50 protein-coding genes (1 of these 50 running past the window's edge) are annotated in these 57,671 nt (G+C 37.4%); 21 read left to right on the top strand and 29 right to left on the bottom strand.

Going from position 1 to position 57,671, the window contains the following annotated elements:
- A protein-coding gene (locus H6G06_RS24875) for a CHASE2 domain-containing protein (protein ID WP_190564741.1) crosses the window boundary here: on the bottom strand, positions 1-60 show its 5' portion. It extends 1,839 nt beyond the left edge of the window; the window shows 60 of its 1,899 coding nt (coding positions 1-60); its start codon is at positions 58-60; its stop codon lies off the left edge, out of view.
- A gap of 364 nt (positions 61-424) precedes the next feature.
- Here H6G06_RS24875 and H6G06_RS24870 point away from each other — a divergent pair, with 364 nt between their 5' ends.
- From H6G06_RS24870 to H6G06_RS24850, 5 genes are all read left to right on the top strand, one after another.
- Complete coding sequence (locus H6G06_RS24870) at positions 425-1,612, top strand: FtsW/RodA/SpoVE family cell cycle protein (protein WP_190564740.1); 1,188 nt, start codon at positions 425-427, stop codon at positions 1,610-1,612.
- 303 nt (positions 1,613-1,915) lie between these two features.
- Positions 1,916-3,268, top strand: coding sequence for a 5-histidylcysteine sulfoxide synthase (gene ovoA / locus H6G06_RS24865; protein WP_190564739.1), 1,353 nt, complete (start codon positions 1,916-1,918; stop codon positions 3,266-3,268).
- Positions 3,269-3,309: 41 nt separating this feature from the next.
- Complete coding sequence (egtD, locus tag H6G06_RS24860; protein WP_190564738.1) at positions 3,310-4,287, top strand: L-histidine N(alpha)-methyltransferase; 978 nt, start codon at positions 3,310-3,312, stop codon at positions 4,285-4,287.
- Positions 4,288-4,493: 206 nt separating this feature from the next.
- Positions 4,494-5,294 carry a sterol desaturase family protein gene (locus H6G06_RS24855; RefSeq protein ID WP_242039848.1) on the top strand — a complete coding sequence of 267 codons (801 nt, stop codon included), beginning with the start codon at positions 4,494-4,496 and terminating at the stop codon, positions 5,292-5,294.
- A gap of 76 nt (positions 5,295-5,370) precedes the next feature.
- Complete coding sequence (locus tag H6G06_RS24850; protein WP_190564736.1) at positions 5,371-5,865, top strand: DUF427 domain-containing protein; 495 nt, start codon at positions 5,371-5,373, stop codon at positions 5,863-5,865.
- A 492-nt stretch (positions 5,866-6,357) separates the two neighbouring features.
- Here the strand turns inward: H6G06_RS24850 and H6G06_RS24845 are convergent, their stop codons facing one another.
- Positions 6,358-7,884: a glycine betaine ABC transporter substrate-binding protein gene (locus tag H6G06_RS24845; RefSeq protein WP_190564735.1), complete on the bottom strand. Its 1,527-nt coding sequence runs from the start codon at positions 7,882-7,884 to the stop codon at positions 6,358-6,360.
- 25 nt (positions 7,885-7,909) lie between these two features.
- The gene (locus H6G06_RS24840) at positions 7,910-8,677 is read right to left on the bottom strand and encodes an ATP-binding cassette domain-containing protein (protein ID WP_190564734.1); all 768 of its coding nucleotides are present in this window, start codon (positions 8,675-8,677) and stop codon (positions 7,910-7,912) included.
- A gap of 32 nt (positions 8,678-8,709) precedes the next feature.
- On the opposite strand from H6G06_RS24840, the gene H6G06_RS24835 reads away from it, so the two are divergent.
- Positions 8,710-9,060, top strand: coding sequence for a DUF6717 family protein (locus H6G06_RS24835; protein WP_190564733.1), 351 nt, complete (start codon positions 8,710-8,712; stop codon positions 9,058-9,060).
- A gap of 70 nt (positions 9,061-9,130) precedes the next feature.
- Here H6G06_RS24835 and H6G06_RS24830 read toward each other — a convergent pair whose 3' ends face one another.
- The 4 genes from H6G06_RS24830 to H6G06_RS24815 all read right to left on the bottom strand — a co-directional run bounded on the left by H6G06_RS24830 (position 9,131) and on the right by H6G06_RS24815 (position 11,970).
- On the bottom strand, positions 9,131-9,511 hold the full coding sequence (locus H6G06_RS24830; protein ID WP_190564732.1) for a DUF423 domain-containing protein: 381 nt from the start codon (positions 9,509-9,511) through the stop codon (positions 9,131-9,133).
- 31 nt (positions 9,512-9,542) lie between these two features.
- On the bottom strand, positions 9,543-10,034 hold the full coding sequence (locus H6G06_RS24825; protein ID WP_190564731.1) for a hypothetical protein: 492 nt from the start codon (positions 10,032-10,034) through the stop codon (positions 9,543-9,545).
- A gap of 135 nt (positions 10,035-10,169) precedes the next feature.
- Positions 10,170-10,853, bottom strand: a complete 684-nt coding sequence (bchM, locus tag H6G06_RS24820) for a magnesium protoporphyrin IX methyltransferase (protein ID WP_190564730.1) — start codon at positions 10,851-10,853, stop codon at positions 10,170-10,172.
- Between the two features lie 286 nt (positions 10,854-11,139).
- Complete coding sequence (locus tag H6G06_RS24815; RefSeq protein WP_190564729.1) at positions 11,140-11,970, bottom strand: metallophosphoesterase; 831 nt, start codon at positions 11,968-11,970, stop codon at positions 11,140-11,142.
- A 308-nt stretch (positions 11,971-12,278) separates the two neighbouring features.
- Between H6G06_RS24815 and H6G06_RS24810 the strand changes: the two genes are divergently transcribed.
- A complete protein-coding gene (locus tag H6G06_RS24810; RefSeq protein ID WP_190564728.1) occupies positions 12,279-13,433 on the top strand; it encodes a nucleotide-binding protein in 1,155 nt (384 codons plus the stop codon).
- 70 nt (positions 13,434-13,503) lie between these two features.
- On the opposite strand, the gene H6G06_RS24805 is transcribed toward H6G06_RS24810, so the two are convergent.
- Together H6G06_RS24805 and H6G06_RS24800 are read right to left on the bottom strand one after the other, a co-directional pair.
- Positions 13,504-14,937 (bottom strand): FAD-dependent oxidoreductase, encoded by a 1,434-nt coding sequence (locus H6G06_RS24805; RefSeq protein ID WP_242039847.1) that lies wholly within the window; start codon positions 14,935-14,937, stop codon positions 13,504-13,506.
- 75 nt (positions 14,938-15,012) lie between these two features.
- Positions 15,013-17,187 carry a DEAD/DEAH box helicase gene (locus H6G06_RS24800; RefSeq protein WP_190564727.1) on the bottom strand — a complete coding sequence of 725 codons (2,175 nt, stop codon included), beginning with the start codon at positions 17,185-17,187 and terminating at the stop codon, positions 15,013-15,015.
- Between the two features lie 182 nt (positions 17,188-17,369).
- Between H6G06_RS24800 and H6G06_RS24795 the strand changes: the two genes are divergently transcribed.
- Entirely contained in the window at positions 17,370-18,767 is a 1,398-nt protein-coding gene (locus tag H6G06_RS24795; protein WP_190564726.1) for a serine/threonine protein kinase, read from the top strand.
- A gap of 14 nt (positions 18,768-18,781) precedes the next feature.
- Here H6G06_RS24795 and H6G06_RS24790 read toward each other — a convergent pair whose 3' ends face one another.
- The 3 genes from H6G06_RS24790 to H6G06_RS24780 form a co-directional block, all read right to left on the bottom strand.
- Positions 18,782-20,107: an ATP-binding protein gene (locus tag H6G06_RS24790; RefSeq protein WP_190564725.1), complete on the bottom strand. Its 1,326-nt coding sequence runs from the start codon at positions 20,105-20,107 to the stop codon at positions 18,782-18,784.
- A 427-nt stretch (positions 20,108-20,534) separates the two neighbouring features.
- Positions 20,535-21,785, bottom strand: coding sequence for a tellurite resistance TerB C-terminal domain-containing protein (locus H6G06_RS24785; RefSeq protein WP_190564724.1), 1,251 nt, complete (start codon positions 21,783-21,785; stop codon positions 20,535-20,537).
- 114 nt (positions 21,786-21,899) lie between these two features.
- Entirely contained in the window at positions 21,900-23,228 is a 1,329-nt protein-coding gene (locus tag H6G06_RS24780; RefSeq protein ID WP_190564723.1) for an ATP-binding protein, read from the bottom strand.
- Between the two features lie 77 nt (positions 23,229-23,305).
- Here H6G06_RS24780 and H6G06_RS24775 point away from each other — a divergent pair, with 77 nt between their 5' ends.
- From H6G06_RS24775 to H6G06_RS24760, 4 genes are all read left to right on the top strand, one after another.
- The gene (locus H6G06_RS24775; protein ID WP_190564722.1) at positions 23,306-23,626 is read left to right on the top strand and encodes a TMEM14 family protein; all 321 of its coding nucleotides are present in this window, start codon (positions 23,306-23,308) and stop codon (positions 23,624-23,626) included.
- 443 nt (positions 23,627-24,069) lie between these two features.
- Complete coding sequence (locus tag H6G06_RS24770) at positions 24,070-25,308, top strand: aminoglycoside phosphotransferase family protein (protein ID WP_190564721.1); 1,239 nt, start codon at positions 24,070-24,072, stop codon at positions 25,306-25,308.
- 54 nt (positions 25,309-25,362) lie between these two features.
- Positions 25,363-26,454 (top strand): T3SS effector HopA1 family protein, encoded by a 1,092-nt coding sequence (locus H6G06_RS24765; RefSeq protein WP_190564720.1) that lies wholly within the window; start codon positions 25,363-25,365, stop codon positions 26,452-26,454.
- Between the two features lie 78 nt (positions 26,455-26,532).
- The gene (locus H6G06_RS24760) at positions 26,533-26,982 is read left to right on the top strand and encodes an acyl-CoA thioesterase (RefSeq protein ID WP_190564719.1); all 450 of its coding nucleotides are present in this window, start codon (positions 26,533-26,535) and stop codon (positions 26,980-26,982) included.
- A gap of 7 nt (positions 26,983-26,989) precedes the next feature.
- Here H6G06_RS24760 and H6G06_RS24755 read toward each other — a convergent pair whose 3' ends face one another.
- The 4 genes from H6G06_RS24755 to H6G06_RS24740 all read right to left on the bottom strand — a co-directional run bounded on the left by H6G06_RS24755 (position 26,990) and on the right by H6G06_RS24740 (position 30,514).
- Positions 26,990-28,351: a 2-succinylbenzoate--CoA ligase gene (locus H6G06_RS24755; protein ID WP_190564718.1), complete on the bottom strand. Its 1,362-nt coding sequence runs from the start codon at positions 28,349-28,351 to the stop codon at positions 26,990-26,992.
- Positions 28,352-28,378: 27 nt separating this feature from the next.
- Positions 28,379-29,296 carry an o-succinylbenzoate synthase gene (locus tag H6G06_RS24750; protein WP_190564717.1) on the bottom strand — a complete coding sequence of 306 codons (918 nt, stop codon included), beginning with the start codon at positions 29,294-29,296 and terminating at the stop codon, positions 28,379-28,381.
- Positions 29,293-30,195 carry a 2-carboxy-1,4-naphthoquinone phytyltransferase gene (gene menA / locus H6G06_RS24745; RefSeq protein WP_190564716.1) on the bottom strand — a complete coding sequence of 301 codons (903 nt, stop codon included), beginning with the start codon at positions 30,193-30,195 and terminating at the stop codon, positions 29,293-29,295. The genes H6G06_RS24750 and menA overlap by 4 nt, the downstream gene beginning before the upstream one ends.
- A gap of 169 nt (positions 30,196-30,364) precedes the next feature.
- On the bottom strand, positions 30,365-30,514 hold the full coding sequence (locus tag H6G06_RS24740; RefSeq protein ID WP_190564715.1) for a hypothetical protein: 150 nt from the start codon (positions 30,512-30,514) through the stop codon (positions 30,365-30,367).
- Between the two features lie 81 nt (positions 30,515-30,595).
- On the opposite strand from H6G06_RS24740, the gene H6G06_RS24735 reads away from it, so the two are divergent.
- Both H6G06_RS24735 and H6G06_RS24730 read left to right on the top strand, forming a co-directional pair.
- The gene (locus H6G06_RS24735) at positions 30,596-32,011 is read left to right on the top strand and encodes an isochorismate synthase (RefSeq protein ID WP_190564714.1); all 1,416 of its coding nucleotides are present in this window, start codon (positions 30,596-30,598) and stop codon (positions 32,009-32,011) included.
- Positions 32,012-32,022: 11 nt separating this feature from the next.
- On the top strand, positions 32,023-32,832 hold the full coding sequence (locus tag H6G06_RS24730; RefSeq protein WP_190564713.1) for a class I SAM-dependent methyltransferase: 810 nt from the start codon (positions 32,023-32,025) through the stop codon (positions 32,830-32,832).
- Between the two features lie 113 nt (positions 32,833-32,945).
- Here H6G06_RS24730 and H6G06_RS24725 read toward each other — a convergent pair whose 3' ends face one another.
- Positions 32,946-33,758 carry a hypothetical protein gene (locus H6G06_RS24725; protein WP_190564712.1) on the bottom strand — a complete coding sequence of 271 codons (813 nt, stop codon included), beginning with the start codon at positions 33,756-33,758 and terminating at the stop codon, positions 32,946-32,948.
- Between the two features lie 144 nt (positions 33,759-33,902).
- Positions 33,903-35,210: a glutamate-5-semialdehyde dehydrogenase gene (locus tag H6G06_RS24720; protein ID WP_190564711.1), complete on the bottom strand. Its 1,308-nt coding sequence runs from the start codon at positions 35,208-35,210 to the stop codon at positions 33,903-33,905.
- A gap of 206 nt (positions 35,211-35,416) precedes the next feature.
- On the opposite strand from H6G06_RS24720, the gene H6G06_RS24715 reads away from it, so the two are divergent.
- From H6G06_RS24715 to H6G06_RS24700, 4 genes are all read left to right on the top strand, one after another.
- A complete protein-coding gene (locus H6G06_RS24715) occupies positions 35,417-37,405 on the top strand; it encodes a zinc metalloprotease HtpX (protein ID WP_190564710.1) in 1,989 nt (662 codons plus the stop codon).
- A 137-nt stretch (positions 37,406-37,542) separates the two neighbouring features.
- Positions 37,543-38,289, top strand: coding sequence for a DsbA family protein (locus H6G06_RS24710; RefSeq protein WP_190564709.1), 747 nt, complete (start codon positions 37,543-37,545; stop codon positions 38,287-38,289).
- Between the two features lie 241 nt (positions 38,290-38,530).
- Entirely contained in the window at positions 38,531-39,238 is a 708-nt protein-coding gene (locus H6G06_RS24705; protein WP_190564708.1) for a CAP domain-containing protein, read from the top strand.
- Between the two features lie 197 nt (positions 39,239-39,435).
- The gene (locus H6G06_RS24700) at positions 39,436-40,263 is read left to right on the top strand and encodes an alpha/beta fold hydrolase (protein ID WP_190564707.1); all 828 of its coding nucleotides are present in this window, start codon (positions 39,436-39,438) and stop codon (positions 40,261-40,263) included.
- 134 nt (positions 40,264-40,397) lie between these two features.
- Here H6G06_RS24700 and H6G06_RS24695 read toward each other — a convergent pair whose 3' ends face one another.
- From H6G06_RS24695 to carA, 5 genes are all read right to left on the bottom strand, one after another.
- Positions 40,398-40,700, bottom strand: coding sequence for a DUF1816 domain-containing protein (locus H6G06_RS24695; RefSeq protein WP_190564750.1), 303 nt, complete (start codon positions 40,698-40,700; stop codon positions 40,398-40,400).
- A gap of 88 nt (positions 40,701-40,788) precedes the next feature.
- Entirely contained in the window at positions 40,789-41,772 is a 984-nt protein-coding gene (rlmB, locus tag H6G06_RS24690; protein WP_190564706.1) for a 23S rRNA (guanosine(2251)-2'-O)-methyltransferase RlmB, read from the bottom strand.
- Between the two features lie 96 nt (positions 41,773-41,868).
- On the bottom strand, positions 41,869-42,348 hold the full coding sequence (locus tag H6G06_RS24685) for a ribonuclease III domain-containing protein (protein WP_190564705.1): 480 nt from the start codon (positions 42,346-42,348) through the stop codon (positions 41,869-41,871).
- A 379-nt stretch (positions 42,349-42,727) separates the two neighbouring features.
- Positions 42,728-43,078 carry an STAS domain-containing protein gene (locus H6G06_RS24680; RefSeq protein WP_190564749.1) on the bottom strand — a complete coding sequence of 117 codons (351 nt, stop codon included), beginning with the start codon at positions 43,076-43,078 and terminating at the stop codon, positions 42,728-42,730.
- Between the two features lie 205 nt (positions 43,079-43,283).
- A complete protein-coding gene (gene carA / locus H6G06_RS24675; RefSeq protein WP_190564704.1) occupies positions 43,284-44,441 on the bottom strand; it encodes a glutamine-hydrolyzing carbamoyl-phosphate synthase small subunit in 1,158 nt (385 codons plus the stop codon).
- A gap of 264 nt (positions 44,442-44,705) precedes the next feature.
- On the opposite strand from carA, the gene H6G06_RS24670 reads away from it, so the two are divergent.
- Positions 44,706-45,761, top strand: a complete 1,056-nt coding sequence (locus H6G06_RS24670) for a retropepsin-like aspartic protease family protein (protein WP_190564703.1) — start codon at positions 44,706-44,708, stop codon at positions 45,759-45,761.
- Here the strand turns inward: H6G06_RS24670 and trpD are convergent.
- The 3 genes from trpD to H6G06_RS24655 form a co-directional block, all read right to left on the bottom strand.
- Positions 45,691-46,746, bottom strand: coding sequence for an anthranilate phosphoribosyltransferase (gene trpD, locus H6G06_RS24665; RefSeq protein ID WP_190564702.1), 1,056 nt, complete (start codon positions 46,744-46,746; stop codon positions 45,691-45,693). The two genes, H6G06_RS24670 and trpD, sit on opposite strands and share 71 nt — an antisense overlap.
- A 227-nt stretch (positions 46,747-46,973) precedes the next feature.
- Entirely contained in the window at positions 46,974-47,858 is an 885-nt protein-coding gene (locus H6G06_RS24660; protein WP_190564701.1) for a DNA adenine methylase, read from the bottom strand.
- 5 nt (positions 47,859-47,863) lie between these two features.
- On the bottom strand, positions 47,864-49,006 hold the full coding sequence (locus H6G06_RS24655) for a hypothetical protein (RefSeq protein WP_190564700.1): 1,143 nt from the start codon (positions 49,004-49,006) through the stop codon (positions 47,864-47,866).
- Between the two features lie 97 nt (positions 49,007-49,103).
- Between H6G06_RS24655 and H6G06_RS24650 the strand changes: the two genes are divergently transcribed.
- Entirely contained in the window at positions 49,104-49,829 is a 726-nt protein-coding gene (locus H6G06_RS24650) for a cytochrome b/b6 domain-containing protein (RefSeq protein ID WP_190564699.1), read from the top strand.
- Between the two features lie 198 nt (positions 49,830-50,027).
- Positions 50,028-50,225, top strand: coding sequence for a hypothetical protein (locus tag H6G06_RS24645; protein WP_190564698.1), 198 nt, complete (start codon positions 50,028-50,030; stop codon positions 50,223-50,225).
- A gap of 33 nt (positions 50,226-50,258) precedes the next feature.
- Here the strand turns inward: H6G06_RS24645 and H6G06_RS24640 are convergent, their stop codons facing one another.
- The 3 genes from H6G06_RS24640 to H6G06_RS24630 all read right to left on the bottom strand — a co-directional run bounded on the left by H6G06_RS24640 (position 50,259) and on the right by H6G06_RS24630 (position 57,538).
- Positions 50,259-51,374, bottom strand: a complete 1,116-nt coding sequence (locus H6G06_RS24640) for a hypothetical protein (protein ID WP_190564748.1) — start codon at positions 51,372-51,374, stop codon at positions 50,259-50,261.
- 89 nt (positions 51,375-51,463) lie between these two features.
- A complete protein-coding gene (locus H6G06_RS24635; protein ID WP_190564697.1) occupies positions 51,464-54,865 on the bottom strand; it encodes an acetate and sugar kinases/Hsc70/actin family protein in 3,402 nt (1,133 codons plus the stop codon).
- A gap of 114 nt (positions 54,866-54,979) precedes the next feature.
- Positions 54,980-57,538, bottom strand: a complete 2,559-nt coding sequence (locus tag H6G06_RS24630; RefSeq protein ID WP_190564696.1) for a dynamin family protein — start codon at positions 57,536-57,538, stop codon at positions 54,980-54,982.
- Positions 57,539-57,671 lie beyond the last annotated feature (133 nt).

Genomic DNA, 57,671 nt, shown 5'->3' with positions numbered 1-57,671 from the left:
AAAATCTCGCCAAGATTCTCCCCAAGCTTTGACTGTTATTTTTAGTTGGAATTTTGCCATAAATTTAATAAATGCACCTTGAGACAGAGTACGTATGGCAAGTGCGGAATTTACGCTTGTGGTCAAGAAACTGCTGACGGTGTTGGTGAAAGCAGGAAGCAAACGTCAAACTGTTCTATTTTTTTAGATCCAGCAGATTGCAGATCAATGAGGTACAGAATCTAAATTGAAACCTATACACAAAGCCAGTTTTACTCCTGACTCCTGACTCCTGCTGTATGAGCGATTTGTATAAGTTTTGTGTTGCACAAAGTTGATTGGACAGTGAATGTTGAGGAAGCGATCGCAACTTTGCTGATCATCTTAAACTAAATGAAACCTCAAAACCTAAAATAATGTCATGTTCCTACACCTATAACACATTGTGAACCTACGCCAATTAATACCTATTTTTGATAATTCCGTTTCTACCTGGGCTTTAGAAGCGCGGCTGTTACGCTGGTTAACCCTACTATGGCTGTTTGTCGGCTTAATTGTACTTTTTTCTGCATCCTATCCCGTTGCTGATGAACGTCAGGGGGATGGAATGTATTATTTCAAGCGTCAAATTATTTGGGTATTAGTTTCACTAATACTATTCAACATCATTGTTAATCTTCCCCTACGGAAAATTTTAGCGGTATCTCATTGGTTTTTATTGCTGTTTTTATTGTTAATTTTCGTCACCCTCATCCCCGGATTAGGAAAGAAGGCTTTTGATGCAGCACGATGGATAGCTTTAGGTCCTATTCCCATTCAACCGTCAGAGTTGATTAAACCTTTTTTAGTGTTGCAAAGTGCCAGGCTTTTTGGTCAGTGGGAAAGATTAAGTTGGGAGGTTCGTCTTTCGTGGTTGGGTGTGTTCTGTCTTGTATTATTAGGAATTCTTGCCCAACCTAACTTAAGTACAACTGCACTTTGTGGGATGACAATTTGGTTAATTGCACTAGCCGCTGGACTACCATACAAATACTTGGGAGGAACAGCTATTGGTGGAGTTTTATTAGCATTACTCAGTATTAGTATCAAAGAGTATCAAAGGCGAAGGGTGATGTCTTTCCTTAACCCTTGGGCTGATGCTACAGGTGACGGCTATCAGTTAGTACAAAGTTTACTAGCCGTAGGTTCCGGCAAAACTTGGGGGGTTGGATTTGGACTTTCTCAACAAAAGCTGTTTTATCTACCAATTCAAGATACTGATTTTATCTTTGCAATCTTCTCTGAAGAATTTGGCTTTGTTGGCAGTATCTTACTGTTGTTACTCCTAGCTATATTCGCTACTTTAGGATTAATTGTAGCCCTGAAGTCCAAAAATCCTATCCATCGACTTGTAGCAATTGGTATTACTGTTGTGATGATCGGACAATCATTACTACATATTGGTGTGGCTACAGGGGCGCTACCAACTACAGGTTTACCTTTACCGATGTTTAGTTATGGTGGTAATTCCATGATTGCTAGTTTGGTGGCTGCTGGATTATTAATTCGGGTGGCTAGGGAAAGTAGTGAAGCTGAAGTAGTACCTTTGCGAATAAACCAACCAGAAAATAGACGGAGAAGACGGATGTTTTAGAAGTTGGTTAAAAAGCTAAGAGACTACACCTATATCACCGACTTCTTGGAGAAGTTGGTGATCTGTTTTTGAGCTTTTTAGAAAGCTAATTCATAAAGTCTAATGTATATAATGTATGAGTGTGATCAGAGGAAAATAAAGTTATTGTTAGATAAACAAATCTATCTTAACTTTAATTTAGTACACCTGTCAAAATAATTAAATTTTGGTTAACTGTGAAAAAAATGTACCGCTGTGCGGTATTTAAAAATATGGAGAATAAAAAATTGTGTATCGTTCGTTGGTAAAACTCAATCTAATACCATGCAGACAATTCCCCAAATTAATAAACTTACATCTTCTCAAGTTCCCAAACTTGATGATTGCGATTCAAAAACCCTACTCAATTATTTTGAAAATTCCTGGCATTTAGAAGAAACTCTCTTCAAAAGCTTAATCAGCGAAGATACATTTTACCTCAATCCCGACCCTTTAAGAAACAAATTAATTTTCTATCTTGGTCACTCCGCAGTTTTTTACATTAACAAATTAATTCATATTGGTTTATTAGAAAATCGCATCAATCCCCAGTATGAAATTTTGTTTGAAATTGGAGTTGATCCAGAAACACCAGCAGAACTAGAAACAGCCACAAAAAATATAATTTTGCCAGATGTTTCTAAAGTTTGGCAATATCGAAACCAAGCCAAAGCCGAAATTACCCAAGTCATCGAAAATACACCTTTAAATCTACCTATTCATCCCCAACATCCCCTCTGGGCTTTATTGATGGGAATAGAACACAGTCGCATCCATTTTGAAACTTCATCTATGCTACTGCGTCAATTACCTGTTGATAAATTAAAACTTACCCAAGGTTGGAATTATGCCCCTACAAATGGCAAAACTCCTGATAATCAAATGCGGGAAATTTCGGGTGGTGTAGTTAAATTAGGTAAAAAAGAAAATGATTTAACTTTCGGTTGGGATAGCGAATATGGTAGTTTAGAAGTAGAAGTAAAACCGTTTTTAGCCAGTCAGCATTTAATCACCAATGGCGAATTTTTAGAATTTGTGAAAGCTGGTGGTTATGAAAATTCAGAATATTGGAATGTTGAAGCTGGGAACTGGAAACAACTATATAGTGTTCAACATCCGAAATTTTGGATACCCGAAAATAATGGTAAATATCGCTATCGGGCTACATTTGATGAATTAGATTTACCTTTAGATTGGCCTGTAGAAGTCAATTATTACGAAGCAATAGCTTACTGTTCTTGGAAAGGTGAAGGAACTCGTTTAATGACAGAAGCAGAATGGAATCAAGCTTTGCAGATATCTGAAGATTCTAGTTTAGTAAATAACTATAATCTCAATTTAGAATTGATTTCACCTTCTCCCGTAGGAATGTTTTCAGAAAATAGGAAATCTGGACTGTCTGACTTACGGGGTAATGTGTGGGAATGGTTATCCAGCACATTTTATCCCTTACCAGGTTTTCAAACACATCATCTTTATGAAGATCAATCTGCGCCTTTTTTTGATAGTAAACATCAGATGATGCTTGGTGGTTCTTGGGCAACAAATGGTACAATGGCTTTACCATGTTATCGTAACTGGTTCCGTCCTTATTTCTATCAGCACGTTGGTTTTAGAATTGCTGCAAATTTGCAGTAAATACTTTTTTTTTGTTCAAGATTATTAAGAGGATTTAGAAAATGATTGCTCAACCTTTAACCGTTTTAGATGATCATTATCAAGAGTTAAGTATTGATGGTAAGGATGTGATTCAGGGATTAAACCAAACTCCAAAGACTTTATCTCCTAAGTATTTTTATGATGATCATGGTTCTCAATTATTTGAAAAAATTTGTGAGTTACCAGAATATTATCCAACTCGCACAGAAGCATGGATTTTACAACAATATGCTGATGAAATTGCAGAAATTACCAGTTGTTGTGAATTGATAGAGTTAGGTAGTGGCAGTTCCACTAAAACTCAACTTTTATTAGATGCTTATCAAAAAATTGCTGATTCTTGTAGATATCTTCCCATTGATGTGAGTGGAGGCATTCTCAAAACTAGCGTTTTACAGTTACAAGAAAAATATCCTGATTTTTTGATTCATGGGTTATTAGGAACTTATGAACAAGCATTAGTTCATTTAGAATCCAATTATTTACAGTCGCGGATGTTGTTTTTTCTGGGAAGTTCATTAGGAAATTTTAATCCCGAAAAATGTGATAGTTTCTTAAATCAACTTTCTCGGACTTTACAACCAGGAGATTATTTTTTATTGGGTGTAGACTTACAAAAGCCCAAAGACATTTTAGAAGCAGCTTATAATGATAGTCAAGAAGTTACTGCTGCTTTTAATTTGAATATGCTTTCTCATTTAAATTGGCGTTTTCAAGGTAATTTTGACATAAATTTGTTTAGACATCAAGCAATTTATAATGAATTTGACAATCAAATTGAGATGTATCTACACTGTCAAAAAAGTCATTGGGTATCTTTAAAATCTTTGGATTTAGAAGTTTTCTTTGAAGTAGGAGAAAGCATTCTCACGGAAATTTCTCGCAAGTTTGATTTAGCAACTATGCAAAAACAACTAGAAGAGAAAGGATTAAAAACTCTGAAAACTTGGACTGATGAAAAAGGGTGGTTTGGATTGATACTTTGTCAAGTTAAATGAGCTTTCTATAGCTTAATTATAGGGTGCGTCAGATTAAATAAATCATTAATAATTAACAGATATTTGACATCTGACGTACCTTTTAATCAAAATAATCAAATTAATCAAATATTTATCTAGGTAAATTAGGGTTTACAAAGATGCAAAGGTTCTTTAATTGCTGTTTTGAGTTAGAATTTTATCTCAAGATTGCTATTAGTTGTGCAATGGTTCAGCAGGTATTTTATTTACTTTTGGAGAAAATAGAACTTAACTTTATCACCCAGGTAGTATTATACTGGCTAATTGGTTCTATCTCATTTTATGCTATTGGTATTTTCATTGAAAAATTCATCAAAAGCAACGATGTTTTAAGAGATAAACTAACGGTAAGAGTTAAGAAAGTAAAAAAACAAGAGTTTCCTGCTTTCACTATAAAAGGTATTATTGCAGGAGAAATCAAAGCTTTTATGTCAGTATCGATTATACTATATTTAGCTCCAGAAGTTCATAGAGGTAATAGTTTACTTCTAAATTTGGGATGGTTTTGGATGAGAATAGTTGCTGCGGATTTCTGCTTTTATGTAGTGCATAGATTATTTCATACAAAATCATTTCTCAAAATTCATCTTAAACATCATGAATTTCAAGATACATCAAGTTTTGTGGCTGGACATAAAAGCCTTCTGGAATATATTATTGTTACCATCACAGATGTTTTACCTATCCTTATTTTTGGATATGATATCACTCAAGTTTGTGCATGGACTTTGATAGGTAATATTTATAATTTAGAAGGACATAGTTCTTTATCAATATTTTTTATTCCCTCGGATTTTCATGATCTTCATCACACTGGGTTTAATGGAAATTATGGCATTCATGGCTTTTGGGACAGAGTATTTAAAACACTAAATCCTCTGAGTAAGAAGCCGGGAATTATGTTTCCTGTAAGTTTGATTGAATCCAACATTATCAATCCTTATATTAGTGCTAAACAAGCAACGCATAATAAATTTGATGATTGAAAAATAAGAATATAATTCAAGTAATGATATAATATTAAAGGAAATGATAATAAATGACTTGACATTTTAAATAACAATGAAACCAAATCCTATACCTCCAGAACCCGGTCAAGAATCTGTTTGGGACTATCCTCGTCCTGCAATTTTACAGGATACAGATAAACATATTAAAGTGATTTTTAATGGTATTATTTTGGCAGAAACACATAAACCGAAAAGAGTTTTAGAAACCAGTCACCCTCCTAGTTATTACATTCCTGCTGAAGATATTAAATTAGAACATTTAATAGCCACACCTAAAAAAACTATGTGTGAATGGAAAGGTGTATGTCAATATTATGATGTTTCTGTAGGAGATAAATATGTCAATAATGCTGTTTGGAAATATATTCAAACTACTCCTAACTTTAACTCAATTCAAGAATACTATGGTTTGTATGTTAGTTTAATGGATGCTTGTTATGTAAATGATGAGTTAGTTAAACCTCAAACTGGTGGTTTTTATGGGGGTTGGATAACTTCTGATATTGTTGGTCCATTTAAGGGTGAACCGGGGACAAATTGGTGGTAATAAATAAGAATTGAGGAGTTAGTAGGGGTTTAGCATCGTTAAACCCAAATCCATCCCAATACTGTTCGGTTAAGAGTTTTTGTAGGTTGGGTTAAGCGACAGCGCAACCCAACAAAAGCTTATAAATGTTGGGTTTCGTTCCTCAACCCAACCTACATCATTTCCTTCTTTTGAGCTTAACCGACAAGTATTGAAATCCATCCTATTTAGGACTCCTATTTGATTTTTGATAGCTTGCGTGGCGTAGCCATACAAACTCAGTACACCTTATATTCCTTCTTTTCTGTTCCCTGTTAAGAGTTCCCTGTTCCCTACCTCTACGAGTAAATTCAGGAATCAAACCGGATTCCTATATTTAGGACTTACGCAAAATGTGGCTGAAAACCTTATTCTTACGTAGCGGTAATTCATGTAGCTTGCTTGCCCGTTGCGGTATTACCGCTATTTTCGTTCTTTTTTGCGTAAGTTCTGCTATTTCCATACTGAGAAAATCTACAATTGTTTAGATTTTAACCACTCGCTCACTACTTCTGCAACAGATTGAGATTGATTATCTACCTGATAATTCATCTTCTGTATTTCTGTTGTAGAAATTTTACCAGCTAATTGATTAATGGTTTTTGTTAATTCTGGATATTGTTGCAAAATTGCTTGGTTAAATATAGGTACAGCTTGATATGGTGGAAAGTATTTTTTATCATCTTCTAAAATAACTAAGTTTAAAACTGGAATTAAGCCATCTGTAGAGTTTGCAGCGATAAAATCTACTTGTTTTTCCTTTAAAGCTTGATAAATTAGTCCTAATTCCATTTGTTTGATGTTGGCAAATTTTAAACCATAAGTTTTAGATAAACCAGGATAACCATCTGCACGTTCTACAAACTCATAGCCAAATCCTGCTTGCATTTGTGGAGTATATTTAGCAACTTCCGATAAAGTTTTGATTTGCCATTTTTTAGCATCTTCACCACGAATAATCATAGCAAAGGTATTTTCAAATCCTAAAGATGGCATAACTGTTAATTTAAATTGATCTTGATATTCTTTTTTAACTTTTTCATAAACAAGTTGAGGATCTGTAATTACTTTTTCTTTTAAAACTGCTGTAAATGCTGTACCTGTATATTCTACATAACCCGCTATTTTACCTGCTTTAACTGCTTCATGACAGATAAATGTACCTCCTAAATTAAAACGGCGATCTACGTTTAATTTGGTGTGAGTTTCTATTTGTTGAGCTAGAATTTCTCCTAAAATAACTTGTTCAGTAAAATTTTTTGACCCAATAATAATTGTTGCTGGTGTTTGTTGATAGTTAAATGCTATTAATCCGGCTATAATTAAACAGATTATTCCTAAGATAAAACCTATTTTTTGATTAAAATTACCTTTATTTTCTGTTTGTTTAGTTAGATTTTTTTCTAATAATCCTAAACCAAAATCTGCACTCAAAGCGATAAAAGCAGCCGGTATTGCACCTGCTAAAATCAATTCATTGTTAACTGTGGAAATTCCTCTAAAAATAAATACTCCTAAACCACCACCACCAATAGCAGCAGCAATCGTAGCAATTCCTACAGATATGACAGTTGCAACTCTCACACCTGCTAAAATAACTGGTAAAGCCAGAGGAATTTCTACTTGCAATAATAATTGTTTATCCGTCATTCCCATCCCTATACCAGCTTCTTTAATAGCGGGATTGATACTATTAATGCCGATACAAGTATTACGAATAATGGGTAATAAGGCGTAAAGTGTAAGGGCAAATATAGCGGGAATTTTACCAATTCCTCCTAAAAAAGGAACAGAAATCAAGAAACCAAAAATGGCTAAACTAGGGATGGTTTGAATGGCGTTTGCTAAACCAAGAATAGAAGAAGCTAGTTTTGGTTGACGGGTAATAAAAATACCGACAGGAATACCAATAGAAATGGCTACTGTCATGGCTATAGCGACTAATATTAAATGTTCGCCGCTGCGAAGAATAATTTCTGAAGCATATTGAAATAAAAACATAATTTTTATAGTCCTTTATCTAATTTTAATTAAGTTGTTCCCAATTATTTGCAGCATTTAAACAAGCTAAAAAAGCCTGTGCTTCTGGATGTTGAGATTGGATAAATTCTCTTCTCGTTCCTAAAGCTACTAACTTTCCTGCATACATTAAACCAATTCTTGTTGCTAAAAAGAAAGCTTCTTGAATATCATGGGTGACAAAGATCACGGTTTTTCCTAGTTGTCTTTGCAAATATTGAAACTGTTGTTGTAATTCTAAACGAGTAATAGGATCAAGTGCGCCAAAGGGTTCATCCATTAATAATATAGGTGGATCTGCGGCTAAAGCCCTAGCAACTCCAACTCTTTGACGCTGACCTCCTGATAGTTGATGGGGATAACGTTGAGCAAATTGTTTGGGTTCTAGTCCAACTAAGTCTAACATTTCATATACTCGCGCCTCAATTTTCTGTGCTGGCCATTTTTCTAAAGATGGTACAAGTCCGACATTTTCACCGACGGTAAAATGAGGAAATAAGCCTGTTTCTTGGATGACGTAACCTATTCTTCTTCTGAGTTTTATAGCGTCCCAGTTAGTCGTCGGACGGGAACTTACTAAAACCTGTCCCTGGGTGGGTACAAGTAAATGATTGATTAATTTTAGAGTCGTGGTTTTTCCGCTACCACTGCGCCCCAATAAAATCAATGCTTCCCCTTGATAAATGCTAAGATTTAAGTTAGATAATAGGAGACGGTGATTAATTTCAAAACTGACATCTCTAAATTCAACTGCTATTTCTGATGTTGTAGACATGAGGGTTTAGTAAAATAAAATCAAAGGTGAATATGAATAATGCAATTATGGTCATTTTCCCATATCGGTATAATTATACATGGGTGTTTGATGATGAAAAGCTGGGAATAGTTAAAGAACCTTTTGTAAGTGGTATTCCAGAAATGATTGATATCTTAATTCAGGATATCAAGAATAGTGATGAAGGTTTTAAAATGATATTTTCTGGTAGTCCTTTTCCTGGTTATCAAGCTGAGTTAATTGCTTTACGTCCAGAATATAATGGTTATTGGTATCGTTGGGAAAATCACAATTTAGAAGGTTGGTTTTGTTCAGTGTTGTTTAAATATTTTGATGAGCCTCCAAAGAAAATATATTGTCAGGCTCAAAGTTTGTATTCTTGATTAGATATTTTAAGATTAAAGTAGAGACGTTTCATGAAACATCTCTACATAATTTTTGGGCTAATGTTTATCAAAACTTGATAGTTGCAGCAGTAATAGCCAAAGCACCCCAACCAGCCATTAATGCTATTCCACCTAGAGGTGCGATCGCTCCCAAGGATTTTATACCTGTTAAACTGAGAGCATACAAGCTACCTGAAAAAATCGTCACACCAATAATAAATAACCAACCACTAACTAAAAGGGTAGTAGGTGGAATTTCTAGACGACTCATGAGGATAGCTACTAATAAAAGTGCCAGAGCATGATACATTTGATAACGTGCGCCAGTGTCAAAAATTTCTAGCATTCTTTCACTGACTTTTTCCCGCAAAGCATGAGCGCCAAAAGCACCACCAGCAACAGACAAACCGCCGAAAATTGCAGCTATAGTCAAAAAAATCTGCGTCATGATCACCTAGCTGTAAATGAGCAAAATCACACTAAACATCAAAGTGATATGATACCCCTCCTTCTTCATTGACTTGAAAATTAGCATTAAATTCTTTAGCTTTTTGATCTAAATATTGTTTAGCTTCCGTTGCTGGTAACTGTGACTGCATGGCAAAATTTAATAATGTGATTCTGCCATTATTTGCTTGTAAGATTTGATAAAATTGCGATCGCAAATGCTCATTTTTTTGTTCTGTCAACGCTTTTGTATTCTGTCGGTTTTGCTTATACATTCCTAATGCTAACCATCCCCCTAATAGCACTGTAGGAAAACCAAACATTATACCTTGGGCTGCTGTATTATCAAGTTGATATAGCGCCTCTTGATTGACAAAATCTTTTGCTAATGCTTCATCCGGTATACCTGGTAATATCTGCTTGAGCGTAGTATTTTTTGTAATTACCGCTGATACTGATGTTGTTAAAAACATGAATCCGAGTGTGAGCAGCCAACCAGCAGCCAATTTTTCCGCCGTCTTCATAGTTTTACTTCAGAGTTAGACCTTGCTTGCGATTTTAACCTTACTTGCTTAAAGCTTCCACTAATATTGCTGTGCTATCAGATCCCCGACTTGTTGAAGAAGTCGGGAATCTTGTTGTTCACTATTTTTAAACTCTTACCTTGTAGCTTCTAACAAGCGGGAAAAATAGAAGCGAGTCCGAGTCATGGCTTTTCTTTGCACTGTAAAACCATTTTTTTCGAGAATTTTCACCACATCAGCCTCACGGTGTAAATAGGCACGAGTGGCTTTACTCGGTCCGGGAAAGAAACTACCGATTTTCTTGAGGATAGAAAGAAAGCAAGTTTTTGGCGCAAAACTGATAATCATGCGTGATTGTGCCAAAGAACACAGGTGAGAAATCATCTCATCTGCTTTGTCTTGGGGGTAGTGAATCAGTACGTCTAAACAGATAACTGTGTGATAATTACCGCTTAGTGATTCTAAATCCTGCACCGCGAAAGTAGGATTTACAGAATTGGAAAAAGCTTTTACAGCCCTATCTTGAGCTTCTGATACCATTTTAGCGGAAATGTCGCTGGCGTAAACCTTAGCACCCTCAGCGGCTAGAGGAATACTCAAACTACCCACACCACACCCAGCATCGCAAATAGATAACTCTGATAGATTGTTATCATCTTTTAACCAGCCGATGACGGTATCCACAGTTTGTTGATGTCCAGTGCGGATATCTAGCTGGACTTTGTTGACTTCACCATCTCCATAGATGCGTTTCCAACGGTCAAAACCTGTGGAATTGAAGTATTCGCGTACTATTGTTTTATCGTCGGCTGCGTTCATAACCTTGATTGTTAACCGTTCACAATTCTTAAAATTATCATTAAATTATAAATTTTTCCGGCTAATTTTTTCTTTAAAAAAGAGGATTTTTTTTAAATCTGCTTTTTTTAGGTAAGTAGTTGGGTTTCTACCAGAGAGCTAATAGAGTTATTAACTTTAACTTAACCAACTTTCTAAATCATCGACTTTGGTAAAATCTAATAATTGCACTTCCAAAATGTTCTAATTTGTCTAGGGCTAATTTTTGCATCTTCTCAATTAATCATGACTAATTAATAGATTAACCTTACTGAGCTTCTAAAGTAATTATAGTCACTTCCGGCGGACAAAATAAACGTCCTGGGAAATAAGTACCTAAGCCGCGATTGACATATAGTTGATTTTTGCCCAGAAGATGTAAGCCCTGTGACAATTCCCAATTACTGATTATAGCCTGTTCTCCTCGCAAAAATGGGAGGAATCGGTGCAGTTTTTTGGGCGTTTTTATAGCAATTTTTTGGTAAATCTTTAATGCTGGTCCCAAGCCAGGAATAACGATTTGTCCCCCGTGAGTATGACCAGATAATTGCAAATCTACACGCCATTTTTGCAATATTTCTGCTGTATCTGGGTTGTGGGATAAAACTATGCGGGGTGTGGTAGGGTCTAGCTGGTTCATGACTGGTGCGGGATTAAATTCTTTTGAGTAAAAATCTGCTAGTCCTACAAATGGCAATTCTTTTCCTAGCGGATAGGAAATTTGATTCCAGAGAACATGAATACCTATGTTTGTTAAAGTATCTGTAACTTCAGATTGGGAGTTTCTATAATATAAATCGTGGTTTCCCAGTACGGCATAAATACCATGACGACTTTGCAATTTTTTCAGATGTTTTACTAGTTGATGAAGGGGTTCTGTACTGGTGGTGATGTAGTCGCCGGTTAATAAAATTAAGTCTGGTTGTGCTTGGTTAGTAATTGCGATCGCTTTTGCTAACATTTTATCTGACAATCGCACACCATCATAATGAAAATCTGACATTTGCACCAATTTTTTACCTTGTAATGATGCAGGTAAACCCGCAATTTTTACCGTTATTTTCTCTGTAGTCAACGGTCCAGATAATATTCTGTGCATAATGATTTTGATTATTGTAAGTAGTGGTGTTTATAGGTTAACTGAAAATTTTTGCTTTGTTTGTAGGAATAAGATAACTTTTGGGAAGTTTTACAAAAATTGGGAGTTTTTACGTATTTATACTTAAAATTATTAAATATAACTTTACTTTTGTCAGTTCCCTGACTTCCCTGAGAAGCTAGGAATCTATCTGGTTAATAGATTCATTCGATATCATCTATACAAATTTACTAGGTTTAAAAATTTACAGTCATAGAGTATACTTAATTATATTAATTCAACTGAGCTAAAATACTGAAATTCGTTATATGCCATCATCTTTGGAACCAGCAGAATTTATCCAGGATTTTACCCACTTTGAGCAGCACGTAGCAAGACTGATCCATAAAGCCGGCTGGACGGTTGAAACTGCCAAACCTAACCAACCTGGATATGATTTAGTTATCAAAAAAGGAAACTTAACTGGTGCTGTTCAGGTGAAATGGCTAAAGGGTAATGTAACAGCACCACAACTTTTAAAATTTGCTGATTATTTGGATTCCCCGGAAGGAAAACAATTTAATTTTGGTTGGTTTATAACTACAAAAGGTTTCGGGGGACCAGCATTAGCTTTAATCAGAGGCTGGGATAGAAATACTAAAATTCGCTGTGCAATTGCCTATGAGAATAAGATTGTAGAAGTTAATGGACCGGAAGAAACAGAGGAAACCATAAAAACAGATCCTCCAAAAAAAGTTTATTTTGGAGTTTTTACTTGTAAAGGTGGAGTCGGGAAAACGACGGTAGCGGGACATTTAGCAGGTGCATTAGCACTACAAGGATTTAATATTGCCCTTGTAGATTTAGACCCAGAACAAAATCTGCAAAAACTAGTAGGTGATGGTGTTTTTGTTCCTAATCCTAAAGGTGTTGGTACAACTATTCAAGTGTTTGATGGTATGGATTGGCATGAAGATGCAGCCCGTGATTGTCAAATAGTAATTTGTGATTGCTCACCTGCACTGGAAAGAAATCCCATAGAGCTAATTCAGAAATTTGATTACTGTATCATACCAACAACTTTAAATCCGCTAGGAATTAATAAGCATGGAAAAGTTATTCAAGGTACTGTTCAAGAAATACGTAAAATCAACAAAATTGCTCATTTATTTGTTGTAGTCAATAATTTTAAAGACCCTGGTATCAAACGTTTTCAGCTTATGAAACAAGTCTATTTTGGGGCTTATCAACAAATTAGTAAAATAGATGATAAATTTCATTGTATAGATCCAGAAGAGGTTTGTATTCGTTCCAGCGATTTACTTTATTATTGGGGTATACATATCCTCGAAAATCCAGACAATCCCGGTAGTAGGTTAGCATTTGATCTCATTGGGGGAAGATGCCATCCGCGTGAAGACTTTATCAAGTTAGCAGATTATATTGAAACTAAAGCTGGTTTAGGAGTTCTGAGAAATAACTAAAATTTAGTTTTATATTACATGATGAGGGTAGGCAGATGCCCACCCCACAAAAGCAGATAAATTCTTCAACTCACTTCACAACCGCAGGTAGAGATTTTGGTAAACTTTCCCCCTGATTCAAATTTTCCCCTTGAATCTGGAAAGCAAAAACCTGTCTTAAAACCTGTATTAAAATTCTAGGATGGAAAAATGCGCTGGGAGGTTTGATCATGTTAACTACTTCTAAAAACAACTGATGAACTTCCGCACTTTTGCTTTGTAACACCAGCACTTGTTCTAAATATCTTTGCATCATTTTATTGATAAAACTGGGTTGTCCTCCCTCGGTTGTAGACCAACGGAAATCCTCACCTGTAGCCATCATCCAAGGTACACTGATTACCTGATTGAGTTGCTTTTGAAACCGTCGAGATAGACCAATTAAATTACCTTGTTGGCTTAAACATTCATCCAGAGTCACAGCACCCAAAGCAGCGGTAGTCATACCTTGACCGTAAACAGGATTGAAGCTACAAACAGCATCACCTAATACCACCAAATTTTCTGGGAACCGAGACAGTTTTTCATAATGACGCAGACTGTTTTCTGTACGTTTATAGGCGTAAATTGGTGAGATTGGTTCGGCATTTTTGATGGCTTCGTAGATCATAGGCGATCGCAAACTGCGAGCAAATTCTAAAAAACCTGCCTCATCAGTAGGTGGATAATCTCGACCAATACCAACCATTGTCAGAATCCAGCGTTTACCTTCGATTTGATAAAGCACACCCCCACGAGTGCCTGGTGGTTGTGCCGTGATAAAAACTGAGTGCCAATCAATTTGCAAATCAGCCGGAAGTTGATACCAGCGACTAGCGTAGCCTAAAAAAGAATTGACAATTGTTTCCTGGGGTGGTTCATAGCCCATCCCTTGCAACCAGTGAGGTGTGCGGGAATTCCGCCCCGTTGCATCCACCACCAAATCAGCAAATATCTCTGTTTCCGGTTCATTACCCGTGCGTATCTGCACACCAGTAACAGCAGTTTTGTTGACATTGGATAGCAAGCTAGTTACCTGTGTTGCTGACCTAAATTCCACACGGTCATTTGCAGCCAAATGTTTGCGGATAGTCAATTCCAGCAAATTCCGGCTAAAGGTGGGGGTAGTCAAATGAGAACGAAAGCGGGGCGACCAGCCACCAAAACCCAACCAAGGACAATCTGCTGTCCAGTTGATCAGGGGTGCGCCTGAATCTGCTAATTCAGCAACGATACCAGGAAATAACTGTTCTAAAATCTGTTGACCCCGCATCAGTAAACCATGAACATGAAGAGATTGGGGGACACCAGGGCGTTGTTCTGCTTGTTCTATTGTTTTTAGCAGATCCCGTTCTAAAATTATTACACGGTCAAAATGTTTAGTCAGCACCTGAGCCGCCAACATTCCGGCGATACTTCCCCCAATGACAACAGCCGTTTTTTCTGTAGCTATAGAACTATTGGTAGAATCCATCTTGTAATTCATATTTTTGGCTATAAGTGTACAGAACTGCTTCGTTAAGTTGACAACAACGATAATAGCACTTTAAATTTTATCCCTCTACCAAAGGGAAACCTGCTTTTTCATTTCTTCTATATCCAAATAATCATTAACAAATGCTTTCCGTAACAGTTCATAGGGAATAAACTGATCATATTTTTGTAATTCTGGCGCTTCTGCATGACTAACTAAATTTTCTGCTGTAATTCTTTGCTCACATAACGAAGCAATTTCTGAATAAACAGATGAAAATTTATCCTTACCTAACTTCAAAGTCAAATAATAGGGATTTATTCCCCCAATACTGCTAATTTCTAAAGATTCTCGACAAAAGCAATTAAGCAACCTTTCTAACGTGCGGTAAGCCACAGTACCCATCCAAGGAAAGATGCAGCATTTATTTTTTTCCAATAGCAGAATATTCTGTTTATCTAATCCCAACTTTCGTGTTAATTTGCGAACTTCCTGCAAACGCAATTTAGCATTTTTTTGTAAATAACTATATTCTGTATCTTCTAACAAAACCTGACGCATTCGTTGTAAAATCCTAGTATGAATATTACCACTACCACCCCGCCAATAGATATTATCTTTACCATTAGCTTTACCCTCAACCTGTTTCACCAAAATTACCTGCTTTTTAAAATCAACTTCTAACACTTCCCAACTCTTACCAGCTAACCCAAATTGATTACCCACAGTAGGAGGTGTGACAATACTACCAATTGCTGTTGTTCCTTGTTTAACAGTATATTCTTGATGGTCAGCAAACACAGCATAAAACTGAAATTTATTAACTATCTTTTCTCCTGCTAAACCAATAATTAATTTACCTTGTTCAGTTTTTTGAATATGATTAAGATCAATTAAATATCGTAGTAATAACTTATAATCATCAGTAGAAATATGAGCAAAAGGTGATAAATTCAAAATTTGTTGAGCTAAAGCAGCAGGTGAAATTTCTCCCGTTGCTGCTAAAATACTCATAGTTTGATGATAAAGTAAACTCCAAGGATATTTAATTGGTGTAATTGGTTCAATCCAACGTTCTTCTAAATAAAGTTGAATAATAGCGATAGACTGCAAAAGTTGCCAGGGTATTTGTTCCGGTAAAGCAGCTTCTGATAAAGGCTTTATTTCAGCACAAACAAAACGCATATCCGCCGATTCACCTCTTCTACCACTGCGTCCTAATCTTTGTAAAAAACTCGCAACAGATAAAGGTGATTCTAACTGAATAACTCTTTCTAAATAACCGATATCTATCCCTAATTCTAAAGTCAAAGTTGCTGCTGTCACCGCAGGAATATGAGGTTCACGCATGGCATTTTCAGCAGCTTGTCGTAAGCTGGCAGAAATACTACCATGATGGACATGATATATATCTGGAAATCCTGCTGTTTTGGCTATGTTCCGCAAAGAAGAAATAATAGATTCTGTTTGCGTGCGGTTATTAGCAAAAATTAAACATTTACGGGATTTAGTGATGTTAAAAATATATTGTTCATGGTCTGATAATTCAATTTCTTTATTAGTAAAAAAATGTTCTATAGATAGTTTGATTTGTCGCTTTTCTGCTTCAATATTTGGGGTAATTACTGATTTCTCAGTTCCTGAACTTAACCATTCTTCAGCCATTGAGTAATCACCGAGAGTTGCTGATAAACCTATGCGTCGGGGTTGGATTTTGGTGAATTTTGCTAAACGTTGTAATTGACAAATAATTTGAAAACCTCTTTGAGATCCCATAAAAGCGTGAATTTCATCAATAACGATAAACCGTAAATCAGCAAATAATCTGATTAGTTCCTGATTTTTATTAATTAATAAACTTTCTAAAGATTCTGGTGTAATTTGTAGAATACCTTGAGGGCTTTTTAAAAGTTTATTTTTGCGACTTTGAGATATATCACCATGCCAAGAATATACAGGAATATCTGCGGTTTTTAATAAATCATTCAGGCGTTGAAATTGGTCATTAATTAAAGCTTTGATGGGACTAATATACAATACACCTATTGTCGTAGTTGGGTTTTCTTGTAATAAAGTTAAAATAGGTAAAAATACTGCTTCGGTTTTTCCCGCAGCGGTAGCAGCCGCAACCAGCAAATGAGCTTCGGTCTCAAATATAACTTCACAAGCTGCAACTTGTACTGGTCTTAATTCTGTCCAATTGTGAAGATAAATGTATTCTTGAATAAAAGGTGCGAGTCTAGAAAATGTGCTGTTGCTCATAGATGGAAGACTGATGGAAGAATAATCACAGAATACAGTGTTTCTTAACAACAAAACCCCCCATATCTTAGAGAAGTCGGGGATCTGAGCGTTTCATGCTAGTTGCTGATCTAAGTAAGCTTATAGTAATCTAGTAACAAGGAGTTAAGTTATAAAATTAACGAAGTTGTAAAATTAGCAAAATGACAAATCAAGATTCAGGTGATTTTACCAAAGAGACGCTATTAGAACGCTACGAAGTGCAGCAGCAACTGGGTAAAAAAGCTGGACGGAGGACGCTGCTAACTCGTGACTTGCAAACCCAAGAACTGGTAGTAGTTAAATTACTGACTTTTGATGATGAGTTTCAATGGCACGACTTAAAGCTATTTGAGCGGGAAGCAGAAACACTAAAATCACTTTCTCACCCAGCTATTCCCCGTTATTTAGACTATTTTGAATTAGATACACCAAATTATAAAGGATTTGCACTTGTACAGAGTTATATTCCTGCTGAATCTTTAGAAACCCAACTGAAAACAGGACGTAGTTTTAGTGAAAAAGAAGTCAAGGAAATAGCAACAGCATTACTAGAAATTCTTAAATATTTACACAGTCAACAACCACCAGTAATTCATCGTGACATTAAACCTAGCAATATATTATTAACAAATCGCTCTGGTAATAGCGTCGGTGATGTTTATTTAGTTGATTTTGGTTCAGTACAGACTATTGTCAGAAGCAATAGTACGATGACTGTTGTCGGTAGTTATGGATATATGCCACCTGAGCAATTTAGTGGTAAAGCCACTCCAGCTTCTGATCTTTATGGTTTGGGTGCAACTTTAATTTATTTAGTTACCGGTCAACATCCCGCAGATTTACCGCAACAAGATTTAGTCATTAAATTTGAACAAGTAGCTAATATTAGCCCCGATTTTAGTAATTGGTTGCGGAGGATGACACAACCGATTTTGAGTAAACGTTTGGCTTCTGCTGATCAGGCTTTACAGGCTTTACAGATGCCTATCAATCAAATTCATACTCCAGTAAAAACCTCTAATTTAACTTTAGAAAAGCCTTTTGGTAGTCAGGTAATTTTAAATAAAAATGCTAATTTTATAGAAATTATCCTTTCCCCCAAACAAGGATTTTCAAGACTAGGAGTGATGTTTGTTTGGTATTTTGTAACTGTCATGTCCATTTACATTGCACTTGCATTTGTTGTACATTCTTCTGGTATTATTTCAGGCTTGCTACTTCCAATTAATATATTAGTATTATTTTCTATCATTCTTGTTTCCTTATATGGTAGGAAAAGGCTTTATATCAATAAACGACAAATTTCTTTATGCTATGACTTATTTGGTATGAGGCGCTATAATCCACTTCCGAGTAACATAAAAAATATTATTCGCTTGGAGCGTGGTAGTATCTATTATAATCTTGCTCCTCAACCTTGTTTAATTATCTGGGCGGGACTGACAAAGTATGAAATTCATACCAGTCAAAATAATATGTTTTCTGTGAGTACCATAGAATTAGATTGGTTAGCTCAAGAACTTAGTGATTGGCTAGGTTTACCAATTACTAAAGAGTGAGAAAAGATATTGAATCACAAACTAAATTCGGCTGCATCATCATCTAAATTATCATCTTTACCCGCAGCGGTGGGTTTAAAATTAGCACCGTGAATCAATTCAGAAAACTTAATCTCTGGGTTTTGATAGAGAACATTCAACACACTAATAAAATCTCGGATAATTTCTCCTGGTGTCAACAATGCCTCTGCACCTAAGCGAGTGATAATTTCTTGGACAAATTCTTTTAAATCACTATTTTTAAATCTTTGTTCATAACCAAAATTCAGCACATGAATTTCCGTTAATCTTTGTAAAAGTGTGAGAATTTCTGTCTCAGTTAAGGGGTTAAGACGAATGACGGGACCCATGTATTCTTGTACATTAGCTTGGGTAACAAAGCGGCTTTCTTTGGTACGTCTACGCCAAGCTGGGTCAGCAAAAAGCCCCCGATTTGGGTCTTCTAAAAATTTTATAGTTCCACCAATGATAATACCGAGATTTTCGGCTTTACATTGCATGGTATCATTGAACATTGCTAACAATCTATTATAGTTTTTTTCACGAGTAACTGTGGTAGTTATTTGATATAAAATTACGGCTTCATCTATTAAAATTAAAAGCCCTTTATAGCCAATTTCGGCAACAAATTTAGCTAATAATTTGATGTAATCGTACCAAGTATCATCATCAATAATTACGCGTACTCCTAAAGCAGCTTTAGCTTCTGTTTTGGTGTTAAATTCTCCTCTTAACCAGCGTAAAGAGGCATTTTTTAAATTATCATCATCTAAGCGATAGCTGCGCCAATAAGCAATAATTACACTACCAAAATCAAAGCCATGCACTAAGTCTTCAATATATCCAACTACTTCCCGAATTTTTATTTCTACTTGTTCATCAAAACCTTCATCGTTAGGACGCATTCCTGTTTCTTTGGCGATTTCTTGCTGAATTTTATTAATCCATCCTTCCAATATGGAAACTAAAGCACCACCATCAGGACGCGTTTTTGTAGCGAGATGACTCATCAATTCTCGATAGGTTGCTAAACCTTCGTTGTTGCTTCCTGCTAGTCTGCGTCCAGAGGATAAATCAGCATCAGCAACTACAAATCCTTGTTCGATGGCGCGGTTACGAATCATTTGCAGCATGAAGCTTTTACCTGAGCCGTAGTTGCCAATTATAAACCGAAATGCGGCTACACCTTCTGATATATCGTTGAGATTTTGTAGGAGGCTGTTTAGTTCTTTTTCTCTACCTACTGCTATATGTTCAATTCCTGTTCTGGGTACTACTCCTGCACCAAGGGAATTAATTAAAGCTGTGGAGACTTTCTTGGAAATTTTGTGCTTTGTCATGTAGTTTATCTTTAAGAATTCAGGAGTCAGGAATTAGCAAATTCGAGATTAGTTCTTATCTCGTTCCCAGTCTCCGACTGGGAATGCTATCACAGAGGCTATGCCTCTGCTGTCATTGATAGCGCAGCGTGGCGTATGACTCCTACGTCGTCACGCAAGCTATAGCCATAGGCAGAGCCTTCTAAAATTCATTCCCATACAGAGTATGGGAACGAGAAAAAAACGAGAAAAATATCAAGCATGATACTCAAAGTTTTATTTCTTCTGCCTTCTGCTTTCTCCATTGTGTATTCTGAATCCTTACGTTTATTTTAATTAATTTTGCATTCAACCCATAATACCGATAGACATTATATCAGACAACTACAAATTTTAATATTATACTAATGGCAAAGATTATTTAGTTAGATGATGTTGATTTAGTCATCTAACCTTCATACATTGCTATGATTTTTTTGACGTTGTGCAGATGTTCTTGATAAATTTCGGGAATTTCTTCACCCGCTTCAATAATTAGTTCACCTATAGTATTATTAGCGACTTCATTGATATAATCGATTAATAAATTTGGCATGGTAATCTGTTCTTCGGCAATTTTTTTAATCATAGCCTTGGGATTATCTTGCTCGACTATGGCTTTTAAGACCTGGATTTTGTCTGTTGGCAGGTTTTCTAGAAAGTTACTCCATTCTGGGGGTAAATTGTTGGCAACATATTCTGAAGATTCTATTGGTTCTAGTAATTCATCAAAAGGAAATAATTCAATTTCATGTTCATGGGTGTGATCAGGTAATGATTCTTCAGTGAGGTTTTCTATGTTTTGGAGTAATTCCCAAACTTGGTTTTGTAACAAATCCCGCTCATCTTGTAATAAGGAAATTTGATTTTGTAATTGGCTAATTTCTACTTGTTGTGCTTGTTTTTGAGTTTGTAAATCAGTGAGAGTATTTTCTAGATTTTTTCTGGCGGTTATAGTATCTGTTAGTAGGTTATTTTGATTGGATACCTTAACTTCTAAATTGTGAATTTCTATTCGCAGTTCATAGAGTTTTTCCTCTAGTTGGGGTTTGAGTCTATTGGAGAGAATTAGGTTATTTTCAATTTCCTGTTTTTCTTGTTTAAAGGCTTCAATTTGAGCTTGTAGTTGGGTAATTTCTGAACGTGATAGGTTACTATTTAGCTCTAGACGGCGTTTTTCGGCTGTGAGTTCAGAACAGGTATTTTTGAGTTCTATGGTACTATTGTTTAGGTGATGTAGTTCAGTTTTCAGGTTAGTAATTTCTAGTTCTAACTGCTTTTTCTGTCCAGCCAAACTACCTATCTCTCGATGTAAAGTATCTCTTTGATTACGGGATTCGGATATTTGATTTTGCAGTTGCTGTGATTCTGTATAGAGAATAATTTTATGTTGTTGTACTTGTTGAACTTCTCTAGCAATTCGATATTTTAAGCCTTCAAGTTCTCTGATTTTTCTATGGAGAGAACTTAAAACCAGGAGTTCATAATTTCTGCGTCGTTTATCAACAAATAATGCGGCTGAATAGGTGGCAAGTACGGTAATTATACCAGTGAGGAAAGCTTTAGTAAAATCCCAGTTGGGAACAAGACTTAAACCAAAACTCACACTAAAGGCAGATACACCTAGAATCAATCGATTACTTACTATTCCGGATTGCATTTTGCTTGTTTTGAGCGTAGTAACCTGGTGGGAATCAGTAGTTATTAAGGTCATTATTTTTCACATCTTCTTGAAAATCAGGTTGTGTAAATAAAAAATTTATTAGTAAGTTAATTACAGGCTATTTTTATTTTCGCCATACACAGCTAAATCTGCTTTTAAGAAGTCAACAAACTGCCGTGCTGTTCGGCCAGAACGGCCATTATGGCGAGTTGCCCATTGTAAAGCTTGATATTCTAAATCTTCTTGTTTAATATTAATGCCCGTTTGTACTGCTAAATGCTCGACAATTTGTAAATATGTTTTTTGATCTGCGGCTTCAAAGGTTAATGTTAAACCAAAGCGATCGCTAAAGGAAAGCTTTTCCTGCATTGTATCCCAAGCATGGACTTCTTCCTTATCCTTGGGGGTAGGTCTATCACTAAAATATTCCCGAATTAAGTGACGACGGTTAGATGTAGCATAAACCACTACATTTTCCGGTCTAGCGGTTAAACTGCCTTCTAAAACTACTTTTAGTGCTTTAAAAGCATCATCATCTTCCTCAAAAGAAAGATCATCCACAAAGATGATAAATTTCTGCGGCACTCCCCGCAACTGTTCGACAATTTGTGGTAGGTTTTGTAGTTCCGACTTTGACACTTCGATCAAGCGCAGGTTTTTGTTGCTATATTCATTCAATAAAGATTTTACTAAAGATGACTTGCCAGAACCGCGACTACCGTAAAGTAATACGTGCAGTGCTGGCTGTCCTGACAATAAAAACCTGGTATTTTTTAACAAAGTCTCTTTTTGCCAGTCATAACCTACGAGTGTATCCAGTTTAACTGGGTCAGGATAGGGTATACCAACAAACTGCCCATCTTGCCACCTAAAGGCGCGATAACGGGCAAATAAACCAGTCCCATGCTGCTGATAATAAGCTGCTAAATCTTTGACAGCATCAGCCCAAGTGTCTAAATATTGGAGAGAGGTAATTAAATCGGTATCAACTTCTATTCCTTCTGGTTCTTGATACCACACGACGGGGGAAACCGGCAAATGAGATACAACTTGCACCCACTCACTTAAAACCGCACTGTTACATTCATATAAATTTTGTAATACTTGTAAATCATGTTGGGCTGCTGCGACTAACGCCGGTGGTAAATCAGTAAATTCTCGCTGTTGAGCTAGTTTGGTAAAGGGGTTGTCAGCAATGAGAATTTGGCTAATTAAGAATTCTTCCCAAGTTTGTTTGCTGGCAGCCAAAGCTTGAAAATAATTACCGTAAGCTTGGAGACAGTCGCGCCCATCGGCATCCGTATAACGTATAGCTTGTAACAAATCAAGAAACGCGATCGCTACTTCGCCTTTAAGGACAGATTGGTAAAGTAAAAGAGACGCTGCTTGGCGTTGGAAGAATTGTACTTTGGTGTAAGACGAAGTATTTACGGTAGACATCGCTTGATTATCCATCAATCAACTGTAATTGTCTGCTGAATCTAGAAGTAAAATCCAAATCAACACAGGTTGTAACAATGAATTTAGGTATAGTTGCCGCTTTTGGCTATGGCATTTTAGCATTAGTAGGTGGAATCATTGGCTACATCCAAGCCAAGAGCAAAGTTTCCTTAATGAGTGGTAGCATTAGCGGTTTATTACTACTCTTTGCTGGTTACTGCCAACTTCAGGGACAAACCTGGGGTTTAACTTTAGCAGCGTTTGTCACTGCTATTTTAGTAGTTTTCTTTGCCTTTAGATTAGCTAAAATACGTAAATTTATGCCCGCCGGACTGATGATTATTTTTGGTATGCTGACATTAGTGATCATATTGAATCAAATTTTTACTCCTCAGTAGCATTAGTATTTAAGTTACAATATGTATCTCGTTGAATCCAGTAGGATAGTACAATTATATTATAAATGATGACGTAATTTTTATGACATATCGGTCAATAAGGATAAAAAAACTCCTTGAGAGCAAATATATCGACTAGCAATTATTAACTTGCTAGTAAAAATTACTATCAATAAGATTTAAAAACAGAACTCTATATATACTAGAGTTATTATTGTCAATAGTGTAAAGATTGTATGGAGTATTCAGTATAATTTAAAGGAAAAATAAAGGTAATTTTGCCATTTTGGCAGGTTTTCCTGAGATAAATAAGATATTACTAGATAGTAGCAATCGTTATTAATGTTTGCGCTATTGTAGCTATCTACCCAATCCTGCTCAGGCTAAATCAACGCCGACCTCAGTAATTCACTCAGCAATTTAAGCAACTAGGAAAATCATACATGATAATATCACTGTCTTCTCAAAATGTTATCCAGTATCTGCAAAAAGCAGGTCTGTGTAGCTCAGAAGATGGCGCATTATATGCATCTGATTTACCAGAAAGTGTCGGTAATAATCGGAATTTACTGGTGAAGCTGGCAGATAATCGTAAACTTCTGGTTAAACAAGAACGGCGCATAAATTTTGATAGCAGTCCCCATGAATTTTTTAATGAGTGGCTGTTTCACCAATTACTCGATCAGTTTCCAGTTCTTGGCAATATTTCGGCGATCGCATCATTATTGCTCCATTTTGATGAAGAAAATTCTATCCTTGTCCGTAGTTACTTAAGCGAATATATAGAATTGGGGAAATTTTACGAAAATCACAGTATTTTCCCCATTGAAATTGCCACTGCTATTGGTACTACATTAGCGGGGTTACATCGTTCTACCTTCCAAAAACGAGAGTATCGTGATTTTATGGATACTGCTCCCCAAGGACAGTTTCGCTATCACTATTACAACCCGGCTCAAGGAATAGGCTCGATTAATCAAGATATTTTTGGCAATATTCCCACTGAGGCACTAAAGTTTCATACTCTCTATCAGCAATACGAAAGTTTAGAATCAGCGATCGCCGACTTAGCTTATGAATGGAAACCCTGTTGTCTAACTCATAACGATTTGCAGTTAAACAATATTTTGGTTCATTCCCGTTGGCAACAACTAGATAATTGCCTGGTAAGATTGATTGATTGGCAAGCTTGCGCTTGGGGAGATCCAGCTTTTGATTTAGGGACTTTACTAGCAAGTTATGTCAAAATTTGGCTCTCAAGTTTAGTAGTAGATCCCAGTTTAGAGCTAGAAGAATCTCTACATTTGGCAATGATACCCCTAGAGGTTATTCAACCTTCCATTTTGGCGATAATCCGCGCTTATATCCTGGCTTTTCCCATGATTTTGGAGTACCGTCGGGACTTTGTATTACGTGTGATTCAGTTTACAGGTTTGGCACTAACTCATCAGATTCAAAACATGATTGAGAATCGCAAATACTTTGATAATAGCCACCTGTGTATGCTGGAAGTTGCTAAAAGTCTGTTAACCATGCCTGAGCAAGCAGTGTTAACTATTTTCGGGAGTTCCGAGTCAGAAATTCTCCAACCTGTAACCGGATTAAACACAATCGCTAAACCTGAACAGGAAAAGCAACTACTGCGGATTTATCACGAAAAAACTCGCCTACGTGGTTGTTAGTATTTTAGGTAGTATTTTAGTTAGTATTTTAAATTAGGAGGTGCAAATTTATTAATGTTAGATAATTCTACCAATCAAATCCTCAATTCTTTATTTGATATTGCCAGCAATATTCAGATTTCGCCTAACTTTTGTATTCAACATCCCAATTATCAACCTTTTGCTCTACCAGCGACAGTAGCAAATAGATTTAAACACAATTCCCCAGATTTACAACATAAATATCTGGCTCTACTATTGCGGAATTTTCTCCACGGTATTTATTATAATGGTTCGCTGCAAACTGTTTTATCAGTCGATGCTGATCATGGTGATTACTCACCACCGAAAAATTTAGAGCGAAATTATACTGTGGGCATTGATTGGGATTTTTACGAACAATTACACCAAAATAATCACGGTATTGGTCACTATGATCCTAATTGGGAAGTATTAAGATTAGAACCTGATCGGACTATAGCCGTCACTAAAAATAATTTGACATTGTATGTTGAGCCAGAATGCTATCTCAAATCTAGTAAAAAGTCTGTAAGAGTGGGTGATTTAATTGCCATTTGGATGCCCAAAAATCGCCTACAAAATGGCTGTTATATAGCGGTTAGTAATCTAGGACAGGAACGGCAAGTTACATCAGAGGCTAATTTGGGAGTAGGACGAATTTATTTTAATTTTAGTCCATTGGGTGCGATCGCTCTCATGGATACCCTCACACAACAACTCAACAACGCCAATATTCCCTTTAGTTTTGAAGTTCTTTACAACCCTGGGGCTTATGGGCGTTATGATGCTGGTATACTTCACTTTGAACGACAAAACTATCCAGCCATTCACAAAATTCTTCAAGCTGTGTACAAACAGCATCAATCTTATTTTCAGCCAGAAATTCCCCTATTTACAAAATTTTTAGCTCCCGGACTCAGTTTAGCAGAAGAACCAAACCAAAAATTTGCCGCACAGGAAAGTTTTGGTATGAACCGATGTCAAATAGTTGCTAATGCTTTGTTAGAAGCTTGGGAAAAAGGTAAAAATGCCATTGAAGAACGGATGCGGATCATTGATCAGCATTTTGCACAGCATTTAATTGATGTCCAGCGTCCTTATCTTAACCCCAGTTCTGAAGATATATACATCCCCTTAAATTGCTAATTTTTGTCAGTGCAGTAAAATGAGTTTGTAGAGCAGGTAAAATACCTGCTTTTTGTTTTAATTGAGGATTTTTACAAGATGATTTTCACATATCAAAGAACTGTAAGATTTCCAGATACTGATGCTGCTGGAGTGGTTTATTTTGCTAATGCTTTAAGTATGTGTCATGAAGCTTACGAAGAATCTCTCCGACATTCAGGCATAAATATCAGAACTTTTTTTACACATCCATCTGTGGCTTTTCCCATTGTTCATGCAAATGTAGATTTTTTGCGTCCGATGTATTGCGGTGACAAGTTAATGATTAGTTTAATACCACAAAAAATAGGTATTGATAAATTTAACATTACCTATGAAATTACGGTGACTGAAGTAATAGTTGCTAAGGCAATTACTAGGCACGTTTGTATTGATGTGAATAATAGAATTAAGCAGGAATTACCAAATGAGATGATTTCTTGGTTGGAAATGAACCGCAGAGACGCAGAGGGCGCTGAGAGAAGAAAATTAAGGGAAGAGATTATATAATTCTTAATTAAGAATTATGAGATGAGTGAGCAAGAAAATCCTCAGCGATTTTTTGGAGTTCGGGGTGGTTGATTTTACCTTGGGCGTTACGGGGTAGGTTTGGTAGGGAAATCCAATGTTTAGGAATCTTAAATTTACTAAGTTTATCTTTGAGATGAGTTTCAATTTCTAAAATAGAGGTATTTGGGTTTTTAGGAATATAAATAGCTGTTAACGCTTGTCCCCAATGTTTATCAGGTATACCAATTACACAAACATCAATAATCAGGTTTGTTTTTCTAATTGCTGATTCAACTTCTATCGGATAAATATTTTCACCTCCAGAAATAATTTTATTACTACTACGTCCGATAATATGTAAATATCCTTCGGCATCTAAAAACCCAATATCATCCACTAAGAAATTATTTGGATTTTCCCAAAGCTGCGGATAATAACCTAAAGCCAAAGATTTTGCTTTAATCAGAATATTTCCTGTTAGATTATCAATGGTTACTTGGGCATGGGGTAAAATTTGCCCACTGTTATTTTTACCATTCAAAAAATCATCAGGTTTAAGAGTAACAATTTGAGAAGCTGTTTCTGTCATCCCATAGGTAGGTGCTAATCTAATGTGATGAAATCTCGCTTTTTCTAACAATTCCTCCCATGCCGGCGCACCTCCTAAAAGTACGGTTTCAAACTGACTAAGCCATGTTGTTAATTCGGGCTTTTGTAGCAGTTTTTGTAACTGAGTAGGAACTAAAGATATGCAAAAATCTGAATGATTAATATTAGGTATTCGTTGAGATTCGATTTCTTTAAATGAGGTAATAACTAATTTACCGCCAGTGATAAAACTTCGCATAAACTGCATCAAACCACTGACATGATATAGGGGTAATACACAAAAAGAATTAACTGCATTTAACTGAAAATATTCTATAAACCCTTGCACAGATGCCGTTAATGTTTCCCATGTATGAATCGCAAATTTAATCTTTCCCGATGAACCACCTGTAGGAATCATAATCGAATTTGAGATTGCTGATAAGTTATTATTCCCAGTCCCCAGTCCCCAGTCCCCAGTCTCCAGTCCCCAAACTATATCCGGTTGCACCAAATTAAAAACTTGTTCCCACTCATTTTTTCCCCAGTCGGGATTACATAAAAAGACTGGACACTTAGCAGCACAAGCAGCAATAAAACTGGCTAAAAATCTCACTGGTTCGCGTTCAGCTAAAATTATTTTGGGGGGGATGGCTTTTTTCGATAATTCAATTAATTGAAAATATAATTCTGTGGCTATTTGATAAAACTCTTGGCTATCATCACCAATTAACCAAGCATGATTTTTAAAATTTTGTAAATAATCTAAAGGTTGTTTCATGAACTTTTTATTGAAGTTTGAGTATTTCTAGATAAAATAGTGATTGATGCCAAAACCAACTGCACGATGATTTCTAGATAATTCTCCTGCTAATTTTAGGGCAGCTTGTCTACCAATTTCAGTTTCAAATACAGATGAAAATACCACATCAATTTGATGTTGCTGACAAAATTTCCTTAACCGGGATGGTGAACCTACTATTCCCGGTTTAATCACAAAAATACCTCGCCAACCTTGTTTGTAACAATCTTCAAGTTGTTGTAATGTAGCGACAGATTCATCTAAAGCAATTTTTGTATCATAATCATTACTCAATTCCCGCATTTCTGAGAACTTATCTACAGGTAGCGGTTGTTCAATAAATTCAATTCTGTTTTTTAGACTTTCGCAAGTTGTCAACCATAATTTAGCTTCTTGATAGCTGAGTCCACCATTAGCATCTAAACGTAATTTTGCTGAATTTGGTAAGTTCTGAATCAGTGAGTTAAAAATATTTAATTCTTTGGATATTTCATCAACACCAATTTTCCATTTAAATGTTTTATAACCCTGGTTCCATAAACTTGTCCATTGATTTAAAACGGCTTCTCCTGCTGGTAATAAGCCGCTATAGGTGAGATTTTGGTAATTTATAAATTCTGGTTTTTCTTGAAAATTTTCTAGTGCTGACTCAAAACCAAATTGACAAGCTGGTAATTTATCTGGAATATCAAAAATTATCTCTGGTGTAATTTCGGTTGGTAGTTGATGACAAAATTTTAAAGCTTGTTCTACAGTTTCAGAACCGAACCAAGAAATTGGGGAAATTTCCCCCCAACGAACTCTACCTGTAACATCAATCAGACGGATAATTATGCTTTCGCGAATTTCCCAAATTCCATGATTGGTAATTACAGGACGAGTGAATTTTTGACTAATGGGACGAAAAGAAAATTGATAAATCATGAACCAATCACAAATCCTAAACCCAAAAGTAAGCAACTTAAAAAATGAACTTTGACAGCAATGAATTTACAGTTACTAACTTTTTCTGGTAGGTGATGATTTTCTAGAACATGACGACATAATTGGAAAGCAAAAGGTAAACTTAACCAACTTAGTAATGTCCAAATTGGGAAAATGCCCAACACAACTAATAACAAAGATAAGGGATAAATACTAGCTGTAAACCCAACTAATACTTGTGCGCCTTTTGCTGTACCTAAGCGCACAATAGGCGATCGCTTTCCTGCGGCTATGTCATCCTTAACTTGGTGAAAATGTGAGCAAAATAAAACTAAACTGGTGACGATACCAACAATCACAGCAGCGGCTAAATTGGTGATTGACCAAGTTTGAGTTTGACTGTAGTATGCTGCCGTCATTCCTAAAGGTCCAAAAGCAAAAAAGCAGAGAATTTCGCCTAAACCCTGGTATCCTAGACGAAAGGGGGGTCCTTGGTACATATAACCCAAACCGCAGCACAGGAGGATTATACCAATTACCGTCGGGTCTTTTTGCAAAAGAGCGATCGCAATTATTCCCAACAAACCCGAACCTAAACACAAATTACCTAACCAAAACATTAACTGCTTGTTACCAGTTAAATTCACCAGCGAGTGATGTTTATTTTTATCAATACCTGTTTCTGCATCAAAAACATCATTACTAATATTTTCCCAAGCCAAAATTAAAATGGCCGCAGTTATAAAAACTGCAAATATTACACCATTAAAAATCTTAGTTTCTGCAAATGCTACCGCCGAACCTACCCATATAGGCATAATAGCAACACTGTACATTGGCGGTTTGATAGCCGCCATCCATAATTTATTTTTGGGGATTGATATCTGATTTGTAGTCATCAGTCGTGTTCAGTTACATTACTAGAAATTTCCTTAAGTAGATCAACTTCATTTAACATAAACTCTCACGATATAGATCCCCGACTTCTCAAATAAGTCGGGGATCTTGGTATTAAGTTTTTTAAGTTGAGCTACTCATCAGTTAGATTTTATAGTTTGCTGAGACATTTTACGGTGGTAAATTGCCAAAAAATGCTAATTTTGTGATTGCTGGTTTACCTCCTGGTAACAAAACTTGACTTGACATTTTGCGGCCACAAACAGCATCTGTACTGGAAAACCCCAGAACCAAGTCAAGTTGAGGCTGGTTAATGGCCACTTAATATGCTACCTATAGAAATACGACCACGACTTATTACACTTTAGGAAGATAACTTAAAAAAAATTAACTTATACATCCATGACAATTTCACCATGTCGCAGCAGTTTCTTTGTAGACTATAAAGATTTGCATCAATTACTGTTAGCCGTGCAGGAAAAGTGCTATGAAAATCACAGCCAACAAATTGTTAGTATTTCCCTGCCAATTGATTTCATAGACCCTTTAGTTGTATTAGATAAGTTTGCCCAAGCAAATACATTAAATTTTTACTTTGAGAACAAAAGCAAAGGTGAAGCTATTGCAGCCATTGATGCTATCACAAAATTAGAGATTACTGGTAAACACAGATTTAGTAAAACTGAAGAATTTATCAAAGATTGTCTAAAAAATGTGATTAATTTTGGCAATACTAACCAACCTTTCGGCGCTACTCACTTTTTTTGTAGCTTCAGCTTTTTTGATCAGCATCACCAATTAGATTATCCATTTCCATCTGCGACTATTTTTCTACCTAAATTACAAGTAGCTGTCAAAAATGCTTCTTGCACCTTAGTTGTAAATAATCTGATTCATGGTGATATTAATATTCAAACAATATTACGGGAATTACAAAGCCAAATTAAGACCATCCAATCCTTAGTAAATTACTCTTCAAACATTGAAATTTCTCCAGCGAACTTTATCAAAAACCAGATTACCAATTCCGGCATATTTAAACATTCAGTATTATCAGCATTAGAAAAAATAGAATCTAAGCATTTAATAAAAATTGTTTTAGCAGATGCCTTGGATGTCAGATCATATAATTCCTTTAACTTATTCAAATCTTTAAATAATCTGCGCCAATTACATCCTAATTGTTATGTCTTCTCTACCAGCAATGGCAAAGGACAAAACTTTATTGGTGCTAGTCCAGAACGCTTAATTAGTATTCAAAATCAGCAATTAATTACTGATGCTTTAGCAGGTTCAGCACCCAGAGGTAAAACACCTAATGAAGATGCGGCTAATGCCAACGACTTAGTTAATAGTAACAAAGAAAAACACGAACACAGCCTAGTAATTGATTTTATCACCCAACGTTTATCACAACTAGGTTTATTTCCGCAAATTTTAGCCCCGCGTCTACGACAATTATCTAATATCCAACATTTATGGACACCAATTACGGCTGTAGTACCTGCTAACATCCACCCTTTAAAAATCGTTGCCCAATTGCATCCGACACCAGCAGTTGCAGGTGCAGCCAGAGATATTGCTTGTGAGGAAATTCGCCGTTATGAAAGTTTTGAAAGAGGTTTATATGCTGCACCTTTAGGTTGGGTAGATGGGGAAGGAAATTGTGAGTTTATTGTCGGTATTCGTTCAGCATTAATAGATGGCGATCGCGCCAGACTTTATGCTGGTGCTGGTATCGTCGCCGGTTCTGATCCTGAAAAGGAATTTGCTGAGGTACAACTTAAACTGCAAGCATTACTCAAAGCATTAGTTTAAGGAGATAAGTTATGGATAATTACAAGCAGCAGATAATAGAATTTTTTAATTCTAGAACTGCCTATGATCAGGAAAAAGGTTCTCAGCATCCGCTTGAAGCCATTTTTTTACTTGAATCTATACCTCTTCATCAAGGACAAAAAATCCTGGATATTGCCACTGGCACAGGTTTAGTTGCTATTCCCACAGCTTTAAAAGTAGGTTCAGAAGGCTATGTTATTGGTGTAGATATGTCTCCAGGAATGCTACGTCAAGCCAGAGAAAAAGTTGCAGCAGTAGGGTTAAAAAATATAGAATTCATTGAAGAAGATGCGGAGTATATACATTTTAATGATGGAAGTTTTGATGTCATCTTTTGTTGTTCATCAATTGTATATTTTATCGATATTCCTACCAGTTTACAAAAGTGGCATCGCTTTCTAAAACCAGAAGGATTCGTTGCATTTACTTGTCCTACTGAAACTGCTTATATGGCATCTGTTTACACAACTATTTGTGCTAATTTTTTCGGTGTTGAACTACCACATATTCTTGCCACACTTGGTACTCCTGAGAAGTGCCATAAGTTGCTAACCCAAGCAGGTCTTAGAGATATCGAGATTAAAATTGAAAAAAGCGGAAGATATAGCAATTTCAGTAATACAAAATTATCTAATAAATTGTTAAATTTAATATTTAAAGGTCATCCTTTGTTAGCAGAAATATCACAAGGACAATTAGATCAGTTACAAGTTGAATATAAATCAGAATTAGAAAAACTCGTAACTGATCAAGGAGTTTGGGAAGAGACTACAACTTTCTTTGTTCGGGCTAGAAAATGAGGTGAAGTCTGAAATTTTAAATATATAATTTGCCGCGAACTTGCAGGAATATGACATAATCAACTCAAAAAAAAAGTTGAACAATACAACCTTTTTTCAACTCGTTCTATCAATTAATGCCTGTAATCACGTTGACAACTCCTCCATTGATACCCCCCTGATGTTTGATAATTCTCCTGAAAGTTAGATTCAATTTGTGGTTGCACTGGGTTGGAATTGTAATTTTTTTGGTGATTGTTTGGTTTGAAGAGTTGCCTGTTACTAAAAACAGGATTTAATCCGCTTATCTTGGGCTTCAATGTTGATAAATTACCACCTCTTCCCAACCAATAGGGATTTAATCGCCGTGGGTTTACATAATCTTGATCAACTATTTTCACCCTGTATTCTCCACATCTACTAGGAACAAGTCTGAATTTTTGGACATTAGCTGTAGATGTGGGAAACGGAATATTTGTACAACTTCTATCCCAAATCATATAACCAATTGTTCCAGGTTGGCTAACTACAATCGGCAATGAATTATTAAGTATGTAATCTGAACTGGAAGAAATGTAAACTAGCCTTTGAGTGCAATTAACCTGGTATCTTGTATCATACATTTTCCCATTAAGTTTTTTAGTGACTACTGTGGGGAAAGATTGTAAAATACCATCAACACGCCTTGTATTGTTGACTTGAATAAATAGATGTTCACCTTTTTCTGATTCAGTTAAAAACTCAAATCCTGCTGGTGTATCTGCTGGTTTTACAGCTTCAACAACAGGTTTCTTTGTAACTGGTAGATTTAAACACTCCTCTTTTCCTGTAGCGGGATTAACCCAATAATTAAGACATCTTGTTTCTGCTGTGGCCGGGAGTAAATAAAATGGTGACAAGGCTACAGCTATCAATAACACTGATATTTTTGGCAGGTACTTATACATATATTTAACCCATTCTGCTAATAACTTACCATAAATCAATAATACTTGCAGGGAATTGACTAGATCCCCGACTTCTGGAAATCAACTTATCTTTATTGACAAGATTAAAAAAGAAGTCGGATATCTGATTATTAGATTCTAAGATTATTCTAAATCTCGATGAGTAAATGATTTAGCATTAGCACCCGTGTAGCTACTAACAATATGACCATCACCACACATTTGATATTTATAAGTTACTAACCCTTCTAAACCAACAGGTCCACGAGGTGGCATTTGTTGGGTACTAATTCCCACTTCTGCACCAAAACCATAACGGAAACCATCTGCAAAACGAGTAGAACAATTATGATAAACTCCCGCTGCATTTACTAAGGCTTGAAAAGTTTCTGCTGCTGCTAAATCTTCTGTAATAATTGCTTCTGTGTGACGAGAACCATAATTATCAATATGGGATATGGCATCTTCTAAAGAATCAACAATTTTAATAGATAAAATCAAATCGCTGTATTCTGTTTCCCAGTCTGTTTCTGTGGCACTACCAATATTAGGCAAAATCTGCAAAGTGCGTTTATCACCTCTTAATTCTACATTGTGCGCTGCTAAAGCTGCGGCAACTTTTGGTAAAAATTCTGAAGCAATACTGCTGTGAACTAGCAAAGTTTCAATCGCATTACAAGCCGCAGGATATTGAGTTTTAGAATCTACAGTAATATTAATTGCTTTATCAATATCAGCCGCTTGATCTACATAAAGATGACAAATGCCATCGGCATGACCCAATACAGGAATGCGCGTATTTTCTTGCACGAATCTGACAAAAGAATTAGAACCTCTGGGAATAATTAAATCTACATATTTATCTAATTGCAAAAGTTCTAATATTTCTTCTCTAGTTGTTAGCAATTGCACTGCATCTGGATTAACAGCAGTGTGAGATAATCCTTTTTTAATGGCTTTAACTATGGCTTCACAAGAACGTAAAGCTTCTTTTCCACCTTTGAGAATGACACCATTACCTGATTTAATTGCTAAAGAAACAATTTGAATTGCTGCTTCAGGACGGGCCTCAAAAATAATTCCTAAAACACCCAAAGGGCAAGTAATACGTTTGAGAATTAAACCAGTATCAATTTCTCGATGAATTTGCACCTTACCAACAGGATCATCTAATTTACCAACATCTCGCACACCAGCGATCGCATCTCTTAACTTATGTTCATCTAACTGTAACCGTTTATAAAGAGGTTTAGCGATTCCTTCATCCATCGCTGTTTGACAATCAGCGACATTTGCCTGTAATATATCATCTTTAGCAGATTCTAAAGCCAGAGCGATCGCTTCAATAGCTTGATTTTTCTCCTCAGTCGAAAGCAAAGCCAACTTACTAGCCGCTAAACGGGTTTGTTGGGCAATTTCAATTAGGGGAGACGCAACTTGTACTGTAGTCATCACAACCTTAAATTCACAATATAACAATCTTAATATTAGTTATTAGTCATTAGTCACCAGTCACCAGTCATTAGTCACTTTCTTCCCAATCACCAGTCACCAGTCCCCAGTACCCTTCTTTAACTTTTGCGAAATTATGATGACTAATCCTAGATTATTGGGTATTCATGGATTAAAATAACACCCTTTTTATCAGGGATATCATCATGTTATTGCAATCAGGCTTAGATGCCTTTCAACAGGGACGCTATCAAGAAGCAGTGTATCTACTAGAGGAATTTTCCCAAACTTCTCTAGAACTGAGTTCTCCAGATTATTTGACAGCCCAAATGTGGCTGATGAAAGCTTATCAAAAAACAGGCGACACCGAACAAGCTAGGATTCTGTGGCAAAAGTTAATCAACAGTAACAACCCACAGGTGCGAGAATGGGCAGAACAAGACCGCCCCTTGTTTTCATCAACCCAGTCTAATATGCCAAAAGCAGGACGGGCAGCAGGTGTGGGTGTAAGCTTGGCGATGGGAGGGGTAGGTGGTAGTTTAGCCCTAGCATCTGGTGTGACAATTGCCTTACTATTTGGCATGGTGTTCGTTTTAGGTTTAAGCCTAGTATTAATTTTTACCAGCAACGAGCCTCTGACCGGTTTAGCGATCGCCATTGGTATCACCTTAATATTTAATCTAGCCGCTTTTTTCCTTTCACCCTTCCTGATGGACTTCAGTCAAAGGTGGCTTTATCAAACTCGTTGGGTCAACTTAGCAGAAATTGAACACCTCAGTCCAGAAACAGGAAAAATCATTCGTCAAGTTTGTCAACAAAAAAATATCAAAATTCCTAGACTGGGAATAATTGACGACCAAAACCCCACAGCTTTCACTTATGGTTCCTTACCCAACAGCGCCCGGTTAGTCGTCAGCCAAGGACTTTTTACTTATCTCGATGATGATGAAATTGCTACCGTCTACGCCCACGAACTAGGTCACATCGTCCACTGGGACTTTGCTGTGATGACAGTAGCTTCTACCTTAGTGCAGATTTGCTACCTAGTTTACAGCACAGCTAGAAGGTTCACTCGTGGCGGTAGTGGAGATAGCAAAATCGGAAATGCTTTGCAAACAGCTAGTATGGTTGCTTACATCTTTTATATTATCGGTACTTATCTACTTTTATATCTCTCTCGCACCAGAGAATACTTTGCTGACCACTTTGCAGCAGAAACCACAGGCAACCCCAACGGACTTTCTCGTGCCTTAGTTAAAATTGCCTATGGCATTGTTGAAGAAGGTTCACGCGCCCAAGAACCCAGCCGCTTAATTGAAGGAACTCGTGCTTTAGGCATTTATGACCACAAAGCCGCAACTTCTACAGGTACAGCTTACCGCATCGCTTCTGACCCGCAAAAAATCGGTCGCGTCTTTTTGTGGGATATGTTTAACCCTTGGGGTTGGTGGATGGAATTACACTCTACTCATCCCCTCACAGGTAAACGAGTCCGCGCCCTTAGCACATACTCCGAACAACTGGGTTTACCTACCGAGTTTGACATGGGGCGAGTCATGGGTGAAGGTAAAACCCTCAATAAAAGTAAACTTTACGGCAACTTCTTCTTAGATGTCGTGCTGTATGGTGCAGAAACTATCGGTTTCTTCCTGGGTTTAATTAGCGGCGTATTCATGTTGTCTAGTTCCAGCAACCCTGGCTTAATTATGGGTATGCCATTAATAGGTTTAGGAGTGGGAATTTTAATCAAAGCCTTTGTCATGTTCCCCGACTATTCCAAAGCTGCACCCACCGACATTCTTACCTTGATGTCAGACCCCTATGCCAGTCCTTTACGGGGACAACCAGCCATGCTACAAGGAGAATTAATTGGCCGTGGAGATGCCGGTTATAAATTTGGTTCTGACCTCAAACTGCAAGATCCTAGCGGAATGCTTTATCTACATTACGCCTCCCGTTTTGGACCCATTGGTAATTTCTTGTTTGGCATGAAACGGGTACAAAGCTTGCTAGGTCAACAAGTGAGAACTGCTGGTTGGTTCCGTCGCGGGATTATGCCCTGGATGGATTTAATTCAACTAGAAGGCGAAAGTGGCACAATTGTCAACAGCTATCACCGCTTTTGGTCATTTATACTCGGCGGTGGATCGATTATCCTGGGAATAGTATTGATTGGATTTTTGAACGGCAATTAATCTGCTGTCCAAGCATTTCTCATTCATCCAAGCTGTGTTTTTTATTCCCCACTTCTGTCGTGGGGTTTTTTCTGGACATAGGGTAAGAATAAATCATCAATGCTACGCTATCACCAAACCCTATATAGTATTTTCTCATGCTCACAATTTTTCAACCCCTGCGTATCTGGGCAATTGTTAGCTTAATGTGTTTGTGTCTTAGCTGGTCACTCCCAGCACAAGCTAATACCAAAATTGATCCTCAACTAGAACAACAAGTATTACAAATTATCCGCCAAAATCCGAAAGCAATTATCGAAAGTGTTCAAGCTTATCAGGAAGAACAGCAACAAAAAGTTCAGCAAGGAAGACAGGAATTTTTACAGGATTTAAGATCAAAACCCAAAGCTATAATTGGGGAATCTCCCACCACAGGTTCGACGCAATTAAAAACTGTATTAATTGAATTTTCTGATTTTGAATGTCCTTATTGTGCTGAATCACAGAAAACTCTCAAAGACTTATTAGCAAAGTATCCCAATCAATTCACTTTAGTTTATAAACATTTTCCCTTGGTGCAAATTCATGATCAAGCCTTACCAGCAGCCAAAGCTGCTTGGGCTGCACATCAACAAGGTAAATTTTGGCCATATCATGATGCGCTGTTTACTAATCAAAAACAACTGGGGGAAAGTTTATATTTAGATATTGCTAAAAATCTCAAATTGGATTTAGCAAAGTTTAACAGTGATCGCACTTTGGCTGATAAAGCAATTCAACAAGACCTGCAAATGGCTTATAAATTGGGTCTTTCGGGTACACCTTCTTTTATCATCAATAGCAAGAATGTTTCTGGACCAGTGCAGTTATCAGAAATTGAGAGTATTTTGGAGAAAGAAAAATAATAGTCTGTAAGCATTCAGCCGTCAACTATCACCAGAATAATTTATAGTTGACTGCTGATTTGGTAATTTACTTTGCTAGAGTTCCTAACTATAGGAATCCTATTTGATTTTTGTACAAGACTCAGTACACACTGAAATCCTTCTTCCCTGTTCCCTGTTCCCTGTTCCCTAACTCAACGAAAAATTCATAAATCACATCGGATCGCTATAGAGATAGTCAAGATAGATTTTGAGGTCATGAATGCGTCACCTTATATTTTTGTTATTACTGTCTATTGCCCTGATAAATAGTTATTCTCATCAACTGCAGCAATCTGGACAATTAATAGCACGATTGACAACAGATATTTTTGAAGAAAATGATAATTCAACTTTGTTAGCAAAAGCTAGTTACCTCTCACCTTTGGAACAAAAAGTCATTGATGAAACTAACAAAGTAAGAACAAATCCTAAGTCATATTTACCGATACTAGAAAACTATCGGAAACGGTTCCAGGGTAATAGAGTTAAACTTGCCAACAATACCTATTTAATTACTCAGGAAGGAGTTAAACCAGTTGATGAAGCGATCGCTTTTCTCAAATCAGTCCGTCCTGTAGGTGCTTTAAAAACATCTAAGGGAATGTCTTTAGGTGCTAGAGATCATGTCAAAGATCAAAGTCTAAAAGGTGCTTTAGGTCATGATGGTAGCGATGGTAGTACCCCTTTTACTCGCATCAATCGCTATGGTAGATGGCTAAACACAGCAGGGGAAAATATCAGCTATGGTGTCAACAATGGTCAAGATATCGTCATGCAGTTAATTATTGATGATGGTGTACCCTCACGAGGTCATAGAACAGCCATTTTTAACCCTGCATTTAAGGTAGCTGGTGTTGCTTACGGTACTCATAAAACCTATAGAAATATGTGTGTGATTACCTACGCCTGGGGTTATATTGAACGGTGAAAATTGGGGACTGGAAGCACTATTACAGGGAGCATCCCAATTTTGAAAAAATAACCGCAGCAACACCAAAAACTCTCTGAAACTCTCTTACCTTCGTGATCTTTGCGTCCTTCGTGGTTCGTTTCTTCCTAGCCTTTGACATTGGGTAAAAATAAATTTATACATTTGGGATGCTCCCCTATTACAAATTATGAATTATGAATTATAAACCTCTTAACGTTTACATCCAAGGACAAGGATTTCCCATACTCGGTTTACACGGTCATCCCGGTGCTGGCCGTAATCTTTCTGTTTTCACTGATCATTTATCAAAACGCTTCCAAACCTTTGCCCCAGATTTGCGCGGATACGGTAAAAGTCGCTGCAATGGCAATTTTGCTATGCAAGACCATTTGGACGATTTAGAAGCCCTCCTAGACCGCTTTCAGATTGATAAATGTCTAGTATTGGGATGGTCGCTGGGGGGAATTTTGGCGATGGAATTAGCACTGCGTTTACCACAGCGCGTCACAGGACTGATTTTGGTAGCAACCTCAGCTAGACCTTGGGGAAATCATCCGCCTATCTCTTGGCAGGATAATGTTTATACTGGTGTAGCGGGAATATTGAACTATATCAAACCTGGTTGGTCTTGGAATATTGAAACTTTTGGCAAGCGATCGCTCTTTCGCTATTTAATCCAGCAACATACACCCACAGCTTACGGTTACATTGCTAGGGAAGCTGTACAAGCTTATTTACAAACTTCTCCCCATGCTACTCGCGCTCTATATAGCGCCATTAAAGCTGGGTATAATCGACTTCCAGACTTGGAAAAAATCCAATGTCCGAGTTTGGTACTTGCTGGGTCGCAAGACCGCCACATTACTGCTGATTCCAGTTTAGAAACAGCACGGCATCTCAAAAACTCCCACTGGCAATGCTACCCCAATACTGCCCATCTTTTCCCCTGGGAAATTCCCCAGCAGTTGCTATGGGATATCGACAGTTGGTTAGAAGCACATCCACAGGTAATTCAAGATTAAAAAAGGAAATCAGGAGTCATTAGTTCAAAAACTTTTTGACTTTTGACTTTTGACTTTTGACTTCCCGAAGGGTTGGGATGTTGGCCATCGTTGCCAGAATTAACCCAGGAACGATGACAGCCTATGGATTTGTGCTACATTTGACCGCTAAAGGCAGGCTTTACTTTACGGTCAATCCTTTCCCCCAGGTCTTCAGCAATGGTTAAAACATAAGGTTTGCACCGCTTGACATTGACTATAATTCCTTGCGCTCCTTCGATTTCTAAATCTTCTAAGTAGCCCTTGCTGGCCAAGGTTGCATCCACAGAACTTAAAAATGGACCGAAGTAATAGGTACAACTAGGATTCTGGGTGACAATCTCTACCCACCAAGCCAAGCCGAGACCGTTAGATACGCTAATCAGCCCTTCCTTAAGGTTATGCCAAATAGTTTTCATGGTTTTCACCAATTTATAAACGTCTTACCGGGTGTTAAAGAATATGTTGGATTGATTCTGTTTTACATTTCTTTATACTCTTTTAGTTTTATTTTTTCAAAGAAAATGTGTGTAATTTATCAAGATAATGGGTATTTAACGACCGTTGGCGATAAATTTCATAAAGCGCCATCCCGGATGCCACTGAGGCATTTAGGCTAGGAGTCTTACCCTGTAAGGGTATTGAAACTAAAACATCACAGGATCGTTGTGTCAACATACTCAGACCTTCACCTTCAGCACCAATTACCAAAACGACAGGTCCGCTAAATTTTACTGTATGTAGAGGTTCACTACCAGTAGCTGCTGTTCCGTATATCCAAAAACCAGCTTCTTTGAGTTGTTCTAAAGCTCGGCTGAGATTAACGACTCTGGCTACAGAAAAGTTTTCTAAAGCACCTGCCGCCACCTTAACAACAGTCGAAGTGATCCCCGAAGCCCTTCTTTGGGGAATTACTAATCCTTGAGCGCCTATTGCTTCAGCTGTGCGAATAATTGCCCCCAAGTTGTGAGGATCAGTGATACCATCAGCGACAACTATAACCGGTTCAGTGACTGATTTTGCCTGAGTGATCAAATCATCTAATTCCATGTAGGCGTAAGGAGCAGTTTGGGCTGCTATACCTTGGTGATTAGCCCCGTTAGTGATTTGGTCTAAACGCCTGGGTTCAACTTCATCTATAACCGTGCCATGATCTTTGGCTTGGAGAATTAAATGATGAAATCGAGGATCGTAGCGTAGACGAGTAGTAATCCAGAGACGGTTGAGATTACGTTGATTTTCTAATGCACTTAGTACCGAATGACGACCGTAGATAAGATCGCTTTCGCTTTCGCTTTCTTCTGTCGATTGGATCTCTAGGGGTGGCTGGTAAGAATTGTGAGATGGGCGTGGTTTACGAGAGATGGGTTTAACTTCTGCCTTGCTTTGATGACGAATAGGATTAGCAATAACGCGCTTACCCTTAATTTTTATGGGTTGCCCACGTTTTGCTTCGCCAGCGTGATTGATTTTTCTTGGTTGGTTAGTCATGAGATTATAGAGTTTAGGAAATGGGTGTTCATAGCGATTCCCTCAATTTAATGAACCATTACAACTGTTTTTCCTATCGGGAGATTGAGCTACTCACTATTTCTCTAGATGGAGTTTTTGCAACAGTTCTGTTAAACGGGGGTAATCAGTGAGATATAGATAGCCAACTAAAGTTTCTAGACTAGTTGCCTGTTGATAAATTTCCGGATTAAGTCGCTTAGGTCGGCCTGTGGCAGCATTGCGACCTCGGCGGACAATTTCTAACTCGTTACTCCTTAAATGCGGAGTCAGCGATCGCAAATGTAGGGCTTGTGTTTCTGCTCTGACCTGCGCCACTACCAAACGATGGTAAATTTCTGGCCTTTGCTGTGGCCACAGGAAAAACATTCTAACATACAGTTCGTAAATTGCGTCCCCCAAGTAGGCTAAGGCAGCAGGAGAAATTTGTTGTACTTGTGCCTGGGATATTGGTTGGGGTATTTGCGTGGTGTTTACCAACAATGCTGGAATGTCAGATGAATCTCGGTTCGCAGTTTCATCTCCTCCATTTTTAGCTTCTTCCTCCTTGGGGTTCACCTGTTCATCATTCCTTGACCTATTAACATTGGGAAGATTATCTTTACGAACATTTATTTTTTGTGCAGTATGCCATCATACCATACCTAGCATATTCAACACTAACAAATATTACTGAAACTATATATATTTTTAATTGGGGAGATGAGGAAGATGGAGAAGTCTTGACTTCTCCCCGATCTAAAGGTACGGGGATTCTTAAGTAGCCGCAAAACGGACTCTTAAAGGTGTAGTCAAAGCACCTCTAGTAAATCCATCAAGGTTTAACCCTAATGTTGTTTTTACTTTTCGTCAAATATAAATATCTTCTTCATCTTCCTCACCTTCCTCTTGATCATTTGGATAGCCAAATTGATTTTCTGTGATCAAGCAATCAAGACTACTTGATGTTGTCTAGAGCCGTTTCAACTGTGGTTTGCAGGGAGAGAAACTTCTCCAAGCGAACAAGCTTGACTGTTTGAGTAACGCGGGCATTGGTGACAATTTGCAAAGTACCTTCGGCGTTTTGAGCTTGCTTGGCTAGTTGTACCAGCGCACCCAAACCAGAGCTATCAACAAAGTCGATTTGTGAGAGATCCAGAATTATGTGCTTTGGACCTTCCTCAATCTTACCAGACAGTACCTTGCGAAATGTAGGCTCAGAAAAAGCGTCTAACAGACCTGTGAGGCGGAATAGCTGGCAGTTATCCCGGACTTCGCGAGTACCTCTCAGGCTTACGGTTAGATTCAGTGGTTCAGCAATAACTCCCTCCTCGTCCTCTTGACTGAAAGTAAACGCTCAAGTATAGATGGTTTTGACGTAAGTTGTCTAGGTTGGGGATTGGGGATTGGGGACTGGGGATTGGGGGCTGGGAAAGACTTTTACCCATTACCCATTACCCATTACCAATTACCAATTACCCATTACCCATTACCAATTTTTACTGTTGATTAACTTAAGCGATCGCAGTTTGACGTGCTGTTTGCATTTCTAGCACAAATTGCTCAAACAAGTAATCAGCATCGTGGGGTCCGGGACTAGCCTCTGGGTGATACTGTACAGAAAAGACAGGTAGAGACTTGTGACGTACCCCAGCAACGGTGCGATCGTTTAAGTTCAGATGACTAACCTCTACCACTGCTGATGGTAATGAATCCGGATCAATAGCAAAACTGTGGTTTTGGCTGGTAATTTCTACCCGTTGTTGTAATCCCGCAGGCTGATTTAAACCACGATGCCCAAATTTAAGTTTAAAGGTTTCTGCTCCCAAAGCATGACCCAAAATTTGGTGTCCCATACAAATACCAAACATGGGTTTTTGACTTTCTAGCAGTGCTTTAGCTGTGCTAATTCCTTCTGTGACTGCGGCTGGATCACCAGGGCCGTTGGAAAGAAAAATCCCATCTGGATTGTATTTAAGGATTTCATCGGGTGGTGTATTGGCAGGGACAACTATCACCCGACAGCCATAACTAGCCAAACGCCGCAAGATATTGCGTTTTACACCAAAGTCTAGGGCAACAACAGTAAAAGTTTCGCCAATCTTGGCCACAGCCTCTGGGTTGAATTCCCAATCAGCGGTGGTAGCTTGAGACCATTCATAAACTGCTGAGGTGGTGACATCCCGCACCAGATTTAATCCTGTCATGTTGGGAGCAGCTTGCACCAGTTCTAATAATTCAGCCTCATCTAGTATAGAGGTAGAAATACCACCATTCATAGCCCCATACATCCTAATTTTGCGGGTGAGGGCGCGGGTGTCGATGCCAAAGATACCGGGGACTTGGTGCTGCTTGAGGTAGTCTGGTAAAGATTGTGTAGACCGCCAGTTACTGGGTTTGTGACAGATATTGCGAGCGATCGCTCCCTTAACATGAGGTTTTGTTGATTCCTCATCTTCGGGATTAACGCCAGTATTTCCTAATTCGGGATAGGTAAAAATAACGATTTGACCTGTATAACTGGGATCTGTCAACACTTCTTGATATCCAGTCATCCCCGTATTAAACACAACTTCGCCGATAGCGGTTCCCATCGCACCGAAAGACCAACCGCGATAAGTTGTACCATCAGCTAGGACAAGTAGAGCGGGTATTGGATCAGATAGGGACATAAATAATAGGGAATAGGGAATGGGCAGGGAGCAGGGAGCAGGGAGCAAGGAGCAGGGAGCAGGGAGCAGGAGTTTTCTGAATTATGAATTCATATCTTCCCAATCCCCAATCCACCACTAAAACCGTTTCTTATGCTATGTAAAAACATTTATAATCAGCAACTTGGGTTAAATAATCAATTAAATCATTAAACCTGAACCATCTTTAATTGGGTGGGGGCGCTACACTTGGAGAGAGCCAGGGCGGTTAACCTGAAAGTTATTATGCTTAAGTTTTATTTATCCCGCGCAGCCCTAATTTTTTTTTCTGGTAGTCTAGCGGTTTTGACTGTTGGCTGTAGTGACAACAAACAGACAACGGCGACTGGTAATGGTCAGCCATCTGTACCTGTTGGTAATTTGGCTGCAATACAGCCGCCAACTAAGCAACCAGCGTCATTACCTGCCAACCCAAAACCAGAAGTAGAACACAGTACAGAACCAAGTGCTTTAGAATTGGCGCTGGATAAAGCTACTGGTGCTGTGAGTATCAGTCAATCTGCTCAATCTCCAGATGATTGGAATTTGGTGACGAGTAGGTTTGAGGATGCGATCGCTCTCATGGAACAGGTACGGCGAGATAGTCCTAATTTTCCCTTTGCTCAAAGAAAAATCGCCGAATACCAGCGTCAAATTAAATTAGCTAAACAGAAAGCTAACCCCAGTACCTTAGCATCTCCAGTAGTACCGGATCAACAGGTAGTTGTTGCCGTTCCCCAACCACAACCCAAAATACAACGTTATTCAACTCCCACTCCTACTAGACAATTACAACCACTACCACCACCACAGCCGATTTTCCCTTCATCGGAAATCCTCGCCCACAATAATCAGGTATTTATAGCACCGATTAAGCGGCGAGTTGGTGGTACTCCCATTGTCGAAGTTACCTTTAATGGTAGACAGCGATTTGAGATGATTGTGGATACGGGAGCTAGTGGTACTGTGATTACTCAAGAGATAGCACAGGCTTTAGGTGTAGTGCCTGTGGGAATTGCCAAAGCCAACACAGTTAGTTCTAAAGCGGTGGAATTTCCGGTTGGCTATCTGGATTCGATGGAAGTTGGCGGGGTGATGGTGAGTAAAGTTCCTGTGGCGATCGCAGGTGTAGAATTAGAAACAGGATTGTTAGGACATGACTTTTTTGGTAACTATGACGTTACTATCAAGCGTAATGTTGTAGAATTTCGTCCCCAAGCCCACTCAGAAGCTAATCCCCCAGGAATTCAACTAACTGTGCCAACTTTGTCCAGGGGCTACCGCTTTGTAGAATTTCCTTAGCCATACTCACACCTTGAGCATGGTTGAATAAGGGAACTACACCCGCTACTTGCAACGCTAAAGAAGCATTGAGCGCCACAGCATCCTGCTGGGCTTGAGTTCCTTTTCCTTGGAGTACGTTGGTGAGAATTTCGGCATTTTCTTGCACATCCCCACCCTTGAGGGCTGTAATCGGTGCTGCTGTGACACCTACCTCTTCAGGATTGAGGGTGGTTAACTGCACTTTCCCATCAGATAAAACCGCCAAATCAGTTATATCCCCTAACCCCGCTTCATCTAATTTTTCTCTCCCATGTAATACAATTGCCTTTTCCGTTCCCAACTGGTTTAAGGCTTGAGCGATAGTTTCGATTAATTTGGGATCAAATACCCCAATCACCTGGCCAGTGGGACGCATGGGATTTACTAAGGGTCCAAGTAAGTTAAACACTGTCCGCACTTTTAAATTTCGCCGCAACGGTGCAACGGCTTTAAGCGCAGGATGCCAACCAGGAGCGAATAAAAAGGTAATTCCCACTGCTTCTACTGCTGCTTGTACTTTGTCGCTGGCTGCATTCAAGTTCACGCCTAAAGCTTCTAAAACGTCAGCACTTCCGGTTAGACTGGAGGCGGAACGGCTGCCATGTTTAGCTACAGGTACACCAGCAGCAGCGGTGACAAAGGCGACTGCTGTGGAAATATTAAAAGTTGATGCCCCATCACCACCAGTTCCACAGGTATCAACCAGGGGGATCTGTGATTGGGTATTGTCTCCAGTAGTCTTGATGGACAGAGATTTTAATACTTCAGCCATTCCTGTTAATTCTTCAGCAGAAACGCCTTTGAAGTGCAGTGCTGTTAAAATTGCTCCTGATAATTCTGGGGGAATGGTTTCGTTTATCCATCCTTGCATCAGTTCTGCGGCTTGGCTGCGGGATAATGATTGGCGTTCTAATAATTGTTTGAGTAGGTTTGACCAAGTAGTAGGATCTGGTAAGTTTGTCATGGTTGGGGTTTTTTAATTACGCTGTGAGTAATCCTACCGAAAAATGGGGATTTTTCGATTTAGATGAATATTTTTGTTTCCTGCAAATACACAAAAATGATGAAAATTAAGTAAGTCGGCGGGAAAAAACCGAAGTATGTAACAAAAAGTAAATTCACCAAAACCTTCTTCCCTGTTCCCTGTTCCCTGTTCCCTTGTCATAACGACAATTTTTAACGCCCACTTACTTATATTTCCAGACTTAATTGCCAGACTGAATTAGTAGTCAAATTGTAATTTTTTTGAGTTGGTTCTAAATTGCGTTTAACTTCATAATTACTGATGAATAGTTCTTTCCCTTTAGCAGCACCTTTTTGTTTATAGTTATTCATCCCATACTGTAATTCCCATTCATAAATATTTGCCCATTGAAAATTATCTCTAATTTCGGGTGAATCATCATAGGTAACTAGCCACTGGTGAGGGCATTCTTTTAAAACCTCTGCAAATCTTAAATGATCAAAACCAGTATGTAAATTTCCTCTTTTTCCATATAATTTAGATTTTTCAGCTTTAAAATATGGAGGATCTAAAAATATAAATACATCCTGCCCATCTGTATGCAAAATTTGACTATAATCTAAATTAGTAATTTTAATATCTTGTGTTAATATTTTTCCTAATTTCTCAAGACGATCAATTGATGAAGTAGTAAATCTAGTATGAAAAGATTCTAGAGAAAAACCCCCTGATTCTATCGTACCAGAAAATGTAATTCTGTTGAGAACAAAAAATCGTACTGCTCTTTCTAAATCTGATAAAGTGTTGACATCCACACTGACTAATTTTGAAAAGAGTAATTTACCATCTTGACACTTTTCTTTAATATGACGAATTTCTGAAACTAATTTCGATAAATCAGATTGAGCAAAATGCCAAAACAGAAATAATTCTCTGTTTAAATCGTTAATAGAAATCTTTAAGTTAGGATATTTTTGTTTTAAGTAAATAAAAACTGAACCACCACCAACAAAAGGTTCTCTAAATTCTGCAAAGCTTTCTGGCAAATATGTAAGGATTTGCTGAATTGCTCTTGATTTACCACCAGGATAACGAAGAGGGCTTTTAATCATAAAAATTATAGGTTAGAATTGCAGGATACTTGTATTTTTAATTTTTGATTATTCTCCGCTTCTAAAGCTAACTTGCGGATAATCTCTTTGTGCTTTTTTGGAAAAATTTTCGTATTAGTTTGTAAGAAATATTCTACTTCTTGCATTGTAGCATCTGGTAAAACAATAGAACCAACTACATTTTTTCCAGTGAGCTTTAATTTTGTAACAAAATCAACTGGTTTACCATCCAATGTTAAAGAATCTAAGTTAGAAAATAAAATTAGCTTAAATAACCCATCTTGAATATCAGGAAGTTTAGGTAAAGAATCTTTTGAAGAGTTTTTGGATTCTTGAATTATACACATATCATTATCGAAAAATATTTCATCAGGAGTCAAATAGTAAATTCCACCTAAATAGTTCTCAATACTAAAAGTTGCTTTTAATCCATCTGCTAAATATTCTAGTTTATGAGAAGTCATAGCTTCCCGTTTACTGGCGTTATGAGAATTTTTAAGAGAAATATTTTTAAATTCTTCAAATTCATTTATGATTTTTTGTAAATAATTATCCATACCTGCTCTTGAGTGAACCAAAACTCCAGTTTGACGAGAAATGGAATCATAAGAATTTAAAGCTTTTTCAAAAATTGATATAAATCTTTGTTCAAATAAATTTTTATTCCAATGCAAAGCACTTTGACGATATGCTAGTATTTCGCCAATTTGAGATTGGACAAGTTCATTATTAAATTTTTGATTTGTCAGCTTATTCTTGCTTGCTTGTCCTTTTTTATTACTTTTTTCGGCTGTTTCATAATACGCAAGTACAATATAAATATTTAGTAGATTCATCCAGGAAATTGTAGAGTATTGAATTTTATCTATATCTCCATCTTTACCTTCATCTTTAATCACTGGAATTATAGTTATAATTTTGGATGAATTATATGTATTATATATCCTCGCAAATGGATAACTTCTAGTTCTTTTAGGTGAAACCCATTTAGAATAAGCAAGTTCAGTTATAGGAGACTTTATCAATCCATAAGCACCTGCTTGATTGACATTAAAATTATCTATGTTAATTTCCTTTAACTTTTCACCTAAGTAGGTTTTGTAGGTGACTCCTTTGATAAATCCTGTAAAATGTATAATTTCAGCCATTAATGCAGTATTCTCTAGGTATTGACTAAGATATTATATATTTTTGTTGCATATCTAGGGCAACATTAGCAATATTTAAAAAACGCCAAATCAGCTTATGAATCGTTCAGCCCCTTATCAACCTTTGTTGTTACGAATTTTACACGGTTTCAGCGGAATCTTAGTAATTGCGGCTATTATTACCGGATTCTTAGTTTACAACACATTTGACAAAAGATTTGGTAAAATCCCCATTCCCAAAATTGATCCTATCCAGGATATTCACGGTACTGCGGGGTTATTTTTCTTATTGTTATTACCAGCTTTCGCACTCTATAGCTTTCATGCAGGACAAAAGCGCCTACTACAACCAGATTCGCTACAAAAACTCACAGAATTTGGTAAACCAATTTGGTGGGTGAGTCTGCAACGTTTAGCAAATACGATGATGCTTATCGCTTCAGTTTTGGCGGTGATATCTGGCAGAATGATGAAAGAAGAATGGCTACCGATAGGCGAACTTGATCATATTTGGTATTATTGCCATTTGATAGCTTGGGTGATTATGGTTTGTTGTTTAGCCATTCATCTTTTAATGTCTAGTAAAGTGGGTGGTGCGCCATTGTTGCTATCAATGTTGTCATGGAAATTTCGCTCAGAAGATGATCCGAGAAATTGGTATAGTCGTTTGCATAGTTGGTTGGGTAATTTCTCCAATAATTTTAGTGCTGAAATTAGTCAGTTAATGCAGAGTAATTTGGTTCTGAGAATTATTGAGGTGTTTGTGTTAGTTGGGGTGATAGCAGCTTTTGTGTTACCGTTGTTTTTCTCTGGTGGTGAATAAGTGAAGAAAGTGAAGAAATTTGTTAGTAAATAAACCTAAACTTCCCTCTTTACATCATACTTCAACAGCAAATTTAGGAATTATTCTAGATGAGTTTTTCTACCTAGAGAAACATAAGTAGGGCTACCTTTAGCGAGAGATATAGAATTTGAGGATTCATCAAAATAAGGTGAAATCAGTCTTGACGGGGATAAAAATATGAGAAATTTAGCATCCGTGGCTTTACTAGCATTTTTGGGGACTGCTGCTGTTTTTGCAATACCCAAAGATTTTCAAGCTACGAACACACAACAAACTCTATTTGCTCAACAAACGCCCTCTTCTCCTTCAACTCCTAAGCCTGATCGCACTCCTACACCTAAACCTACCACACCGACTCCTAAACCTCCAAGGTAGTAAACAGAACCAAGGATAAACGCAGAGCGGTTTTCACCGTAAAGACCGAAATAGAACCCGCCCCGGATTTTCTTCTTGATTTATTCGTGCATACAACCGCAAACAACTTAATACTTCTCCAGGTGTTCCACCATAATCTAGTTGTAAGTCATCTTTAGAAAACGCACAAATATCAGCATAAAGTCCTGATAATTGTCTAATTCGCACATCATAACCTGCTTCTATAGCTTTATTGGCTACTTTCTTGAGAATGCGGCGTGATTCTTGTTGTAGCTTTCCCCACCAGGAATAACGCTCGGCTGGGGGAACGAATACTAGGGAATGTATGGCTTCATCTATGTCAAGCCAAGCACGTAGATTGAGGATTGGGTCAGTATTTTCCTCAGTTTTTTGAGTACGTTGTAAGCGATCGCTCAATGTTTCAATATAGAGATGAGATTGTTCTGGCTGGGAGTGTAAAGAAACAACATCAAAGCTAAAAACACTTTTTAAAGCATGATGTAAATCTGGTTCTATCTCAATAAACTTAGTATATAAAAGTAAAAATCCTGCTAATAAATGCAAATCTTCCGAATTATATAACTTGCCAATATCAGACTTTAAAAAGGCTTTTTTTGACAAACATAAACCCCTAGCTTGAACAGTACCATTTAAACCAGTATAGATAATTTCATCACGCACAAAAGGCAAGTGATACAAATTTACATAATCTTCTGTTGCCCCAACTTTTTGCGCCATTTCTAAAGCAAGTTTTCGCCAAGATGTTGCTAAATCTTCAGGAACTCGCAACAACTTGCGGTGAATTTCATTCCATAAATCAGCATCATTTTGACTTTGTAGGGGTGTATCTCCTAAATAAAAATTGAGTTCTAAGTCAGAATCAAAAACATTACGTAATTCACTTAATTTAGATTCATTTGATGATTCACTTGATTTAGATTCATCAACAACTGCAATTTCTGTAACTGGTGCAGGTTTTAAAAGGGTATGAATTTCTACTATGACCTGTTCACATAACTCATTTCCTGGGTCTTCCGGGTATTCTATTCGGGCTTGATTTAAAGTTGCTTCTAGTCCGTATAAACTAAATTTTAATACCTGGGCGATTCGTGAATTTTCTGTTGCTAATAATTTCTGGAAATGCTGCATCATGGCAATAATAAATGTAAGAATTCAGGAGTCAGAAATTAGGAGAATAATAACAACTAATAACTGACAACTGAGAACTGATTATTGATTTAATGTATTCCGCAAAAGGGATCGCGTTCTTTATCAATTTCGTTGGGTTGTAATTCTAATTCTGCACGATAAACACATCCTTCTTGTTTCAGACATTCTTGATTATGTGATGTCCAATAGGGTACTTCACCTGCGTGCATCCTTAATATACCGTTGTTGTCGAGTGTGACATGATATTGACAGGGGTAATCTGTGGTGATGTCTGGTTTGCTAAGTGCGCCGATACGTAGCCATTTTTTGGTGTTGGTTTCGCTATCTGTTTGATAAATATAAAAGGTGTGTTGACCGTTTTGTGGGAAGGGAGGTAAGGGGTTACTAATTAACCCTTTTCCTGGTTCGTTAACACCATCTTGCAAATAGTGAAATGTTTGCAGCGATTGATTTTCATTGTTATCAACTGCAAACACTAAATGATAAGCATCTGGTTGATCAACTGTTGCTGATTCTAATACGTTGATGGCAATATCACCATCATTTAAGTTTTTTCGGGGTTGTTCAACGGCGATATTCCACTTTAATTTACTATCAGTAAATAAATCTGCTGGTTCTGAATCTGCTGCTATGACGGAATTGATATCTATCCCCTGAACCTCTATTAAATAATGGGGATTACCTTGACAGAGTAAAACGCTAAATTGCAGGGTTTGGTCTATCTCAAATTGCAATTTAATTTTTTTGAGAAATTCTGGTTCTTCCATCCCTAATTTCTCCATCAAAGTTTTACCATCGAAGCTACCCCATAGCCGTAACTCGCCATCTTCATAGTCTTGACGATAGATGATGTTTGTTAATTGTATCCCTTGCCAATTTGTCCGCACTTTGGCGACGCTTTCCCAAGGTGCAAGTTGATAAAGTTCTTGTCCAGCATTGAATATGGCTAATAGTTCATTACTTTGAGTTTTGCGTTTGAAGTTGCAAGGTAGATAATAAAATAGGTTTTTGACATCTATTTCTAACTGGTTTGCACCTTTACGCAGTAAGCTTTTAGATTCTTCAGGATCAAATCTTAATCGTCTTAATTTTTCGGCGTAACAAGCACCGGCTGAGGTAGCAAGTTTGGTAAATTCTAAAACGAAGGTAATGCGTTCTGGGTTCCAAACAAAATAGGGAGATTTGCTAAATTCTTGGTAGATTTGTTTTTGTACTAAATCCAAATTGCAAGTTTTACCGGAGAGAATTAACCAATCTACTTTTTGTTTATTGTCTGCATTTAAACGGCTTTCCATTAAACCTTTAGCAATACCTATTGCTTCTTTAATGGCTGAATTTGCTGCCCGTTCAAATTGCTGACTATCTAATGTTAGGGAGATAGCATCAGGAATGATAATTTGAAATTTAACTGCACTTTGGGCGAGTAGTTCACTAATTTGTTGTTCGGAAAGGGTGAAGGTTAATAAGGAACCATCTCCGGGTAATTTTTGCCCTAATTTGAGTTTAGCTGCTTCGGCATGATCCCACAGGGTGTAAAATGTTTGTAGGCGTTGGGGTGCTTGTTGCCAGCGGGTAGGTAAGACTTTTTCTGCTGTGTCTAAAGCATCTTTAAAAGCAACGTCACCTTCGGGGTTTTCTTTATCTACACATTTTAATAAACTGCCGCTTTTAAATTTGCCATCTTCTAAAAAGCGTTCGTTTAATTCGGAGTTGATTAAGTCTTCTAGTTTGTCGCTTTCGATGTCGCCGGTGGTTATTGCTGTGAGAAGAAAATCTGCGATCGCAATTTTTAAAAGTCTGAAAATTCGCAGAGTAATTAACTCACCACCTAATTGTAAATGACCTGAAGAACCTAATAATTTCGGGGTAAGTTTATAATAACGTCCACCTAAACCTCTATCTTCATGATCAGCAAAAAATGGGGTTTTATCTTCTAATGTCAGTTCAATTAATGCTAAGTCTGTAGTTCCACCACCAATATCTAAAACTAAAACATTTTGTGACCATTTATTTTTCTCTTGACGACAACGAGTTTTAAAAGATTCAATGCCAATATTTAAATTACCGCCGAATTCTCGCCATAAAAAGAATATAGCTACAGAAACCGCTTCATCATAAGCAGTTTGCACATCATCAATACCTAATTCCTCGACTAATGCCTTAATTTCTTTGCGAACTACTGGAGGTGCAACTGTAGGATAGGTGACAACTGCTGTTAATAAATCACCTTCGGAAAATCTCCTTCTGGCACGTTGACGATAATCTTCAGTTAACTCGATTAAATGCGCCCATGCTGCTTGAATTAATTGGTTAACTTCAATGTTTTCTTCTTCCCCATCCAAGATAACTGGAAAAGTTCGATTTTGACCAAAATAGCGTTTGGGTGAGTGGTGAAATCTGCTGATAATATCCTTGACAGAACTAATTGTCCCTTGGGCTATGGCTTTTTTTCGATGATCCCTTGCTTCCCTACCCATTTGCAATTTTAAGGGTTCTATTTGCGAAATTTCCATTTCACTAGGAATTTCTGTATCTCGTCTGTCAATATCTAAAACTACAGGAATCAAATTTTGGGATTCTAGAGTCGGAACCCGGAAAACTTCATGATATATTTGATAAAGTTTTTTGCTGACAGCACGGCGAAATCTCTCACTATTTCCTAAACATAATTCAATTTGGCGAATTGCTTCTAAAAAAAGTTCTTTATTATCACTTTCAAAAACTTCGCTTAACTGTTCTGGTTCAATTTCTAAGTTTTTGCTAATATTCGCAATAAACTTTTCCCACTCACTCAACGTTGTATCTGGTAAAGCAGAACCAGCGGGAGAATTTAACCATTCTGCTAACCGCTGACGTAATCTTAATTCTTGTTCTCTGGGTAAAATTTCTGCAATTGGTACTTCAATGGGATCAAAAAGTGTCACTGTAGAGTTAGAAGTCCCAAAATCTAAAGCGAACCAACCAGGAAATCTTTTTTTAGGTTTCTCATTCAGTTTTTCACTCAATTGTTGACTCAATTTATTGAGATAGGTGTCTAATTCAAAAGGGTTCATTGGCGTGTCCGTTGCTATTGTTTGAAAATCTGGTGAAAACCAAAGATTACAGGAAATCCCCATATTTTTGTGTATAGATAATATTGGTTTTCCGGTTGAATCAGAATCAAAATACTCAACAATTACCTGCAAAGTACAGTTAACTGGTTCAGTTAAAGGTTTCTCTAACTGATAAGGATATTGACCTAGTTGACATAAGTTAGAGATTTTCTTGGGTGTAACAGAGTTAAAGTGTTTATATGTTTGTTGAATTTCTGCTGCTAATTCCCTTGGTGTTCCTCTGACGCTACAAGTAATGCGAGAAATATGGGGAATATTACTATTAGTAGCAACAATTTGAATAGCAGGTAAATCCAAGCGTTGATTTTCTTTAACTCGCAGTTGATATTTGGGTGGAAGACGAATTTCCACAGGCATAATTTAATTTTGGTAATTGGTAATTGGTAATTGGTAATTGGTAATTGGTAATTGGTAGACGTGGAAAAAACCTAATACTAATACCTATTTACTGTTCCCTGTTCCCTTCTTCCTTTAAAAATACTCATAGATATCACTTTCATTAATTGCTGCGATATCAGAAAGAATTTCTAACCAAGTGGGAATTGCTAACTCTGGGGTTGAGTCTCCAGCAGCAATATATCTGAGTAGTTCTTCTTTTTTAGACAGGTTTTGCAAACTAGGAATTATTTGATCTAAAATTCCTTCTAATTCTGCATTCACTTGTTGATTAACTTCACTGACATATTGGACAAGGTGAAGACTAGCACTAGCGGTAATTTCATCGCGCAGACGTAAAACAAAAAGTTGATGATTAGCTGCACGAGATGAGTTTTGATTTCTTTCAGGAGACCAATCAAATATTTGTCCAATACTGTGTTTTTCGTCCCGTCGCGCTAGGGGAAACATGATTTCTGGAGAGATGGCTTGATCTTGATTGTTGATTTCGACGATAATGGCTTCTTTCCATTGGTTTGGGTCACATCCCAACAGAAGTTTATAAAATAAATCTGCTGCTTCTACACCAAATTTATCTTCAATAAATTCTTCCATGTCTGGGCTGAGAATAGCCTGTAATTTTTCCCGTTCTAAAACTACTTGATGGGCTAATTTATTCAACAAGTCTACCACGGCTTGACGAATGCGATCGCGGGCAAAATCTTCCAGTTCTTTAACAGTTTTTGCAAACTCTGGATAAAAATCATCGCTCTTGGTAGGTAGAGAATTATTAACTCTATTACCCCGGTCAAATAATTTACCCGCTGCACCTTTAGATTCTGCTAAAGCTATTGTACCATTTTGGGCTTTATTAAATAATAAAGTCCACTGATTCCAATTGAGAATTCTATAGGTCAATTCATCTTTAATTACATCACTGACAACAACTCCCCGTCTATCTTTGAGTGGTTCTTTACCCAAATCTTTTTGAAAGTTTCTGTAAGTTTTATCTAAAGTTTCAATTGCCAAACGCAAATCAATTAAAGCGGGACTATCGGCTGTGGGTATGCCTTGTTCGTGAATTTCGGCTATGATATCTTTCAGTTGTTCTTGTTGTTGATGCACAACATCAGCCGCCCTACGGGTATCTTCATATAATTGCTTCACACCGTGAGTAGCAACATGATTTTGGATCAATTCACGCAGTTTATTAATACCCCCATCTTGAGCAAAATAACTTAACTGTCTACCTAGAGGATTACGCGGTTCAGTTGTTAATAATTTTTCGCTTAATTTACCCCATTTTACTTGTAATTTCTTAGAACGTTCTAGATAATCAGGATAATCTAAGTTAGCCAGAAATTCTTCTGAACCGGCTTTAACTGTAGTTGACCGTTTGGCTAATTCAGCTAAACCTAATAATGGGGATAATAAAACGATGCGGTCTTTTTGGGTTGTAAAGGCATCTGCGCCATCAATAATTGTTTGTAGAACTTTCAATTTCTGAAAAACTACATCTGTTTGTAAAGGTTGAGAATTAGGATGCTCTTCAATCAAAAAATCAAGTATTCTCTCGCCACCTTCACTGTCTAAAGGTAATTGATCAAATCTTCCCACACCGACAAGAATTAAGTCTTTTAAATCTTGTCCTGGGCGTTGTTGCTGCATCATGGTAAATATTTTATTGGCGCGATCGCTCCCCGGTGATTTACCATTAAGCAAAACTAAAATTGTCTGCACCTGCGCCAATTCTCGCAATGATAAAAAAGTGTCTCTCGCGCCAGAATTTGCTGCACCTAAACCGGGAAAATCTAACAATACAAATTCTTCAGCACCAGTTAAATCCCAAATTTCTCTTGATATTTTTACCTCAATATCAACACGGCGAATTAGGTGAAAACTATTTTGTAATAATTGAGTTTGGAGTCTTTGGGGCGCACTGGGTAAGCGAATATGTGCCGGTGGTAGATCATCAAATTTAAGAGTTTGGATCGCCATTGGCATCTCGTTGAGTTGTAACCCTTCATGTGCCGTAGCCGCATCAATGTGATAATACTTACTACACAAAGCTTCACCATAAGCTTGATAAGCCCGCAAAAATAATACCAACTCTCGCAATAGATAGCGTAATTCTAAATTATTTGAGCTTTTCCATGCTTCCTCGCACCAGTTAGAAATATCTTTGCCAGTTTTGATTTTAGAGACTTGTAACGGTGGTAAACCAGCAGCTATAGCGCGTCCGTTTGCTTCTCCTAACATGAAGTGTAAACACTCATTCACCCCTTCATGAGATAAATACTCAACTGTGTAATTATCTATTTGGGTAGTAGCAAAACTATCTTGTGGTTTAATATGAATGGCGGTGACATTTCCTGTCGTGGGATTTTCACTAACTGGTAAAGCATCTGCATAACCAATTAAACTACCTAGCAGCAAACTCTTACCGCTGCTAAATTCACCCATCACACCAATTTTCACAGGTGACGTAGCCAGTTCTACAGTTTTCTGTGCAGCCTCTCGCAGACGCATTAGACAGTCATCGAGGCTAGTAGGAACCCAATCTTCCTGTTGGGAAGGGCGTTGGGGTACAGAGTCAATTTTGCGGAGGATAAACTCACCGTACTCTTTAAACCTGGCTAGTTTGTCTGGTTCCATTAGTCGTTTCTGTCTGAGTTCATTTTCTGTGTGGGTTATAGCACAAAAAATGAAAACCTCCACTTTTGATGCAACAAGGGACTGGGGATAGGGGATAGGGGAGCAGGGGAGAGGGGATCGGAAGGGCACACGT

The sequence above is a fragment of the Anabaena sphaerica FACHB-251 genome (genome assembly GCF_014696825.1).
Taxonomy (GTDB): Bacteria; Cyanobacteriota; Cyanobacteriia; order Cyanobacteriales; family Nostocaceae; genus RDYJ01.
The sequence above is the reverse complement of the archived record's forward strand: the minus strand, read 5'-3'. Positions and strand labels throughout refer to the sequence as shown.

What these genes read in the sequence shown, in the direction of transcription:
- H6G06_RS24760 (WP_190564719.1), top strand. Translation starts at nt 26,533, where the DNA reads ATGATTTTCACATATCAAAGAACTGTAAGATTTCCAGATACTGATGCT.
- H6G06_RS24635 (WP_190564697.1), bottom strand. Translation starts at nt 54,865, where the DNA reads ATGCCTGTGGAAATTCGTCTTCCACCCAAATATCAACTGCGAGTTAAA.
- H6G06_RS24670 (WP_190564703.1), top strand. Translation starts at nt 44,706, where the DNA reads ATGCTTAAGTTTTATTTATCCCGCGCAGCCCTAATTTTTTTTTCTGGT.
- H6G06_RS24800 (WP_190564727.1), bottom strand. Translation starts at nt 17,187, where the DNA reads ATGAGCAACAGCACATTTTCTAGACTCGCACCTTTTATTCAAGAATAC.
- carA (WP_190564704.1), bottom strand. Translation starts at nt 44,441, where the DNA reads ATGTCCCTATCTGATCCAATACCCGCTCTACTTGTCCTAGCTGATGGT.
- H6G06_RS24790 (WP_190564725.1), bottom strand. Translation starts at nt 20,107, where the DNA reads ATGACAAAGCACAAAATTTCCAAGAAAGTCTCCACAGCTTTAATTAAT.
- H6G06_RS24810 (WP_190564728.1), top strand. Translation starts at nt 12,279, where the DNA reads ATGCCATCATCTTTGGAACCAGCAGAATTTATCCAGGATTTTACCCAC.
- H6G06_RS24660 (WP_190564701.1), bottom strand. Translation starts at nt 47,858, where the DNA reads ATGATTAAAAGCCCTCTTCGTTATCCTGGTGGTAAATCAAGAGCAATT.
- H6G06_RS24715 (WP_190564710.1), top strand. Translation starts at nt 35,417, where the DNA reads ATGTTATTGCAATCAGGCTTAGATGCCTTTCAACAGGGACGCTATCAA.
- H6G06_RS24640 (WP_190564748.1), bottom strand. Translation starts at nt 51,374, where the DNA reads ATGCAGCATTTCCAGAAATTATTAGCAACAGAAAATTCACGAATCGCC.
- H6G06_RS24850 (WP_190564736.1), top strand. Translation starts at nt 5,371, where the DNA reads ATGAAACCAAATCCTATACCTCCAGAACCCGGTCAAGAATCTGTTTGG.
- H6G06_RS24840 (WP_190564734.1), bottom strand. Translation starts at nt 8,677, where the DNA reads ATGTCTACAACATCAGAAATAGCAGTTGAATTTAGAGATGTCAGTTTT.
- bchM (WP_190564730.1), bottom strand. Translation starts at nt 10,853, where the DNA reads ATGAACGCAGCCGACGATAAAACAATAGTACGCGAATACTTCAATTCC.
- H6G06_RS24835 (WP_190564733.1), top strand. Translation starts at nt 8,710, where the DNA reads ATGAATAATGCAATTATGGTCATTTTCCCATATCGGTATAATTATACA.
- H6G06_RS24655 (WP_190564700.1), bottom strand. Translation starts at nt 49,006, where the DNA reads ATGGCTGAAATTATACATTTTACAGGATTTATCAAAGGAGTCACCTAC.
- H6G06_RS24775 (WP_190564722.1), top strand. Translation starts at nt 23,306, where the DNA reads ATGAATTTAGGTATAGTTGCCGCTTTTGGCTATGGCATTTTAGCATTA.
- H6G06_RS24855 (WP_242039848.1), top strand. Translation starts at nt 4,494, where the DNA reads ATGGTTCAGCAGGTATTTTATTTACTTTTGGAGAAAATAGAACTTAAC.
- H6G06_RS24805 (WP_242039847.1), bottom strand. Translation starts at nt 14,937, where the DNA reads ATGAATTACAAGATGGATTCTACCAATAGTTCTATAGCTACAGAAAAA.
- H6G06_RS24795 (WP_190564726.1), top strand. Translation starts at nt 17,370, where the DNA reads ATGACAAATCAAGATTCAGGTGATTTTACCAAAGAGACGCTATTAGAA.
- H6G06_RS24780 (WP_190564723.1), bottom strand. Translation starts at nt 23,228, where the DNA reads ATGTCTACCGTAAATACTTCGTCTTACACCAAAGTACAATTCTTCCAA.
- H6G06_RS24710 (WP_190564709.1), top strand. Translation starts at nt 37,543, where the DNA reads ATGCTCACAATTTTTCAACCCCTGCGTATCTGGGCAATTGTTAGCTTA.
- H6G06_RS24815 (WP_190564729.1), bottom strand. Translation starts at nt 11,970, where the DNA reads ATGCACAGAATATTATCTGGACCGTTGACTACAGAGAAAATAACGGTA.
- H6G06_RS24845 (WP_190564735.1), bottom strand. Translation starts at nt 7,884, where the DNA reads ATGTTTTTATTTCAATATGCTTCAGAAATTATTCTTCGCAGCGGCGAA.
- trpD (WP_190564702.1), bottom strand. Translation starts at nt 46,746, where the DNA reads ATGACAAACTTACCAGATCCTACTACTTGGTCAAACCTACTCAAACAA.
- menA (WP_190564716.1), bottom strand. Translation starts at nt 30,195, where the DNA reads ATGACTACAAATCAGATATCAATCCCCAAAAATAAATTATGGATGGCG.
- H6G06_RS24725 (WP_190564712.1), bottom strand. Translation starts at nt 33,758, where the DNA reads ATGTATAAGTACCTGCCAAAAATATCAGTGTTATTGATAGCTGTAGCC.
- egtD (WP_190564738.1), top strand. Translation starts at nt 3,310, where the DNA reads ATGATTGCTCAACCTTTAACCGTTTTAGATGATCATTATCAAGAGTTA.
- H6G06_RS24765 (WP_190564720.1), top strand. Translation starts at nt 25,363, where the DNA reads ATGTTAGATAATTCTACCAATCAAATCCTCAATTCTTTATTTGATATT.
- H6G06_RS24650 (WP_190564699.1), top strand. Translation starts at nt 49,104, where the DNA reads ATGAATCGTTCAGCCCCTTATCAACCTTTGTTGTTACGAATTTTACAC.
- rlmB (WP_190564706.1), bottom strand. Translation starts at nt 41,772, where the DNA reads ATGACTAACCAACCAAGAAAAATCAATCACGCTGGCGAAGCAAAACGT.
- H6G06_RS24720 (WP_190564711.1), bottom strand. Translation starts at nt 35,210, where the DNA reads ATGACTACAGTACAAGTTGCGTCTCCCCTAATTGAAATTGCCCAACAA.
- H6G06_RS24750 (WP_190564717.1), bottom strand. Translation starts at nt 29,296, where the DNA reads ATGATTTATCAATTTTCTTTTCGTCCCATTAGTCAAAAATTCACTCGT.
- H6G06_RS24755 (WP_190564718.1), bottom strand. Translation starts at nt 28,351, where the DNA reads ATGAAACAACCTTTAGATTATTTACAAAATTTTAAAAATCATGCTTGG.
- H6G06_RS24695 (WP_190564750.1), bottom strand. Translation starts at nt 40,700, where the DNA reads ATGAAAACTATTTGGCATAACCTTAAGGAAGGGCTGATTAGCGTATCT.
- H6G06_RS24825 (WP_190564731.1), bottom strand. Translation starts at nt 10,034, where the DNA reads ATGAAGACGGCGGAAAAATTGGCTGCTGGTTGGCTGCTCACACTCGGA.
- H6G06_RS24630 (WP_190564696.1), bottom strand. Translation starts at nt 57,538, where the DNA reads ATGGAACCAGACAAACTAGCCAGGTTTAAAGAGTACGGTGAGTTTATC.
- H6G06_RS24730 (WP_190564713.1), top strand. Translation starts at nt 32,023, where the DNA reads ATGGATAATTACAAGCAGCAGATAATAGAATTTTTTAATTCTAGAACT.
- H6G06_RS24645 (WP_190564698.1), top strand. Translation starts at nt 50,028, where the DNA reads ATGAGAAATTTAGCATCCGTGGCTTTACTAGCATTTTTGGGGACTGCT.
- H6G06_RS24705 (WP_190564708.1), top strand. Translation starts at nt 38,531, where the DNA reads ATGCGTCACCTTATATTTTTGTTATTACTGTCTATTGCCCTGATAAAT.
- H6G06_RS24735 (WP_190564714.1), top strand. Translation starts at nt 30,596, where the DNA reads ATGACAATTTCACCATGTCGCAGCAGTTTCTTTGTAGACTATAAAGAT.
- H6G06_RS24785 (WP_190564724.1), bottom strand. Translation starts at nt 21,785, where the DNA reads ATGCAATCCGGAATAGTAAGTAATCGATTGATTCTAGGTGTATCTGCC.
- ovoA (WP_190564739.1), top strand. Translation starts at nt 1,916, where the DNA reads ATGCAGACAATTCCCCAAATTAATAAACTTACATCTTCTCAAGTTCCC.
- H6G06_RS24830 (WP_190564732.1), bottom strand. Translation starts at nt 9,511, where the DNA reads ATGACGCAGATTTTTTTGACTATAGCTGCAATTTTCGGCGGTTTGTCT.
- H6G06_RS24770 (WP_190564721.1), top strand. Translation starts at nt 24,070, where the DNA reads ATGATAATATCACTGTCTTCTCAAAATGTTATCCAGTATCTGCAAAAA.
- H6G06_RS24700 (WP_190564707.1), top strand. Translation starts at nt 39,436, where the DNA reads ATGAATTATAAACCTCTTAACGTTTACATCCAAGGACAAGGATTTCCC.